Annotated in this window: 46 protein-coding genes (2 of these 46 only partly in view); 34 read left to right on the top strand and 12 right to left on the bottom strand. The window is 50.7% G+C overall.

All coding sequences use genetic code 11. The features are described 5' to 3' along the window. From sucD to lpdA, 5 genes are all read left to right on the top strand, one after another. Positions 1–812, top strand: partial view of a succinate--CoA ligase subunit alpha gene (gene sucD / locus ATL17_RS13465; RefSeq protein ID WP_133573344.1) — the 3' portion only. Its footprint begins 100 nt before the window's first position; only the last 812 of its 912 coding nucleotides appear in the window; the start codon falls outside the window, past its left edge; it ends in the stop codon at positions 810–812. A gap of 140 nt (positions 813–952) precedes the next feature. Then, positions 953–3,934, top strand: coding sequence for a 2-oxoglutarate dehydrogenase E1 component (locus ATL17_RS13460; protein ID WP_133573343.1), 2,982 nt, complete (start codon positions 953–955; stop codon positions 3,932–3,934). Between the two features lie 22 nt (positions 3,935–3,956). Continuing rightward, positions 3,957–5,477, top strand: coding sequence for a 2-oxoglutarate dehydrogenase complex dihydrolipoyllysine-residue succinyltransferase (odhB, locus tag ATL17_RS13455; RefSeq protein WP_133573342.1), 1,521 nt, complete (start codon positions 3,957–3,959; stop codon positions 5,475–5,477). A gap of 82 nt (positions 5,478–5,559) precedes the next feature. Further along, positions 5,560–6,192 carry a LysE family translocator gene (locus ATL17_RS13450; RefSeq protein WP_133573341.1) on the top strand — a complete coding sequence of 211 codons (633 nt, stop codon included), beginning with the start codon at positions 5,560–5,562 and terminating at the stop codon, positions 6,190–6,192. Positions 6,193–6,249: 57 nt separating this feature from the next. Next, the gene (gene lpdA / locus ATL17_RS13445; protein WP_133573340.1) at positions 6,250–7,656 is read left to right on the top strand and encodes a dihydrolipoyl dehydrogenase; all 1,407 of its coding nucleotides are present in this window, start codon (positions 6,250–6,252) and stop codon (positions 7,654–7,656) included. Positions 7,657–7,711: 55 nt separating this feature from the next. On the opposite strand, the gene ATL17_RS13440 is transcribed toward lpdA, so the two are convergent. The 4 genes from ATL17_RS13440 to ATL17_RS13425 form a co-directional block, all read right to left on the bottom strand. Further along, positions 7,712–8,341 carry a class I SAM-dependent methyltransferase gene (locus tag ATL17_RS13440; protein WP_133573339.1) on the bottom strand — a complete coding sequence of 210 codons (630 nt, stop codon included), beginning with the start codon at positions 8,339–8,341 and terminating at the stop codon, positions 7,712–7,714. 5 nt (positions 8,342–8,346) lie between these two features. Then, complete coding sequence (locus tag ATL17_RS13435; protein WP_133573338.1) at positions 8,347–9,354, bottom strand: TraB/GumN family protein; 1,008 nt, start codon at positions 9,352–9,354, stop codon at positions 8,347–8,349. 45 nt (positions 9,355–9,399) lie between these two features. Then, on the bottom strand, positions 9,400–10,365 hold the full coding sequence (locus ATL17_RS13430; protein ID WP_133573337.1) for a DMT family transporter: 966 nt from the start codon (positions 10,363–10,365) through the stop codon (positions 9,400–9,402). Between the two features lie 124 nt (positions 10,366–10,489). Beyond that, positions 10,490–11,419 carry a tyrosine recombinase XerC gene (locus ATL17_RS13425; RefSeq protein WP_133573336.1) on the bottom strand — a complete coding sequence of 310 codons (930 nt, stop codon included), beginning with the start codon at positions 11,417–11,419 and terminating at the stop codon, positions 10,490–10,492. Between the two features lie 268 nt (positions 11,420–11,687). On the opposite strand from ATL17_RS13425, the gene ATL17_RS13420 reads away from it, so the two are divergent. From ATL17_RS13420 to ATL17_RS13340, 17 genes are all read left to right on the top strand, one after another. After that, entirely contained in the window at positions 11,688–12,455 is a 768-nt protein-coding gene (locus tag ATL17_RS13420) for a TenA family protein (RefSeq protein WP_208111211.1), read from the top strand. A gap of 150 nt (positions 12,456–12,605) precedes the next feature. Further along, positions 12,606–14,789, top strand: coding sequence for a primosomal protein N' (locus ATL17_RS13415; protein WP_281275896.1), 2,184 nt, complete (start codon positions 12,606–12,608; stop codon positions 14,787–14,789). Between the two features lie 283 nt (positions 14,790–15,072). Continuing rightward, the gene (locus ATL17_RS13410) at positions 15,073–15,633 is read left to right on the top strand and encodes a F0F1 ATP synthase subunit delta (RefSeq protein ID WP_133573335.1); all 561 of its coding nucleotides are present in this window, start codon (positions 15,073–15,075) and stop codon (positions 15,631–15,633) included. Then, positions 15,633–17,165 (top strand): F0F1 ATP synthase subunit alpha, encoded by a 1,533-nt coding sequence (gene atpA / locus ATL17_RS13405; RefSeq protein WP_133573334.1) that lies wholly within the window; start codon positions 15,633–15,635, stop codon positions 17,163–17,165. The genes ATL17_RS13410 and atpA overlap by 1 nt, the downstream gene beginning before the upstream one ends. A gap of 31 nt (positions 17,166–17,196) precedes the next feature. After that, on the top strand, positions 17,197–18,078 hold the full coding sequence (locus ATL17_RS13400; RefSeq protein WP_133573333.1) for a F0F1 ATP synthase subunit gamma: 882 nt from the start codon (positions 17,197–17,199) through the stop codon (positions 18,076–18,078). A gap of 18 nt (positions 18,079–18,096) precedes the next feature. Further along, the gene (gene atpD / locus ATL17_RS13395; RefSeq protein WP_133573332.1) at positions 18,097–19,527 is read left to right on the top strand and encodes a F0F1 ATP synthase subunit beta; all 1,431 of its coding nucleotides are present in this window, start codon (positions 18,097–18,099) and stop codon (positions 19,525–19,527) included. A gap of 15 nt (positions 19,528–19,542) precedes the next feature. Beyond that, a complete protein-coding gene (locus ATL17_RS13390; protein WP_133573331.1) occupies positions 19,543–19,962 on the top strand; it encodes a F0F1 ATP synthase subunit epsilon in 420 nt (139 codons plus the stop codon). A gap of 236 nt (positions 19,963–20,198) precedes the next feature. Continuing rightward, entirely contained in the window at positions 20,199–22,697 is a 2,499-nt protein-coding gene (locus tag ATL17_RS13385) for a methyl-accepting chemotaxis protein (protein WP_246028726.1), read from the top strand. A 341-nt stretch (positions 22,698–23,038) separates the two neighbouring features. Continuing rightward, complete coding sequence (locus ATL17_RS13380; RefSeq protein ID WP_246028725.1) at positions 23,039–25,174, top strand: methyl-accepting chemotaxis protein; 2,136 nt, start codon at positions 23,039–23,041, stop codon at positions 25,172–25,174. A 107-nt stretch (positions 25,175–25,281) separates the two neighbouring features. After that, entirely contained in the window at positions 25,282–27,636 is a 2,355-nt protein-coding gene (locus tag ATL17_RS13375; RefSeq protein WP_166639043.1) for a methyl-accepting chemotaxis protein, read from the top strand. A 152-nt stretch (positions 27,637–27,788) separates the two neighbouring features. Continuing rightward, on the top strand, positions 27,789–29,891 hold the full coding sequence (locus ATL17_RS13370; protein WP_133573330.1) for a methyl-accepting chemotaxis protein: 2,103 nt from the start codon (positions 27,789–27,791) through the stop codon (positions 29,889–29,891). 119 nt (positions 29,892–30,010) lie between these two features. Next, on the top strand, positions 30,011–32,389 hold the full coding sequence (locus ATL17_RS13365) for a methyl-accepting chemotaxis protein (RefSeq protein ID WP_246028724.1): 2,379 nt from the start codon (positions 30,011–30,013) through the stop codon (positions 32,387–32,389). A 240-nt stretch (positions 32,390–32,629) separates the two neighbouring features. After that, positions 32,630–32,998: a methylglyoxal synthase gene (locus ATL17_RS13360; protein ID WP_133573837.1), complete on the top strand. Its 369-nt coding sequence runs from the start codon at positions 32,630–32,632 to the stop codon at positions 32,996–32,998. A 97-nt stretch (positions 32,999–33,095) separates the two neighbouring features. After that, positions 33,096–33,866 (top strand): ABC transporter ATP-binding protein, encoded by a 771-nt coding sequence (locus ATL17_RS13355; protein ID WP_133573836.1) that lies wholly within the window; start codon positions 33,096–33,098, stop codon positions 33,864–33,866. Further along, a complete protein-coding gene (locus ATL17_RS13350) occupies positions 33,863–34,567 on the top strand; it encodes an ABC transporter ATP-binding protein (RefSeq protein WP_133573329.1) in 705 nt (234 codons plus the stop codon). Before ATL17_RS13355 ends, ATL17_RS13350 begins: the two co-directional genes overlap by 4 nt. Before the next feature lie 17 nt (positions 34,568–34,584). Continuing rightward, positions 34,585–35,586 carry a branched-chain amino acid ABC transporter permease gene (locus ATL17_RS13345; RefSeq protein WP_246028723.1) on the top strand — a complete coding sequence of 334 codons (1,002 nt, stop codon included), beginning with the start codon at positions 34,585–34,587 and terminating at the stop codon, positions 35,584–35,586. After that, the gene (locus ATL17_RS13340; RefSeq protein WP_133573328.1) at positions 35,583–36,869 is read left to right on the top strand and encodes a branched-chain amino acid ABC transporter permease; all 1,287 of its coding nucleotides are present in this window, start codon (positions 35,583–35,585) and stop codon (positions 36,867–36,869) included. The genes ATL17_RS13345 and ATL17_RS13340 overlap by 4 nt, the downstream gene beginning before the upstream one ends. 36 nt (positions 36,870–36,905) lie before the next feature. Here ATL17_RS13340 and ATL17_RS13335 read toward each other — a convergent pair whose 3' ends face one another. Together ATL17_RS13335 and ATL17_RS13330 are read right to left on the bottom strand one after the other, a co-directional pair. Then, complete coding sequence (locus ATL17_RS13335) at positions 36,906–37,514, bottom strand: class I SAM-dependent methyltransferase (protein WP_133573327.1); 609 nt, start codon at positions 37,512–37,514, stop codon at positions 36,906–36,908. Positions 37,515–37,625: 111 nt separating this feature from the next. After that, complete coding sequence (locus ATL17_RS13330; protein ID WP_133573326.1) at positions 37,626–38,825, bottom strand: ABC transporter substrate-binding protein; 1,200 nt, start codon at positions 38,823–38,825, stop codon at positions 37,626–37,628. A 342-nt stretch (positions 38,826–39,167) separates the two neighbouring features. Between ATL17_RS13330 and ATL17_RS13325 the strand changes: the two genes are divergently transcribed. From ATL17_RS13325 to ATL17_RS13310, 4 genes are all read left to right on the top strand, one after another. After that, on the top strand, positions 39,168–40,148 hold the full coding sequence (locus ATL17_RS13325) for a glycine betaine ABC transporter substrate-binding protein (protein WP_133573325.1): 981 nt from the start codon (positions 39,168–39,170) through the stop codon (positions 40,146–40,148). Between the two features lie 247 nt (positions 40,149–40,395). Next, entirely contained in the window at positions 40,396–41,394 is a 999-nt protein-coding gene (locus tag ATL17_RS13320) for an ABC transporter substrate-binding protein (protein ID WP_246028722.1), read from the top strand. Positions 41,395–41,468: 74 nt separating this feature from the next. Next, positions 41,469–42,353: an ABC transporter permease gene (locus ATL17_RS13315; RefSeq protein ID WP_133573323.1), complete on the top strand. Its 885-nt coding sequence runs from the start codon at positions 41,469–41,471 to the stop codon at positions 42,351–42,353. After that, the gene (locus ATL17_RS13310) at positions 42,350–43,381 is read left to right on the top strand and encodes a quaternary amine ABC transporter ATP-binding protein (protein WP_133573322.1); all 1,032 of its coding nucleotides are present in this window, start codon (positions 42,350–42,352) and stop codon (positions 43,379–43,381) included. Before ATL17_RS13315 ends, ATL17_RS13310 begins: the two co-directional genes overlap by 4 nt. A gap of 3 nt (positions 43,382–43,384) precedes the next feature. Here ATL17_RS13310 and glpK read toward each other — a convergent pair whose 3' ends face one another. After that, positions 43,385–44,887 (bottom strand): glycerol kinase GlpK, encoded by a 1,503-nt coding sequence (gene glpK, locus ATL17_RS13305; RefSeq protein WP_133573321.1) that lies wholly within the window; start codon positions 44,885–44,887, stop codon positions 43,385–43,387. 223 nt (positions 44,888–45,110) lie between these two features. Between glpK and ATL17_RS13300 the strand changes: the two genes are divergently transcribed. Both ATL17_RS13300 and pyc read left to right on the top strand, forming a co-directional pair. Continuing rightward, positions 45,111–45,521: a protein tyrosine phosphatase family protein gene (locus tag ATL17_RS13300; protein ID WP_133573320.1), complete on the top strand. Its 411-nt coding sequence runs from the start codon at positions 45,111–45,113 to the stop codon at positions 45,519–45,521. Between the two features lie 79 nt (positions 45,522–45,600). After that, positions 45,601–49,047, top strand: coding sequence for a pyruvate carboxylase (gene pyc, locus ATL17_RS13295; RefSeq protein WP_133573319.1), 3,447 nt, complete (start codon positions 45,601–45,603; stop codon positions 49,045–49,047). Between the two features lie 61 nt (positions 49,048–49,108). On the opposite strand, the gene ATL17_RS13290 is transcribed toward pyc, so the two are convergent. Continuing rightward, entirely contained in the window at positions 49,109–49,420 is a 312-nt protein-coding gene (locus tag ATL17_RS13290) for a YkvA family protein (protein ID WP_133573318.1), read from the bottom strand. A gap of 140 nt (positions 49,421–49,560) precedes the next feature. On the opposite strand from ATL17_RS13290, the gene ispG reads away from it, so the two are divergent. The 3 genes from ispG to ATL17_RS13275 are packed head-to-tail and all read left to right on the top strand — an operon-like array spanning position 49,561 to position 52,646. Continuing rightward, on the top strand, positions 49,561–50,781 hold the full coding sequence (gene ispG, locus ATL17_RS13285) for a flavodoxin-dependent (E)-4-hydroxy-3-methylbut-2-enyl-diphosphate synthase (RefSeq protein WP_133573317.1): 1,221 nt from the start codon (positions 49,561–49,563) through the stop codon (positions 50,779–50,781). Further along, on the top strand, positions 50,774–51,274 hold the full coding sequence (locus ATL17_RS13280) for a GNAT family N-acetyltransferase (RefSeq protein WP_166639042.1): 501 nt from the start codon (positions 50,774–50,776) through the stop codon (positions 51,272–51,274). Before ispG ends, ATL17_RS13280 begins: the two co-directional genes overlap by 8 nt. Then, entirely contained in the window at positions 51,264–52,646 is a 1,383-nt protein-coding gene (locus tag ATL17_RS13275) for a pyridoxal phosphate-dependent decarboxylase family protein (RefSeq protein ID WP_133573315.1), read from the top strand. Before ATL17_RS13280 ends, ATL17_RS13275 begins: the two co-directional genes overlap by 11 nt. Here the strand turns inward: ATL17_RS13275 and ATL17_RS13270 are convergent. Further along, on the bottom strand, positions 52,643–53,545 hold the full coding sequence (locus ATL17_RS13270) for a polyprenyl synthetase family protein (protein WP_133573314.1): 903 nt from the start codon (positions 53,543–53,545) through the stop codon (positions 52,643–52,645). The genes ATL17_RS13275 and ATL17_RS13270 overlap by 4 nt on opposite strands. A gap of 203 nt (positions 53,546–53,748) precedes the next feature. On the opposite strand from ATL17_RS13270, the gene rpmF reads away from it, so the two are divergent. Then, entirely contained in the window at positions 53,749–53,931 is a 183-nt protein-coding gene (rpmF, locus tag ATL17_RS13265; protein ID WP_133573313.1) for a 50S ribosomal protein L32, read from the top strand. 61 nt (positions 53,932–53,992) lie between these two features. On the opposite strand, the gene ATL17_RS13260 is transcribed toward rpmF, so the two are convergent. Continuing rightward, positions 53,993–54,502 carry a DUF2867 domain-containing protein gene (locus tag ATL17_RS13260; RefSeq protein ID WP_133573312.1) on the bottom strand — a complete coding sequence of 170 codons (510 nt, stop codon included), beginning with the start codon at positions 54,500–54,502 and terminating at the stop codon, positions 53,993–53,995. A 153-nt stretch (positions 54,503–54,655) separates the two neighbouring features. Here ATL17_RS13260 and fumC point away from each other — a divergent pair, with 153 nt between their 5' ends. Continuing rightward, positions 54,656–56,047, top strand: coding sequence for a class II fumarate hydratase (fumC, locus tag ATL17_RS13255; RefSeq protein WP_133573311.1), 1,392 nt, complete (start codon positions 54,656–54,658; stop codon positions 56,045–56,047). Between the two features lie 128 nt (positions 56,048–56,175). Further along, positions 56,176–56,565, top strand: coding sequence for a CZB domain-containing protein (locus ATL17_RS13250; RefSeq protein WP_166639041.1), 390 nt, complete (start codon positions 56,176–56,178; stop codon positions 56,563–56,565). Positions 56,566–56,612: 47 nt separating this feature from the next. Here ATL17_RS13250 and ATL17_RS13245 read toward each other — a convergent pair whose 3' ends face one another. Together ATL17_RS13245 and gloB are read right to left on the bottom strand one after the other, a co-directional pair. Then, positions 56,613–56,873 carry a hypothetical protein gene (locus tag ATL17_RS13245; RefSeq protein WP_133573309.1) on the bottom strand — a complete coding sequence of 87 codons (261 nt, stop codon included), beginning with the start codon at positions 56,871–56,873 and terminating at the stop codon, positions 56,613–56,615. Positions 56,874–57,000: 127 nt separating this feature from the next. Continuing rightward, a protein-coding gene (gloB, locus tag ATL17_RS13240; RefSeq protein ID WP_133573308.1) for a hydroxyacylglutathione hydrolase crosses the window boundary here: on the bottom strand, positions 57,001–57,671 show its 3' portion. Its footprint extends 103 nt past the window's final position; the window shows 671 of its 774 coding nt (coding positions 104–774); the start codon falls outside the window, past its right edge; its stop codon occupies positions 57,001–57,003.

Raw genomic sequence — 57,671 nt, 5'->3', positions numbered from 1 at the left:
CCAAAATGGTTGGCGGCATTCACCCGAAAAAGGGTGGCGAAACTTGGACCGGCAATGTTGATGGCGGCACGGCTGATTTGCCAGTGTTTGCAACTGTTGCTGAAGGCAAAAAAGAAACAGGCGCAAATGCATCTGTTGTTTATGTGCCACCTGCAGGCGCAGCCGCAGCGATTATGGAAGCGATTGAAGCTGAGATTGAATTGATCGTTTGTATCACTGAAGGCGTGCCTGTGATGGACATGGTGAAGGTGAAAGCTGCGCTTGAGAAATCAAACTCACGTTTGATCGGTCCAAACTGCCCAGGCGTTTTGACACCTAACGAATGTAAAATCGGCATCATGCCAGGCAACATTTTCTCAAAAGGTTCAGTGGGCATTGTGTCACGTTCAGGCACATTGACTTATGAAGCTGTGTTCCAAACCACCAATGCTGGCCTTGGCCAATCCACTGCTGTGGGTATTGGCGGTGACCCAGTGAAGGGCACTGAATTTATCGACATGCTCGACATGTTCTTGGACGATGATGAAACCGAAAGCATCATCATGATCGGTGAAATTGGTGGTTCTGCGGAAGAAGAAGCCGCTGAATTCATCAAGCAGGAAGCCAAAAAAGGCCGCTCAAAGCCAATGGCTGGCTTTATCGCTGGTCTAACTGCGCCTCCAGGCCGTACCATGGGTCATGCCGGTGCTGTGATTTCTGGTGGTAAAGGTGGCGCGGAAGACAAAATCGCCGCCATGGAAGATGCAGGCATTAAAGTGTCTCGCTCACCAGCGAAAATCGGTGAAACGCTTCTTGAGGTTCTCAAGGGCTAAATTATCTAAGTACCGCGCGGGTTTAGCGTTAATCGAAACCTAACGCCTCCCGCGCGATACTCAAATGGCACGCAGCTCGTGACAGCTGCAAATTTTGTTGGAATAGGGGACGACGAGGCCACTCCTCGCCAGGCAGGTCAATGACACGACAAGAACAGAACTCAGCGTTTCTGCTCACATCTTTTCTCTATGGCGGCAATGCCGACTATATTGAAGAGCTATACGCCAAATATCAGGAGAATCCCGCCAGTGTTGACGAGACATGGCGGTCTTTTTTTGCTGAGCTCAAGGACAATGCAGAAGATGTGAAGAAAAGCGCGTCTGGTCCATCTTGGGAGCGCACAGATTGGCCACGGGCCGAAGGCGGCGAATTGGTTGCTGCCCTTGATGGCGATTGGGGCCGATTTGAAGCCAAGGCTGAAAAAGCCGCGATTGAGAACGCCAAAGCCAAAGGCGTTTCCATCGACCCAAGCCAAGTGCAGCAGGCAACACGCGACTCTATCCATGCCATTATGATGATCCGCGCTTATCGGATGCGCGGCCATTTGCATGCTGATTTGGATCCGCTGAACTTGTCAGGCAAGGCAGATGCACCAGAGCTTGACCCCGCCTCTTATGGCTTCAGCGAAAAAGATTATGATCGCAAGATCTTCATCGATTTCTATTTGGGGCTTGAATATGCCACCATCCCAGAAATGCTTGAAATCTTGCAGCGCACCTATTGCTCGACCTTCGGCATTGAATTTATGCACATCTCTGACCCTGAAGCCAAAGGCTGGCTGCAGGAGCGGATTGAAGGGCCGGACAAGGAAATTGCCTTCACACAAGAAGGTAAAGTTGCGATTTTGAAAAAGCTGATCGAAGCGGAAGGCTTTGAGAAGTTTTTGGACGTGAAATATACCGGCACCAAACGGTTTGGCCTTGATGGCGGTGAAGCGCTGATCCCAGCGCTTGAGCAGATCATTAAGCGCGGCGGTGCTTTGGGCGTGAAAGACATTGTGTTGGGCATGGCCCACCGCGGTCGCTTGAACGTTTTGACCCAAGTGATGGGCAAAACACACCGCGCCTTGTTCCACGAATTTAAAGGCGGCGCGCCACATCCTGATGATGTGGAAGGCTCAGGCGATGTGAAATATCACCTTGGGGCGTCATCTGACCGTGAATTTGATGGCAATAATGTGCACTTGTCGCTGACCGCTAACCCATCTCACTTGGAAATTGTGAACCCAGTTGTTTTGGGTAAAGCACGTGCCAAGCAAGACCAGCACAATGCCGAAGACGGCATTTTCGTGCCGCCAAAGAAAACCGACCGCTCATCCGTGCTGCCCTTGCTGTTGCATGGTGACGCGGCGTTTGCGGGCCAGGGTGTTGTGGCTGAGTGTTTTGGCTTGTCTGGCCTTAAAGGCCACCGCACAGGCGGCTCGATCCACTTTGTGATCAACAACCAAATCGGCTTTACCACGGCCCCAATGTATTCACGCTCTTCACCTTACCCCACAGATGTGGCGAAGATGATTGAAGCGCCGGTGTTCCATGTGAATGGTGATGATCCGGAAGCGGTGACTTTCGCTGCGAAAATTGCGGTGGAATATCGTCAGAAGTTTAAAAAGCCGGTGGTGATCGACATGATCTGTTACCGCCGCTTTGGCCACAATGAGGGCGACGAGCCGTCATTTACGCAGCCCCAAATGTATAAAGCGATCCGTTCGCACAAAACCACGTTGCAAATCTATGCTGACAAGCTGGTGAGCGAAGGGGTGTTGAGCGAAAAGGAAGTGGACCAGTTCATTTCTGATTGGCGCAGCCATTTGGAAGAAGAATTTTCCGCTGGTGACGAGTATAAGCCCAACAAGGCTGACTGGTTGGATGGCGCTTGGAAAAACATCAAGCATGCGGAAGATGGCGCACGGCGCGGCAATTCCGGCGTTGATGTGGATCGCTTGCGTGAAATCGGCAATAAAATCACTGAAATTCCGGAAGGTTTTGAGGCGCATAAGACCATTAAGCGCTTTATGAACAACCGTAAGAAAGTGATCGATGCTGGTGAAGGCATTGATTGGGCACTTGGTGAAGCCTTGGCCTTTGGCTCATTGGTCACCGAAGGGCATCCGGTTCGCCTGTCTGGTCAAGATTGTGAGCGCGGCACCTTCTCGCAGCGGCACACTGTGTTGCATGATCAGGCCGATGGCCGCATGTATACGCCGTTGAACAATATCAAAGACGGCCAAGCCCGTTATGAAGTGATCAACTCAATGCTGTCTGAAGAGGCCGTGTTGGGCTTTGAATATGGCTATTCATTGGCTGAGCCAAATGCGCTGACCATCTGGGAAGCGCAGTTTGGTGACTTTGTGAACGGCGCTCAAGTTGTGATCGACCAGTTCATCTCATCAGGTGAACGCAAATGGTTGCGCATGTCTGGCTTGGTGATGATGTTGCCACATGGTTATGAAGGCCAAGGACCAGAGCACTCTTCTGCCCGTTTGGAGCGTTTCTTGCAGCTTTGTGCGGAAGACAATATGCAAGTGGCGAACTGTACGACACCGGCGAACTATTTCCATATTTTGCGCCGTCAATTGACCCGCGAATTCCGGAAGCCGTTGATTTTGATGACGCCAAAGAGCTTGTTGCGCCATAAGCGCTGCGTGTCTTCTTTGGAAGAAATGGGCCCAAGCTCCACTTTCCACCGCTTGTTGTGGGATGATGCGGAGACACCGGGCGGTCAAACAGAAATTAAATTGCAATCAGATGATAAGATCCGTCGCGTGGTGCTGTGTTCCGGCAAGGTTTATTACGATCTGTTGGAAGATCGTGAAAAGCGCGGCATTGACGATGTGTATTTGATGCGGTTGGAGCAGCTTTATCCGTTCCCAGCAAAAGCATTGCATGATGAGTTGTCACGCTTCAAAAATGCTGAAATTGTATGGTGTCAGGAAGAGCCGAAAAATATGGGCGCCTGGGCCTTCATTCAGCCTTATGTTGAATGGGTGCTTGAGCAAATGGATCGTGCGGGTGAACGGCCACGTTATGTGGGTCGTGCTGCCTCTGCATCCACAGCAACAGGTTTGATGCGCAACCATTTGGCGCAATTGCAGGCCTTCTTGGATGAAGCTTTTGCCGAATAGTGCGAATTGATTGGAAAGTAATATGTCCCAAGAAATTAAAGTGCCCACTTTGGGCGAAAGCGTAACAGAGGCCACCATTGGCCAATGGTTCAAAAAAGTTGGCGATCAGGTGAATGCTGATGAGCCGATTGTTGAACTGGAAACGGACAAAGTGACCATTGAAGTGCCTGCGCCAAGCTCAGGCATTTTGGAAGCGATTAGTGCCGAAGTGGGTGAAACTGTTGAGGTTGGTGCATTGATTGGCGCCATTGGCGCCGGCGACGGTGCTGCCCCTCAAGCGCAAGACAATGATGATAATGCCGAGACAAGCGAGGCTTCGATGGCTGACGAAAACAAATCTGGCGGTGACGCTGAAATTATTGAACTTTTGGTACCAAGCTCAGGCGAATCTGTTGTGGAAGCAGATGTGGGCGAATGGTTCAAACAAGTTGGCGACAGCGTAGAAGCTGATGAAGCTGTGGTGGAGTTGGAAACAGACAAAGCCGCCATGGATGTGCCTGCGCCACAAGCTGGTAAGATTGTTGAGATTGTTGCGCAAAGCGGTGAAACCGTTGAAGTTGGCGCTGTGTTGGCGCGCATCGCCGTTGGCGAAGGCGCTGCAGCGGCAGCCCCAGCGCCTGCAGCGGCACCAGCCGCCCCAAGCACCAGCGATTCTGGCGAAATGCCACCTGCACCATCTGCACAAAAGATGATGACAGAAAAAGGCGTTGATGCTGGTGATGTGCAAGGTTCTGGCAAGCGTGGCCAAATCTTGAAAGAAGATGTGATGTCTGCTGTGTCCAATATGGGCGCAAAGCAAGAAGCAGCACCAAAAGCAGCGGCTTCCGCCCCACGTGCAGCCGGTGATGGCGAAGAGCGTGTGAAAATGACTCGCTTGCGCCAAACCATTGCGCGTCGTTTGAAGGATGCACAAAACAGCGCCGCCATGTTGACCACCTTTAATGAGGTGGACATGAAGCCAGTGATGGATTTGCGCAAATCTTACAAAGATCTGTTTGAGAAAAAACACGGCGTGAAGCTTGGCTTTATGGGCTTTTTCACCAAAGCAGTTTGTCATGCGTTGAAAGAAATTCCTGCGGTGAATGCGGAGATTGATGGCACAGACATCATCTATAAAAACTTCGCGCATATTGGCGTTGCTGTGGGCACAGATAAAGGCTTGGTTGTGCCTGTTGTGCGCGACGCAGACCAAATGTCGATCGCTGAAATCGAGCAGGAAATTGGCCGTTTGGGTCGCGCTGCGCGGGATGGCGAATTGTCTATGGCTGACATGCAGGGCGGCACGTTCACCATTTCAAATGGTGGTGTTTACGGCTCCTTGATGTCCACACCAATTCTCAACGCGCCACAATCTGGCATTTTGGGCATGCACAAAATTCAAGAGCGCCCTGTGGTTGAGAATGGCCAAATCGTGATCAAGCCAATGATGTATCTGGCGCTTTCATATGACCACCGGATTGTTGACGGCAAAGAAGCTGTGACTTTCTTGGTGCGCATTAAAGAAAGCTTGGAAGATCCGCAGCGCTTGGTGCTTGATCTTTAATTAATTGAAGAGGCGCGATCTGCTGATGGCGCCTCTTTTTTAAATAAGCGTTGGCAAAACGCAGTTTTAGGGACGCGTCGCAATGCAGGCCTATTGGGTAGAATTTTTGGGGCTTATGGCCGTTTTTGGCTTGGCTGCTATTATGCCAGGCATTGATTTCACCATGGTGCTGCGTCAATCCATCGCCAATGGCCGCAAGGCAGGCATTTTCACCAGCTTAGGCATTGCCATGGCTGTGTTTGTGCACGCCACTTACACCATTTTGGGCGTCGGGTTGATCATCTCCCAATCGATCTTGGCCTTTAACATTATCCGGTTTTTGGGCGCGGCCTATTTGCTTTATTTGGGCATCCAATCGTTACGTGCGCCGGCACCAGAACCAGCCAAAATGGATGTATCTCATATTGATGCGAGCCAGAGCATCTTTAAAAGTTTCGGCATTGGCTTTTTGACCAATTTGCTGAACCCGAAGGCCACGATCTTTTTCGTATCGGTGTTCACCACATTGGTGAGCCTATCTACCCCGATCCACATTCAATTTAGCTATGTGGGGGCAATGGCCTTTGTGTTGTTCAGCTGGTTTTCGCTGGTTGCGATTTTTTTCACCACCCCGAAGGTGCGGGCCGGATTTTATGCCATGGGCAAATGGTTTAACCGCGCCACGGGCATGGTTTTGATTGGCATGGCCGCGAAGGTGGCCCTGACCCAACGGTAGGAATGAAGAAGGCGAGCAAGATCGCCTCCAACAGGGTTTAAAATAAGAGAGGCATTTATGTCAGAACAATTTGATCTCACCATTATCGGCACCGGCCCTGGCGGCTATGTTTGTGCCATTCGCGCAGCGCAATTGGGGCTGAAGGTTGCGGTTGTTGAAAAACGCGAAACCCATGGCGGCACCTGCTTGAACATCGGGTGTATCCCTTCAAAAGCTTTGTTGCACGCCTCTGAGCTTTATGAAGAAGCTGGCCACAACTTTTCGAAATTGGGCATTGCGGTTGAAGGCTTGAATGTTGATTTGGCTGGGATGCTGAAGCACAAAGACGACACTGTGAAAAGCAACACGTCTGGCATCGAGTTTTTGTTTAAAAAGAACAAAATCACACCTTTCCATGGTTGGGGCAGCATTGAAGCACCGGGCAAGGTGAAAGTGACTGCAGATGATGGGTCTACCCAAACAATCGAAAGCAAAAACATTGTTATTGCGACCGGTTCAGATTCAGCGAACTTACCGGGCATTGAGATTGATGAAAAGCGCGTCGTGACCTCAACGGGTGCGCTTGATCTTGAAACTGTGCCAGAAAAAATGATCGTTGTGGGCGCGGGCGTGATTGGCCTTGAGCTTGGCTCTGTTTGGTCACGTTTGGGCGCAGAAGTGACTGTGGTTGAATTTTTGGACCGCATTTTGCCAGGTATGGACGGGGAAGTGGCGAAAAACTTCCAACGCACATTGAAAAAGCAGGGCTTCAAATTCAAGCTTTCCACCAAAGTGACCAATGTGGACAAATCAGGCGACAGCTTGAAAGTGACTGTTGAGCCTGCTGCTGGCGGCGATGCTGAAGAGTTGGACGCTGATGTGGTGTTGGTGGCAATTGGCCGTACGCCTTACACTGAAGGCCTTGGCCTTGAAGAAGCTGGTGTTGAGCTGGATGAACGCCGCCGCGTGAAAATCGACAATCATTACAAAACCAATGTAGACGGCATTTATGCCATTGGTGACGTGGTTGTTGGCCCAATGTTGGCACACAAAGCCGAAGATGAAGGCGTAGCCATTGCTGAAATTTTGGCAGGTCAAGCTGGTCATGTGAATTATGACGTAATCCCTGGCGTTGTGTACACCAGCCCAGAAGTGGCTTCTGTCGGCAAAACCGAAGAAGAAGTCAAAGATGCGGGCATCGACTATAAAATCGGGAAATTCCAATTCACCGCCAATGGCCGGGCGAAAGCCATGTTGTCAACTGATGGCTTAGTGAAAATCATTGCTGACAAAAACACAGACCGTGTTCTGGGTGCTCATATTGTGGGCAAAGGCGCTGGCGAGATGATCCACGAGCTCGCTGTGTTGATGGAATTTGGTGGTTCAGCCGAAGATTTGGCACGGACTTGCCATGCTCACCCGACCATGTCTGAGGCTGTGCGCGAAGCCGCCCTCGGCTGTGGTGATGGCACCATTCATATGTAAGCTGCGCCGCAGTGTTGAATTTGGAAATGCCGGGTTTTTGACCCGGCATTTTTATTTAGTTTTTCTGCGCCAGCAATATCGTCATTTGATAGCAATCGGGATCTTCGGGCACAAAATTTGCGATGGACATGCCGCAGGCGGCAAGGCGCTCTTCATATTCTTTCGGTGAAAGGCTGGCGTGATATATGGCATCGTCACCGACCTGACCAACCACTTCGTCGTCGACAGGGCCAACGGTGAGGAGTAAGGCGCCATTTGGCCTTAGGCGGCTAGCTAATTTGGGGAGAAGCTCGCGCTGCTCACTTTTGGTGAGATGGAAAAAACTGTTCCATCCCACAATACCGTCAAACATTTGCTCAGTTTCAAAGGTCCGCATATCTGCGAGGTGCAAACTGGCGTCATGCAGATTTTTGCGGGCCATGTCTATCATCGTCGGGCTGGCATCAATGCCAACAATATTTGCGCCTTTTCGCGTCAGATAGGTTGCGATGGGCAGCCCAGCGCCGCAGCCTAGATCTAAAATATCGGGTGTGGCGGGTAGCAACACCAAGAAGCGATCCAGCCATTTTGCTTCAATAGGTTCTTGAGGGCGTTGCGCGACAAATTTGGCAGCGTTGCGCTCATAAATTTCCGTCGTGGCGGCTGCCAAACTGTCTAGTGCTTGTCGGTCCCAGCTTTTTGACAATTTGCCTAACGCTCCAATGGAATGCGACGGACGCCGAAGCCGTAATTGCGGAGGCCTTCAATCAGGCCCGTGTCGCCGATGAGGTGCAGGGCACCGACCGCGACGAAGGTGGATTGTTCGTCCATCAGCTGACCGGCATTTTCGACCATCAATTCATTTCGGGCATCCAGCAAGGCTTCTTGGAACTCCGCCCAATCATCATCTTGGCCTTCATACTGGCTGGTATAGTGCAATTGCACCGGGATGATCATGCCGATCTGTTCTTTGAGATAAAGCTCATTCATGGTTTGCAGCACGGCATCATAAATGCCTTCTTCATAAAGGCGGGCGACATCTTCGATAGAGCGGATAAACATTTGCTCATTGATGGATGAGATGGCTTCAAGCTGGCTCTCAATGGTTTCCAAGCTGACGACGGGAATGTCTTTCGATTTGGCCAATTCGATTAAACGTGCATCCAAAACCTGTGCGGTGGGGCCGCCCCATTCCATATCGCACTTGGTGAAAGAAAGGCTGGACGCCCCAATCCAAGGTTGGAGCGGCGCGAGCATATCAAAGTCCATGCCCAACTCGTTCAAATAAGCATCAACAGCGGCAACTGTTTCTGACGACAGATCGTCAGCCAGGCTTTCGCCTTGAGGTTGCAGGATCAGTTGCGGGCTTTTGCCAATTACGGCGCCAACGGCGCTTGGGTCGTCGGCATTTTCAATTTCGACCGCCACCACGTCAGCACTTTCCAACGCGGCTTGCACATTGGCGGGCAGGTTCAAAACGCGAGGGTCGGCTTTGTGCAGCGTGCCAAATACATATGATTTGAAAGGCATATCTTCGTGATAGACTTCCCAGAACAGACCTTCTGAGTTGGCATATTGATCGGCCTCTGCTTTCAAAGCGTCATATGTGGCTGGGTCGTTTTGTTGCAACTCCGCCACCAGATTTCTCGTGTCGCAAGCGGCATAGCTGACGCTGGCGGAAATGCTGAACAACAGGCTGGTAAGAATAATCTTTTTCATAATTTCAACTTTGTTTGAGCAATGAACGGGCAGAATGGATTTACATTATGGCTGTTTTTTGAGTTGCGCTGCGCCAGCGGGCAGTTTTTGTGCGCGATGGTCCATATGGGTGAACAGCAGCACGCCGCACAAAACAAGCGCCGCGCCAAAGCCGTGATAAAGCGAAAAGGGTTCGCCCAAAATGGTGATGGCGAGCACGATGGTGACAATGGTGGACACATTGCCGAGCACCGCAGTTGGTTCCGGCCCCACCATACCAATGGAAATGGCGATCAAATAGGCAGGTGCGACGGTTGAAATGGTGCCGATGGCCAGCATCAGCCACATGGCCTTTTGCGACAGGATGAGATCAGCAAATTCGTGGGTGGCAAGGAAATGAATGATCACCATGCCGCCAGCGGCGCTCATGGCGATGGAGGTGAAGAGGCGTGCGCCCACTTGGTCAATCAATGGCTTGGCCAGCAGCTGATAAATAGCAAAGGCCAACGCGGCGCCCAGCACCAGCAATGCGCCGATCACCGTGTTTTGCCCTTCAAGCTGGATATCATGCGCAAAGATGATCGCCAGGCCGCCATAGGAAACGCCCAAGGCGATCATGGCGGCGGCGCTGATTTTGCGGCGCTGCCAAAGGGCACCAATGACCACCACAAAGATGGGGTAGGTGAGCAGAATCAGCCGATCAAATTGGGCGGAAATATAATTGAGGCCCGCAAAATCCAGATAGGAGGCGACATAATAGCCGATGAGACCGACCGTGCAAATTTTTGCGGTGGTGCGCCAGTTCAGAACCGACTTGCCGCCATTGGCGGCTTTTTGCTTGCGATAGCCGAAATAGCCAATCACTGCGAAAAAGGGCACCGCAATGATCATCCGCCAGGTGAGGGTGGTCACCGCATCCACATTTTCCAAAAGGGCGAGCTTAATCACAATGCCTTTGGTGGAAAAGAAGCTGGCGCCTAAAGCACCAATAAAATAGCCCAACAAGCGATTGGGCGCGGCAGATGTGGACATGGGGGACAAACCTTGGCTGGATGTGCTGTTACGATCACAACAGATTTAACCCGTGAAGTAAATGCCTCTCGCGGCGCTGAGGCAAGTCGGGTTTATGGTGCACCGTCCAGTTAATTGCAGTTCGTTAGGAGCGGGGATGGGCTTTTAAATAGGCTTCCATCAGATAGGCGCTATCGACCTTAGTGTAGATTTGTGTTGTCGACAGGGATGCGTGGCCCAGCAATTCTTGAATGGCGCGAAGATCGCCGCCAGCGCCCAGCAGATGGGTGGCGAAGGAATGGCGCAACGCGTGGGGCGTTGCACTGGCTGGTAGGCCAAAGGCGGCGCGCAGCTTTTGCATTTTCAGTTGCACCAATCGGGCGCGCAAAGGGCCGCCGCGAGCGCCGCGAAACAGTGCGTCTTTCGGGCCAGGGCTGTATGGGCATTTGCTGCAATAATCTTCAATGGCGTCATGGATGGCTTTGATCATCGGTACCATGCGAACCTTGCCGCCCTTGCCGGTGATGCGCAAACCGTCTTTGCCTTCAATATCAGACGGGGTGAGCGACAAGGCTTCGGCAATCCGCAACCCGCCGCCATAGCAAAGGGCCATTACCGCAATGTCTCGCGCGGCGATCCACGGTTCTTCATCTAAAATGTCGCCATCTTCAATCAGGCGTTTTGCATCAATCGCGGTCAGGGCTTTGGGCAGGGACTGATCTTTTTTTGGCGCGCGAATGGCGTTTAAGCTATCTGGTGTCGCCCAGCCTTCTTTTGCCAAAAACTTGTAGAAGCTTTTCAGCGCAGAAAGGCTGCGAGCAATGGAGCGGTTTTTGGCGCCATTGCTGCGCTTGTGGGCCAAAAAAGCGCGCCAATCCGTTGGCGTCATGTCGCGCAAATGTTTGGTTTGTACAGGTTCGCCAAAATGGCCGACGAGGAATTGAAACAATTGCTCCAAATCGTGGTCGTAAGCAATCAAGGTTTGCTCTGACAAACGGCGCAAGGAACCAAGCTCATCGAGCCACATGGTACGCCACTTGCCAACTTCTTTTGAATGTGTGGTTTCAAACGCCATCAATTTGCCTAATCCGGTTTCTGGCCAAATTATAGCACCGATCGCTTACCAAAGCGCAAATAGGCTGCGCAGTTGCCAAACTGTTTCTTAACCGCATCGGCAATGAATTGTTGGTTGGCACGGAATGCTCTGGTTCAATCTCATATGGCCGTATTTGGCCAGCGTGATGGGTTTTATTACGACCTATATACCGCCAAACTTGCGCGCCAAGATAGCCGCATTACGGCTGAAATATTGATTTTTTAAATTTAGATTGAGGATATTTGTTTTGAGAAATAACAGATCGATTGGTGACATCGCTGAACTGGCGAAAGACTTTTCATTATCAACAGCGCCACCGCCCGCAAATTCATTGTTTTGGGAGATGTGGAATCAAAATATTGTGCAGCAAAATGCGCAGGCCACTTTGAACCTTTCTTATTTGCAGGGCATCAATAGTGGATTGTTAGATCCGAATGTTTATGGCGGCTATAATGTGGCGGATGCTTATTATTGCTATAATGGCGCGGATGATTATCAATATGCGGCGGGTCAAGCGCCAGCGGGTTCTGCACTCCAGGCCTTTTTGCTGAAAAAGTTTGCGGGCTATCAAAAATATAATGCTACGTTCCCCGACACATGGCATGTGGCAAGTGCGGCTGATATCTCCCCGCCAGAAATCACTAAGGCTTACTCCCAATTTGAGCATAATGTGGTGACAAAATATGATCCCATTTATGCCATCATTGTTATGCTGCCTTGCGAATATCTTTGGGCGTGGCTGGCATCGCAGATGAATACGCCAACGTCGCAGAATGTTTATGGCGGCTGGATCACAGGTAATAATGACCCTAGCGGTGCCTATGCGATGGGGAATTTTTTGGTGGAATATATGGCGGCCAATCCGGGCCAGATTGATCAGAAACTGGCCAACAATATCTACGCTTGGGCGAACTTTTTTGAATATGCCAATTTCAGTGCTGCCACCAACACGGCATTTGCTGATCCGGCAAGTCTCGGGCTCACGCCATTGCCTGAATTTGAGCCAGCAAATTAAGTGGTAATGTGAGGGCGCATTGTTTGCGCCAGATATTGATCTGTAAGGCCGTGCGGTTAAATCCGTTCGGCCTTTCGCAATTCTCTAAATATGGCTGACATTTGCGGCGAAAGTTTCTAGCCTTGGCGAAACGAATCTTTTGGAGCGCTTGTGAGCCAATTAATTGCATCTGATATTGTGGCGGTGATGGTGAGTGTGGCCGTGGACGGCCCTTATTCCTATCGTGTGCCGCACGACATGCAGGTGGAGCGCGGTTCAATTGTGCAGGTGCCGCTTGGCCCGCGCAAAGTGATGGGCGTTGTGTGGGGCGAGCCGAAAGATAAGGTGGCCCACAATCGATTGCGCGATATTGAGCAGGTGTTTGATACGCCGCCGCTTACAGTTGAGCTGATGCAATTGGTGGATTGGGTGGCGAAATATACGCTTGCCCAACCCGGCATGGTGTTGCGCGGTGTGTTGCGTTCGCCCGAAGCCTTTGAGCCAGACAAGCCAGTGACGGTTTATCAATTGACTGATATGCGCCCAGAGAGAATGACGGCAGCACGGCAGCGCGTGATTGAGACCATGGAAGATGGATTTTCATGGGGGAAGACGGCGCTGGTAGGGGCAAGTGGTGTTTCGCCTTCTGTGATCGAAGGCTTGGTGAAGCAGGGGGTGCTGGAACAGCATTTTGTGCCGCCACCCCCTATCGTGACCGCGCCGGATGCGGATCATAATCCGTTGGAGTTGAATGAAGAGCAGCGGGCGGCAGTGGATGCCATTACGGAGAATGGTTTTCATCAATTTGGCGTATCGCTTTTGGACGGGGTGACCGGCTCCGGTAAAACCGAAGTTTTCTTTGAGGCGGTGGCAGCCTGTTTGAAGGCGGGGCGGCAGGCCGTGATCCTGTTGCCGGAAATTGCACTGACCCATACATTCCTCGAGCGGTTTGAAAAACGCTTTGGAGCAAGGCCGGGTGAATGGCATTCCGATATGACCCCGGTGCAACGGGCACGCATGTGGCGGGCCGTAGCGCGGGGCAAAGTGCAAGCACTAGTGGGCGCACGCTCGGCATTGTTTTTGCCGTTTCCTGACCTTGGCCTGATCGTGATCGATGAAGAACATGATGGGGCGTTCAAACAGTCGGACCGCGTGAATTATCACGCGCGGGATATGGCGGTGGTGCGGGCGAACCTCACCAAGGGTCATGTGATTCTATCTTCCGCCACGCCATCGGTGGAAAGCCGAAACAATGCGGACCAAGGGCGCTATCAACATGTGAAAATGTTGGGGCGGTTTGCTGAAGCTGCAATGCCCGACATTACCGCCATCGATATGCGGGAAGAGGGGCCGGAAAAGGGCGAATGGATTGCGCCGAAATTGGCGCGTGAAATCTTTTCGGTGCTGGATCGGGGTGAGCAGGCTTTGCTGTTCCTCAATAGGCGAGGTTATGCGCCGCTTACATTGTGTCGTTCCTGCGGGCATCAATATCAATGTCCCGATTGTTCCGCTTGGCTGGTGGAGCATCGCTTCCGCGGCGTGTTGACCTGCCACCATTGTGGGCATGAAATTGGGGTGCCGAAAGAGTGCCATAAATGTGGGGCGGACGATTCGCTGGTGCCCATCGGGCCGGGCATTGAACGAATTGCTGAGGAGGCGGCGAAACGTTTTCCCGATGCGCGGCGCGTGATCCTGTCCTCTGATATGGGCACGATGGCGCAGACCAAGGCGCGATTCGAGGAAATTGGTCGCGGTGATTATGATCTGATCATCGGCACGCAATTGGTGGCCAAGGGGCACCATTTTCCAAAACTGAATTTGGTGGGTGTGTTGGATGCAGATCTAGGCTTGGCCCATGGTGACCCGCGGGCAGCGGAAAAGACCTTTCAGCTTTTAACCCAAGTTACCGGCCGCGCGGGGCGGACGGGTAAATCGGGCCGCGCCTTTTTGCAAACCTATGTGCCGGAACATGCGGTGATGCAAGCGCTGGTGCGCGGAGACCGCGAAGCATTTTATGCGCATGAGATTAAAGCGCGGGGCATTGTGGGGCTGCCGCCCTTTGGCCGATTGGCCGCATTGATCATTTCGGCCAATGAACATGATGTGGCCTTTGGCTTTGCCCGCCATTTGGCGACTGTTGCCCCCAAAGCGCCGGACGATGCGAAGCTGAAATTGTTTGGCCCGGCTGATGCGCCGGTGGCGATGGTGCGCGGCCGTCATCGGGTGCGGCTTTTGATACAGAGTGAAAAACAATTTGACCTGTCGGGCTATGTGCGTTTCTGGTTGGCAGAAGGGCCAAAACCGACGGGAAATTTGCGGGTGCAAGTGGATATTGACCCGATGAGCTTTTACTAGGCTTATCCGTCAGATTGTCGGTCAAAATGGGGATAAAGTGCGACAATTTGTCAATCTTTTACGATTCAAGCTGTGAATCTTACGAATCCGCCCAAAGTTGGGCATGAAAAAGGCCTCCACATATTGCGCACCCGAAAGCCATGTGATAGACGGTGCCGGAACTTTGAGGGGGATCGCTAGGTCCAACTATAAACACCATTGAATTTTGTCTCGAATTTGAAAGTTGATTCAACTTTACAAAACGGGTTTGAGCAAAGTTCGGTAAGATTGGGGAATAGAGGCGTTGAGCGCACAAAACTCAGTTCTAACTCAGATCGCACGGCCATATGCGTCAGCACTTTTTGACCTTGCGCGCGACGCTAAAGATGTCGCCGGTGTTGAAAAGGGTCTCGATGGCCTTTCCAAATTGATTAATGACAGCGCAGAATTTGCTGCTTTCTTGAAAAGCCCTGTGATCAGCGGCGAAGAGAAAGAGCAAGTGATTGCTGCGCTTTTGGCGAAGGCTAAGGCCAAGGGTCTTGTCGCCAATTTTGTTTCATTGGTGGCCAAAAACGGACGCTTGTTCGCTTTGCCTGCCATGATCAACCAGTTCAAAGCGCTTGCAGCTGAAGATCGGGGTGAAGTTCACGCCGAAGTTACTTCTGCTCAACCGCTTTCGAAAGCACACCAGGACAGCCTTGCTGCTGCTCTGAAAAAGAAAATCGGCAAGGATGTCACGCTTGAGCAGCATGTGGATGCCGATCTTATTGGGGGCTTGATCGTTAAGGTCGGTTCGCAAATGATCGATTCCTCGCTTAAGACGAAATTGACTGCCATGAAGATCGCCATGAAAGAGGTCGGCTAATGGACATTAAAGCTGCGGAAATTTCCGCCATCCTAAAAGACCAGATCAAGGACTTTGGGAAAGAGGCGCAAGTCTCAGAAGTTGGGCAAGTATTGTCAGTAGGTGACGGTATTGCTCGTGTGTATGGGCTTGATAATGTGCAAGCTGGTGAACTTGTTGAGTTCCCAGGTGGCATTAAAGGTATGGCTCTTAACCTTGAAGCCGACAATGTCGGTGTTGTTATCTTTGGCTCTGACCGGGGCATTAAAGAAGGTGACACAGTTAAGCGTACTGGTGCGATTGTTGACGTACCAGTTGGTAAAGAGCTTTTGGGCCGCGTTGTTGATGGCTTGGGTAACCCGATTGATGGTAAAGGCCCAATCAAGTCTTCAGCCCGCGCTTTGGCTGACGTGAAGGCACCTGGCATTTTGCCACGTAAGTCTGTGCACGAGCCAATGTCTACTGGTCTTAAATCAGTTGACGCGATGATCCCGATTGGTCGTGGTCAGCGCGAATTGATCATTGGTGACCGTCAGACTGGTAAAACAGCGATCATCTTGGATACATTCCTCAACCAAAAGCCTGCACACGATGCTGGCAATGAGGATGACAAGCTTTATTGTATCTATGTTGCGGTTGGCCAAAAGCGTTCAACTGTTGCGCAGTTCGTAAAGACTTTGGAAGATGCTGGCGCACTCGAATATTCTATCGTTGTTGCAGCCACCGCATCTGACCCAGCGCCAATGCAGTTCTTGGCACCATTTACTGCTTGTGCCATGGGCGAATATTTCCGCGATAACGGCATGCACGCTGTGATCGGTTATGACGATTTGTCAAAGCAAGCTGTTGCTTATCGTCAAATGTCACTTCTTCTTCGTCGTCCACCTGGGCGTGAAGCTTATCCTGGTGACGTGTTCTATCTTCACTCACGTCTTTTGGAACGTGCTGCGAAATTGAACGAAGATCACGGTTCAGGTTCTTTGACAGCTTTGCCTGTTATTGAAACTCAAGCGAACGACGTTTCTGCGTACATTCCTACAAACGTGATTTCGATTACAGACGGTCAGATCTTCTTGGAAACTGACTTGTTCTTCCAAGGTATCCGCCCTGCGGTTAACGTTGGTTTGTCTGTGTCGCGTGTGGGTTCATCAGCGCAAATTAAAGCGATGAAGCAAGTTGCTGGTTCGATTAAAGGTGAATTGGCGCAGTACCGTGAAATGGCTGCCTTTGCGCAGTTCGGTTCTGACCTTGACGCTGCAACACAGCAATTGTTGAACCGCGGTGCACGTTTGGTTGAGTTGCTCAAACAGCCTCAATTCTCACCATTGAAAACCGAAGAGCAGGTTGCTGTTATCTTTGCGGGTGTGAATGGCTATTTGGACAAAATCGCCGTGCGCGACGTTCAGAAATTTGAAGCTGGCTTGCTTTCAGCATTGCGCTCAAAGCATCAAGATCTTTTGACAACAATCGCTAAAGAAAAAGCGTTGTCAGATGATTTGAAAGCGAAACTCGACGCTGCGATTGGTGATTACGCCAAAACATTCGCTGCATAACTGAGTGGTTTAACTAAGGAGCTGAGGTGCTATGCCCTCATTGAAGGACCTTAAAAACCGGATCTCGTCGGTCAAATCGACCCAGAAGATCACCAAAGCCATGCAGATGGTGGCAGCGGCTAAGTTGCGTCGTGCGCAAGAGAATGCAGAAAATGCACGGCCATATGCAGAGCGCATGAACAATGTGCTCTCTTCGCTGGCTTCTGCCTATAAGGGGCGCGAAGGTGCCCCTAAATTGTTGGGCGGCACGGGCAATGACCAAACGCATTTGTTGGTGGTAGCAACAGCAGAGCGCGGGCTTTGCGGTGGCTTCAACTCCAACATTGCGAAATTGGCACGTGATCATGCCAACAAGCTTTTGGCTGAAGGTAAAACGGTTAAAATTTTGTGCGTAGGCAAAAAGGGCCATGACGTTTTAAAGCGTTTGTTCCCTGATCAAATGTTGGATTTGATCACCCTGCGTGATGTCAAACAAGTTGGCTACACCAACGCCCAAGAAATTGGCGAGCGCGTGTTGGCTATGTTTGAAAATGACGAATTTGACGTTGCGACCTTGTTCTATTCGAAATTCCGCTCAGTGATCGCTCAGGTGCCAACCGCGCACCAACTGATCCCGGCTGTGTTTGACGAGACTGAGGAAGACGCTGGCGCAGATTCAGCTAACTATGAATATGAGCCAAGCGAAGAAGCGATTCTTGAAGATTTGCTTCCCCGCAATATCTCTGTGCAAATTTTCCATGCTCTGCTGGAAAATGGTGCCGGTGAGATGGGCGCAAAAATGACCGCAATGGACAATGCGACCCGGAATGCTGGTGATATGATCAAGAAATTGAACATCAGCTACAACCGTCAGCGCCAAGCGCAGATTACAAAAGAATTGATTGAAATTATCTCAGGCGCGGAAGCGCTCTAAGGCAAACGAGGACAGACCATGGCAGCAAAAGCGAAACAGGTCGGACGCATTGCGCAGGTTATTGGCGCGGTGGTGGACGTTGAGTTTGACGGACACCTCCCTGCAATTTTGGACGCGCTTGAAACCGACAATAATGGTAACCGGTTGGTACTTGAAGTGGCTCAGCACTTGGGCGAAAACACTGTACGTACCATCGCGATGGACACGACCGAAGGTCTTGTTCGTGGACAAGAAGTGAAAGACACAGGCACATCAATTGAAGTGCCAGTTGGTGAAGAAACTCTTGGCCGTATTATGAACGTGATCGGCGCGCCGATTGACGAAGCTGGCGAAATCAAAACAAAGGCGAAGCGTCCTATTCACGCTGAAGCGCCTGAGTTTGTTGAACAGTCTCCAGAAGCTGAAATTCTTGTAACCGGCATTAAGGTTGTTGACCTTTTGGCTCCATATGCGAAGGGCGGTAAAATCGGCCTGTTCGGTGGTGCGGGTGTTGGTAAAACCGTTCTTATTCAGGAATTGATCAACAACGTTGCGAACAATCACGGTGGTTATTCTGTGTTTGCGGGCGTTGGTGAGCGTACTCGTGAAGGTAACGACCTTTACTGGGAAATGATTGAATCAGGCGTGAACAAAGAAAAAGGCGGCGAAGGCTCTAAATGTGCCTTGGTGTTCGGTCAGATGAACGAGCCTCCAGGGGCGCGTGCTCGTGTGGCGTTGACAGGCTTGACCATTGCGGAACAGTTCCGTGACGAAGGTCAGGACGTGTTGTTCTTCGTGGATAACATCTTCCGCTTTACACAGGCTGGTTCAGAAGTGTCTGCGTTGTTGGGTCGTATCCCTTCAGCGGTGGGTTATCAGCCAACATTGGCGACTGACATGGGCGCCATGCAGGAGCGTATTACAACCACTTCAAAAGGTTCTATTACCTCTGTGCAAGCGGTTTACGTGCCAGCTGACGATTTGACTGACCCTGCACCGGCTACAACCTTTGCTCACTTGGATGCGCAAACTGTTTTGAACCGTGCGATCTCTGAAAAGGGTATTTACCCTGCGGTTGATCCATTGGATTCAAACTCACGTTTGTTGGACCCACAAGTTGTTGGCGAAGAGCACTATCGTGTAGCTCGTGATGTTCAAGAAATCTTGCAGCGCTACAAAGCACTTCAAGACATTATCGCGATTTTGGGCATGGACGAATTGTCTGAAGAAGACAAGATGACTGTTGCTCGTGCGCGTAAGATTGAGCGCTTTATGTCTCAGCCATTCCATGTGGCGGAAGTATTTACCGGTACATCTGGTATCTTCGTGCCGTTGGAAGAAACTGTTAAAGCCTTTAAAGGTCTGGTTGCTGGTGATTATGACCACTTGCCAGAAGCTGCGTTCTACATGGTTGGTACCATTGATGACGCCGTGAAGAAGGCACAGAAATTGGCTGCAGAAGCTGCGTAACGATAAGAGGTAAGTATGGCCGAAGGCATTAAAATCGAAGTGGTTTCACCAGAGAATTTGGTGCTGAGCGACGATGTGGCTTCGGTCACCGTGCCTGGCGCTGATGGCTACTTCACCGTAATGGGCGACCATGCGGCGATGATGACCACACTTAAAGCTGGCTTTGTGACTGTGAAGTCTGACAATGGCGAAGCACGCTCATTCTATGTGCGTGGTGGCTTTGCAGACGTATCAAATGCAGGCCTGACCATTTTGGCTGAAGAAGCCAAAACAGGCGCTGACTTTGATCGGTCAGAAGTTGATGCAGCGATTGTTGCGGCGCAGGAAGCTCTGTCCAAAGCTGGCGATGACCACGCCAAGCAAGAAGCACAAAATACGCTTGATGGGTGGAAGAACCTGTTGCTTGAATTGGACGCTGGTGGCGTGGTGCACTAAGCCCAATTCTCTTAGATTTTTAGAAGGCGCCTCAAACGAGGCGCCTTTTTTTATGAGATTTTACAAAAGGATAATTTTGGTAACGCAGTTTTAATAGAATGCTCCCAAAATGTTTTGGAATAAGCATATAACTATCAACTTATATTTAGAGCAATATTTCGATCGCGCCTATATTGGGGTCGAAAGTTGCTCTTTATTTTTGGCCAAAGGGCCTCGAGTTGACATTGGAGACTGATATGAAGCTGCTCGAGCGAATGAAAATTGTTCATAAAATTCCCGCACTTGCGATTGCAAGCGCGTTGGTTGTTGGACTTGCAGTTGGGACGGTCAGTGTTTTTGTTGGCTCACAGGTCATTACCGAGGCTGCCACAGAAAAACTGGTCGCAACGGCCGAGGCCAGAAAACATGAGCTTGAGGGCTATTTGCAAGCGATTGACGCTGACCTTGGGCTTACAGCGCAACATCCTTACACTGCAGACGCCATTAAGGCGTTTGATAGCGCTTTCCAAGAGTTGGGCAATGGCGCAACCAACGCATTGCAAAAAGACTATATTGAAAACAACCCGAACGCATTGGGCGAGAAGCATTTGTTGGACGCTGCCAAGGGCGACAATAGCTATAATGCAACCCATGCGAAGTTCCATCCCCTGTTCCGTGACCAACTGGAAACACGCGGCTATTACGACATCTTCTTGTTTAATGAAAAAGGTGACTTGATCTATACCGTTTTCAAAGAGTTGGATTATGCGACGAACTTTGCCACGGGCGGTGGCAAATGGGCGGACACTGATTTGGGCAATGCATTCCGTGCAGGCATTGCGCTCAACAAAGGTGAGACAAAGTTCTTTGACTTTAAGCCTTATGCACCGAGCTATGATGCACCAGCGGCCTTTATCTCCCAACCCGTATTTGACGGCAATAAACGGATCGGTGTTTTGGCATTCCAAATGCCGATTGATCGCATCAATTCTTTGATGGATGGCAAAGCTGGACTTGGCCAAACCGGCGAAACCATCGTGATTGGCGAAGACCGCATGTTGCGGAATAATTCTACCTTCACAGAAGAGAACGATATTCTCAATTCTACATATGATAGTGCCGCAATGGCCAAAGTGTTTGACGGTGTGCCAGTTCAAGGCACAGAAGTCGGCTATCGGGACATCACCTCGCTCTATGCCGCGACCGCGCTTGAATATGATGGCACTTCATTCGCTGTGATTGCCCTTCAGGACAAAGGCGAGGCGCTTGCCGCGATCGACTTCCTCTCCATGGTTATGTTTGGCATTGGGTTTTTGGTATCTGCTTTGGTTGCGAGTGGCGCCTGGGCCTTCTCTAAGACCATCACAACACCAATGGCTAAAATTTCAGACACAATGTCTCGTATTTCCAACAATGAACTGGATTTGTTGGTGGAAAATCAGGACCGCGCTGACGAAGTGGGCGAGATGGCTCGCGCAGTTGAAGTGTTCCGCGACAATGCTGAAAAAATTGCAGCGCTTGATGCGGAAGAGCGTGAGCGTGCGGCAGCATTGGCTGAGCGCAACAAAGCTATGCAAGCCCTTCAGGATTCAATGGGTGAAGTGGTTGGTGCCGCAGCAGCAGGTGATTTCTCGCAACGCATTGAGTTGGATCTGAACGATGAAGGTTTGCGCAAGATTGCCAATAGTGTGAACGGTTTGGTGTCAAACGTTGATCGCGGCGTGAAGGAAACAGGCGAAGTATTGGCGGCTTTGGCCAATACGAACCTAACCAAGCGTATGGAAGGTCAATATGAAGGTGCGTTTTTGCAACTTAAAAACGATACCAACCGTGTGGCGGACCGGTTGACTGAAGTTGTGATGCAGTTGCGGTCTACCTCACGTGCTTTGAAAATTGCAACCGGTGAGATCTTGTCTGGTGCCAATGATTTGTCTGAACGCACAACACGTCAGGCAGCAACCATTGAAGAAACCTCTGCCGCAATGGAGCAATTGGCAGGCACTGTTTTGGAAAATGCTAAAGAAGCTGAAATGGCGTCTGAGATTGCGGATCGTGTGCGCAACACGGCTGAAGAGGGTGGCGATGTGATGCGTCAGGCCAATGAAGCCATGGAGCGGATCACGACCTCTTCTAACAAGATTTCCAATATTATCGGCATGATTGACGATATTGCGTTCCAAACCAACTTGCTTGCCTTGAACGCTTCAGTTGAAGCCGCACGTGCTGGTGAAGCGGGTAAAGGCTTTGCGGTTGTGGCGGTTGAAGTTCGGCGCTTGGCCCAATCTGCAGCGGAAGCTTCAAATGAAGTGAAGGCACTTATTGAGCAGTCAGTCACCGAAGTAAGTGGTGGTTCTCAATTGGTGGCGCAGGCAGCGAAAAGTCTCGATGCGATGCTTGAGGCTGCGCGTTCTAACAATGAGATCATGATCTCCATTGCCGACAAGAGTAAATCTCAAGCCTCATCCATTGAGCAAATCAACCAAGCAGTTCGCGACATGGACGAAACCACCCAGCACAATGCGGCTTTGGTGGAAGAAACCAACGCGGCGATTGAGCAAACCGAAAACCAAGCGAGTGAGTTGGACAATATTGTTGATGTGTTCGTGACGGACGAAGCGGCAGCCAATGCTTCCGCGCCAGCACCAAAACCGTCCGGCATTCGCCAACTGCAATCTAAGGTGAGCAACGCTGCAAAGTCTGTATTTACCCGTGGCAACGCTGCCGTGGCCGTTGATCAGGATTGGGAAGAGTTTTGATCTAATTCAAAATGACTCACCAGCGTTAAAATGAAGAAAAACCACTCAAAAGCTTTGAGTGGTTTTTTACTTTTAAAGTTGTAGTCCCGGGCGGAATTTCGCGTCACCCCCCCCTAAATTCAAAACGTTTGGGAAAAATTCTAATTATTAACAAAAATGGATAAAAATAGGCTCTGTATAAGTCTTTGAATATATTCAAAAAATCAGTTTTTCAAAAACTGAACTTTTATAAGTATATAAAAACACTGCGTTTTTTAAAACTGAATCAATGTATGTGGATATTTTTTTAAGCTTTTAGTGAAATAAATGAAACTGAATATGTTCACTAATTGGGGTGCATTATGTCCATTGAGAAAATCTTTAAAATAACAGGCTCAACTTTGATTGTGTCTGTTGCCCTTTTGCTGGCAATGATTGCCATTAACAGTTCGGCCAATAGTGAGCTTGAAGCGGCACTTGACCAACAATATCATTCTTATCTTCTAGCGGATGAATTGCGCCAAAGTTCGGATGATTTAACGCGCTTGGGCCGTACCTATGTGGTGACGGGTGATGAGAGCTATAAACAGCAATATATGGACATTTTGGATATTCGGAATGGCGTGAAAGCACGGCCAGAAGATTATCACCGTATCTATTGGGATTTTGTAGCGTCATCGGTTGGCGTACCCCGCCCAAATACAAATCAAAAAGTGCCTTTGCTTGATTTGATGAAGCAGGCTGGCATGACCGAAGCGGAATTTGCCAAACTTGCCGAAGCGACTGCCAACTCAGATGGGCTTGTTGCTCTAGAGGTTGAAGCCATGAATTTGGTCGAGGGCAAAGACAAGGATGGCAACGATACTGGCGTTGTCGACCGTGATCGTGCCATCGAGTTGGTGCACTCAAAAGATTATCACGAATTCAAGGGCAACATTATGAGCCCAGTGGATGAGTTCTATGTTTTGCTTGAAGAGCGTATCGCGGCGCGGGTTGCATCTGCTCAGCAATATGTAAATCTTGCGACCATTGCCATGTGGGCCTCAGCTTTGCTGACCTTGGTGATCTCAGCGGTAACGGCTTATTTGATCATCTTTGATGTGACACCGCGGTTGAAGCGTTTGGCTGAAATTATGCGCCAATTGGCATCAAACGATTTGAATGTTCAGGTTGAAGGCTTGGACCGTAAAGATGAACTTGGCGATATGGCGCAGACCGTTGAAGTGTTCCGCGACAATGCTGAAAAAGTTGCCGCACTTGATGCGGAAGAGCGAGAGCGCGCGGCAGCATTGGCCGAGCGCAACAAAGCGATGCAAGCCTTGCAAGATTCAATGGGTGAAGTGGTTGGTGCCGCAGCGGCAGGTGACTTCTCACACCGGATTGAGCTGGACTTGAACGATGATGGATTGCGCAAGATCGCCAATAGCGTGAACGGTTTGGTGTCAAATGTTGATCGTGGCGTGAAAGAAACAGGCGAAGTGTTGGCGGCTTTGGCCAACACAAACCTAACCAAGCGCATGACGGGCGATTATGAGGGCGCGTTCTTACAATTGAAGAATGATACCAACCGGGTTGGTGATCGTCTTACTGAAGTTGTGATGCAGTTGCGGTCCACCTCACGGGCCTTGAAAATTGCAACTGGTGAGATTCTGTCTGGTGCCAATGATTTGTCTGAACGGACAACACGTCAGGCAGCAACCATTGAAGAAACCTCTGCGGCAATGGAGCAGTTGGCAGGCACTGTTTTGGAAAACGCTAAAGAAGCCGAAATGGCGTCTGAGATTGCGGATCGTGTGCGCAACACGGCTGAAGAGGGTGGTGATGTGATGCGTCAGGCCAATGAGGCCATGGAACGGATTACGACCTCTTCGAATAAAATCTCTAATATTATCGGTATGATTGACGATATTGCATTCCAAACCAACTTGCTTGCCTTGAATGCTTCTGTTGAAGCGGCGCGGGCTGGTGAAGCGGGTAAAGGCTTTGCGGTTGTGGCTGTTGAAGTTCGGCGCTTGGCCCAATCAGCTGCGGAAGCTTCAAATGAAGTGAAGGCTTTGATTGAGCAGTCAGTCACCGAAGTAAGCGGTGGTTCTCAATTGGTGGCGCAAGCGGCGAAGAGCTTGGAAGCAATGCTTGATGCGGCACGCTCTAACAATGAGATCATGGTCTCCATTGCGGATAAGAGCAAATCTCAAGCCTCATCCATTGAGCAGATTAATCAGGCTGTGCGCGACATGGATGAAACCACTCAGCACAATGCGGCTTTGGTGGAAGAAACCAATGCGGCGATTGAACAAACAGAAAACCAGGCGAGTGAGCTGGACAATATTGTTGATGTGTTTGTGACTGATGAATCGGCAGCCAACGCTTCTGCGCCAGCGGCGGCAAAACCATCTGGTATTCGTCAATTGCAATCAAAGGTGAGTAATGCCGCAAAGTCTGTGTTTACCCGTGGTAATGCTGCCGTGGCCGTTGATCAGGATTGGGAAGAGTTTTGATCCTGTGTCAGCATGAAACACATTCTTAAGTGGTTTTTGCTTTAAATTAAGCTGGGCTCGCATCTGTGCAGCCCGGCTTTTCTTCTTTTGTATAAGATTTGAGAAAAATGATGAGTATGTTCAACGCGTTAAACAAGATGACCATCGGCGCTCGGATTCGCACCCTTACAATTACGGGCACGTTGCTTTTTGCGCTTTTGGGTGGTGGCTATCTTTATAGCTATCTAGTGACTAGCGATGTGAAGCAAGAAGAAGCGCGTTTTGAACAGATCAATGCAGCCGTGCAGAAGATACGGACATCGGTTCTTAAAATTCGCACGATGGAGCGTGATTTTATGAATGTGCCGAATAATGATAAATTGGCGCTGATTGCTGCGGAAGAAGCTGCGGTGCATGATGAATTTGAGACTTTGCGTGGCTTGGTGACCAATGCAGAGATGGCGACCGTGATGCAAAATGTTTCGGCAGGCGTTGATGAGCAAGCTGCGACTTTCGGCAATATCAAAAGTCTAGTTGAGACCATTGGTTATACGGAAGATGATGGACTGCGCGGCAGCTTGCGTGCGGCAGTGCAGAGTGCGGAAGAAAAGCTGGATGCCGCGAATTTGGATAATCTGACGGTCAAAATCTTGATGATGCGACGTCATGAAAAAGACTTCATTATCCGTGGCGGCGAAAAATATATTACCCGATTGCATGATCGGGTGGCAGAATTTGATCAATTGTTGTCTCAAAGCAGATTGTCTTCTTCTGAGCAAAGCCAAATTTCAGGATTGATTGACGGTTATAAGGCGCGGTTCGACGAGTTTGCCGAAAGCGATACGCAGTTGAACAATTATGTGGCGACTTTGGACGCTAACTTCGAGCAATTAATGCCGGAAGTTGAGACTTTGGCCGCACAGGCGGAGCAAGGCGCGGCGGCCGCGGTTGCGAAACTCAATGCGGTAAACCAAATCACTTTGATTGCTTCATTTGCAATTATTGGCCTAGCGACACTTTTGATTTTGGGCGCAGGGTTGATTATTGGGCGTTCAATCTCGTTGCCGTTGAAGCGTTTGGCTGACAATGCAGGCGAGTTGGGCGAAGGCAATTTGGATATTGCGATTGAGCCTGACCAATCTAAGAGTGAGATTGGCGTTTTGACGCGGGCGTTGGAGGTTTTCCATGAAAATGCCGTGCGCGTGGCCAAGTTGGGCGAAGAGGAAGCAATTCGCCAACAAGAAGTTTTGAAACGCTCAAAGATGATGGAAGATTTGCAGTCCTCTTTCCGCAGCGTAGTGGGCGCGGCTTCTGCCGGCGATTTCTCTCAGCGGGTGGATGTGCAAATCCCTGATCCGGAATTGGCGAAGCTTGGCGACAATGTGAACGCCCTTGTGGATACGGTTGATCGCGGTTTGAAAGAAACTGGCGAGGTGATGGCAGCATTGGCCAACACCAATTTGACCGTGCGGATGGAAGGCGAATATGAAGGCGCATTCCTGCAATTGAAGAATGATACCAACCGGGTTGGTGATCGCTTGACCGAAGTGGTGAAACAATTGCGCGCAACGTCACGGGCCTTGAAAACAGCGACTGGTGAAATTCTTTCTGGTGCAAATGATTTGTCTGACCGGACCACGCGTCAGGCGGCAACAATTGAAGAAACCTCTGCCGCAATGGAGCAATTGGCAGGCACCGTGTTGGAAAATGCGAAAGAGGCTGAAGAAGCCTCTTCTGTGGCGGATCGTGTGCGCAACACGGCTGAAGAAGGCGGCGAAGTGATGCGCCAGGCCAATGAGGCCATGGAGCGGATTACAGCTTCGTCTAACAAAATCTCTAACATTATCGGCATGATCGACGATATTGCATTCCAAACCAACTTGCTGGCACTTAACGCTTCTGTTGAAGCCGCGCGGGCTGGCGAAGCAGGGAAAGGCTTTGCTGTTGTGGCGGTTGAGGTGCGGCGCTTGGCGCAATCAGCAGCTCAAGCTTCTAACGAGGTGAAAGCCTTGATTGAGCAGTCAGTGACCGAAGTTGACGGTGGTTCCAAACTGGTGGCGCAAGCGGCGAAGAGCCTTGATGCGATGCTTGAGGCGGCTCGATCCAACAATGAGATCATGATCTCCATTGCTGATAAGAGCAAATCCCAAGCCTCTTCGATTGAGCAGATCAATCAAGCTGTGCGCGACATGGATGAAACCACCCAGCACAATGCGGCCTTGGTGGAAGAAACCAATGCAGCCATTGAGCAAACGGAAACGCAGGCGAGCGAGCTCGATAATATTGTTGATGTATTCGTTACCGATGATGGTGGGCGGCCACGCCAACCGATTGGTGTGAATGGCGAAACACCGAAAGAGCAGCCAAAACAGGCGTTTGGGCAAGTTAAAGAGCTGCAGGAACGGGCCAAGACAGCAGCGCGAAGCTTTATCTCTCGTGGTAATACAGCTGTAAAAGAAGAAGATGATTGGCAAGAATTCTAGAATAGATCATCAAAGGTATTAAATTGGACGGCACCTCCGGGTGCCGTTTTTAGTTACATTTACATGTAGTTAGTGTTAAGTATCATTTTACTTCCCCTCAGTACAATTGCATCTACGAATTGAGGGGAAAGTGCGTCGCACTTTAAATATGCATGAAAAAGCGTTTCCAAATAAAGTTGCCGCGTTTTGGCGGGTTTAAGCTGACGACATCCATCGCCTTGCTGGTTGTGGTGAGTATCGCTGTATCGATTATGGCGGTTGCTTTCGCGATTTATCTACAAATGTCTTCAGATACTTATCGGGAGGCGCAGCGCAAACAGATGGTCAATTTGTCCATCGCGCTTTCTATCTTTGAGGTTCAGCTGCCTGGCACCAATGTGATTTGGAGTGAAGAGGGAACGCTCGAGGCGGTGGAAACTCGCCGCATGCCGCGTCTGCGCACAGATGATTTGGTGGATGCTGTGTCGCGATTGACCGAAGGCGATGTATCGATTTTCCGTTGGGTGGAAGAAGAAAGCCACTTTGAGCAGTTTACAACAACATTGGAATTGGCGGACGGTACTCGCGATAAGGAACGGGTGATTGCCGAAGGGCACCCGCTGTTTGAACAATTGGCAGCTGGTGAGCGCTATGAGGGGCAGGTCGATTTGCTTGGTCAGCGTTATTTCAGCGCGTACCAACCCTTCCTGAATCAGAATGCGGAAGGCGTGGCGGGCATCTTGTTTGTGGCAACGCCGACAAAAGTAGCTGACCAAGCTGTTACCTCTTTGTTGCAGACCATTATGATTGTGGCACTGGTGACGTTGGCGGTTGCGTCCATCGTGGCGGCGATTGCGGCGCGCATTTTGATGCGGCCCGTGCCGCGCATTTCGGCAGCGATGACTGAAATTGCCAATGGCAATTTGGATTATGAAGTGCCTTACGTGCAGAATAAAAACGAACTCGGCGATATGGCGCGCGCGGTAGAAGTATTCCGCGCCAATGGCGAGCGGGTCAATGAAATGACGGAGGAAGAAAAAGAAGCTTCCAAACGTCGTGCGATTGAACGTTCTGCCATGATGAGCGAATTGCAAAGTGCATTTGGAGTGGTTGTTGACGCTGCGGCGGTTGGTGATTTCTCCAAACGTGTAAATGCTGACTTCCCTGATGATGAGCTGAACAATTTGGCCTTTGGCGTGAACAGCCTTGTGGAAACAGTTGATCGCGGCATCACCGAGACTGGCGATGTGCTTTCGGCGTTGGCCAATGCTGATTTGACCCGCCGTATGGAAGGTGAATATCACGGGGCGTTTTTGCAGCTGAAAAATGATGCCAATGCCGTGGGTGAAAAACTTGGTGATGTGGTGCGTCAATTGCGTGAAACCTCACTCAGCTTGAAGCATGCCACGGGCGATATTTTGTCTGGGGCGAATGATTTGTCTGAGCGGACCACCAAACAAGCTGCTGCCATTGAAGAAACGTCTGCTTCAACAGAGCAATTGGCGGATACGGTGAATGAAAACACCAAACGGGCCAAGACGGCGCAAACCACTGCGGAAGAGGCCCGCACTGTTGCAGAACGTGGCGGCGAGGTGATGGAAGAGGCCAATAAGGCGATGGAGCGGATCACTTCTTCATCGGCCAAAATCTCCAATATTATCGGGATGATTGACGATATTGCGTTCCAAACCAACTTGCTGGCCTTGAATGCTTCTGTGGAAGCGGCGCGTGCTGGTGAGGCAGGCAAAGGGTTTGCGGTTGTGGCAGTTGAAGTGCGGCGGTTGGCGCAATCAGCTGCGGAAGCCTCAAATGAGGTGAAAGCATTGATTGAGCAATCCGTAACCGAAGTGGATGGTGGTACCAAATTGGTGGCCCAGGCTTCTGAAAACCTTGAGGGGATTGTGACGTCTGTACGCGGCGTATCTCAATTGATGAAAGAGATCGCGCAGGAAAGCCAAGAGCAAGCTACAGCGATCAATGAGATTTCTCAATCGATCCGCGAAATGGATGAGATGACCCAGCACAATGCGGCCTTGGTTGAAGAAACCAATGCAGCTATTGACCAGACAGAGGCGCAAGCTTCTGAGCTGGACCGGGTGGTTGAGCAATTTGTGGTGGAGCCACGGCAGGGCGATTTTGATGAAAGCGCTGCGGACAAACGCATGGAAGCAATGCAAACGGCAAAACCGCCAGCATCAGCCCCCGCTGCAAAAGCTTATCTTTCCGGTGGCGGTGGGCAAGCTATTGCCGAAGATGCTGAATGGCAAGAATTCTAAGTTCTTTCAAATAGATGCAAATAGGCGCCTTTTGGGCGCCTATTTTTTTCCAGTATTGATAACCAATTTATTACCAATTCTCGCTAGTTTAGCCAGAGCTAGCAATTGGGGGTATTAAAATGGTTGGTTCTGTCGTGCAAAAAATACGGTCAAAGTTGCAGTTTAAACTGCCGTCCGTACGATCAACCAAGATTTCGACACGTATTGTTTTCAGCACCGCTTTGAGCGCCATTACAATTGCGCTGATTGGTCTGATGTTTTTTGTGTCTGACCAACAAAAAGCCATCACTATTCTTGAAGAGCGTCACTATACGCAGGCGCAAAACACAGCCCAGATTTTTGGCTTGGATGTGTTGCAGGTGCGGCGACATGAGAAAGATTTTATCGCCGTTGATAGTGATGAAAATGCCAATTTAACCCGTGATCAAATTGCGACATCGCAGGCGCGCTTGACTGAACTGCGCACCGCGCTGGATCAAGAAGAAATTGCTGGCAGCTTTGATGTGGTGCAAGAAGCACTAACCAATTATGGCAGCCTTTTCGAGCTGTTGGTGGAAACATCAGCTGAAATTTCGATCAATCAAGAAGAGAGCTTTTTGAACGGCTTCCGAGAGACCGCGAAAGTGGTTGAGAAGGATGTTGGCACGCTGAAAAGCGATAGCACTGACTTGGCCTTCTCAGAAATGCGGAATTTTGAACGTGAATTTTTGTTGTTTGGCGGCGCGCGGAACATTATGGGCGTTGATAAGCAGATTAAGCGCGTGACCCGTGAAGCCGGTAAGGCGGGGGCCGAGCCGAACTTCCAGTTCGAAATTGCTGATAAACTTGAGCAGTACAATGTTGCTTTTGATGAATATGCAGGGGCGAAAGAGCGCTTTAATGCATTGAGCACTGAACTAGATGCGCTTTATGACACGATTGCTGTTGAACTTGAGCAAATCATTATGTTTGCGATGGGCAAAGGCCAGGAAGCACGGACCACTTTGGCGGTGATGACTGAGCAAACCAAGATCTTTATGTTCAGCACGATCGGCATTGCTTTTGTCGCAATTACTGTTTTGGGCTTTGTGATTGGCCGTTCCATCACCAAACCGTTGAACCGTATTACCGGAGTAATGGGTGAAATTGCCGGTGGTGATTATGATGCGGAAGTGCCGTTTACCCAGCGCCGGAACGAGTTGGGCGATATGGCCCGCGCGGTGGAAGTTTTCCGCAATAATGGCATGCGGGTCGTGGAAATGACCGAAGAGGAAAAAGAAGCCTCGAAACAACGGGCCATTGAACGCGCCACCATGATGAGCGAACTACAAAGCGCGTTCGGTGAAGTGGTGGATGCGGCAATTGATGGCGACTTCTCCAAGCGCGTAGAAGCCGAATTCCCAGATGAGGAATTGAATCGTTTGGCCCATGGGGTGAACAGCCTTGTGGACACTGTGGATCGTGGTTTGCAGGAAACCGGATCGGTTCTCTCCGCCATGGCAAACACAGATTTGACTCGCCGTGTTGAGGGCGATTATCGCGGCTCATTCTTGCAATTGAAACAAGACACAAACGCAGTGGGCGAAAAGTTGAGCCAAGTGATTGGCCAATTGCGCAGCACCTCACGTGGTTTGAAAAGTGCGACCGGTGAAATTCTTTCTGGTGCGAATGATCTTTCTGAGCGGACCACAAAGCAGGCCGCTGCGATTGAAGAAACGTCTGCAGCAACGGAGCAGTTGGCCAACACGGTCAATGATAACACAGCGCGGGCGCAGCAAGCTCGCGGGTCAGCGCAAGAGGCGCGTCAGGTTGCGGAACGTGGTGGTGAGGTGATGCATTCTGCCAACGAAGCCATGGCGCGGATCACCGCTTCATCCAACAAGATTTCTGATATTATTGGCATGATCGATGATATTGCCTTCCAAACCAATTTGCTGGCGTTGAACGCCTCAGTAGAAGCGGCGCGGGCTGGTGAAGCAGGTAAAGGCTTTGCGGTTGTGGCGGTTGAAGTACGGCGGTTGGCACAATCAGCGGCAGAAGCTTCCAATGAAGTGAAAACACTTATTGAGCAATCTGTCACCGAAGTTGATGGCGGCTCGAAGCTGGTGGCGCAAGCCTCAGAAAGCCTTGAAGGTATCGTCAATTCCGTGCGTGGCATGACAGGGTTGATGGATGAAATTGCGAGCCAGAGCCAAGAGCAATCTTCTGCCATCAATGAGATTTCTCAATCGATCCGCGAAATGGATGAGATGACCCAGCACAATGCGGCCTTGGTGGAAGAAACCAACGCAGCGATTGACCAAACCGAAGCGCAAGCTTCTGAGCTGGATAAGATTGTGGATCAGTTCATTATTGATCAAAGCAATATGAGCGTCACTTTTGATGAAGATCAGGCTGATCGCGCCATGATGGCAGAGTCCAAAGCGCCAGTGCAGCCAGCGCAGGAAAAGGTGGCCAACACCTATTTGAGTGCCGGCAACACGGCCGTGGACAGCGATGCGGAGTGGCAAGAGTTTTAAGCACTCAACTACATGTTTGAATTGAGTATGCCGACCTATATTTACTGATTGAGGTAAATAGGTCGGCATATTTGTTTATTGTTGCACGACATGTACCTAGTCATACTTAGTTTTGCGCAAAATTAGTCAATTGAGTAACTTTTTTTAACCCGATAGCTTTTCAGCGGCGATGCTTTGTTGTAATTGGAGCGCACGAGGGAGCTTTGGGAGAAGCTGGATCATCTGATCCAAAGGGATAGTATATTGAGCAAAAAAATCGGTTTGGTCGCACATGATAAAAAGAAACAAGACCTTACGGTCTGGTGCGGGCAATCTAAAGACAAGTTAGCTCAATATGAATTGTTTGCCACCGGCACGACCGGCAAGGCAATTATAGACGCTACAGATTTGCCTGTTCATCTTTTGAAGAGCGGGCCGCTTGGTGGCGATGCCCAATTGGGTGCCATGATTGTTGAGGGTGAACTCGACGGTCTGGTTTTTTTCATTGATCCCCTGACCGCTATGCCGCACGATGTTGACGTGAAAGCGTTGATCCGTCTGGCCACATTGTATGATGTGCCTTTCGCTTGCAATAAAGCGACGGCTGATGCGGTATTGACATTGTTCTAATTGCTAAACTCGGGCTGGTTGACCGGACCAGTGAGAGATGCGCAACTAGACAACATAAACTCCGACAAGAGGGGAATACGGGGTGCAAAAAGACAACATGATCGAGGTGCGTCATGTCTCCAAGAGTTTTGGAGGCTTGAAGGCCGTAAATGATTGTTCGCTCTTAGTGGCCAAAGGCTCGATTACGGGTTTGATCGGTCCGAACGGGGCGGGTAAATCAACGCTGTTTAATATGGTGGCCGGCAATTTGAAGCCGACCGAAGGTCAAATCATTTTTGATGGTGAGGATGTGACCGGGCTGGAGCCATATCAGCTTTACAAAAAAGGGATGTTGCGGACCTTCCAAATCGCGCATGAATTTTCACACATGACAGCGCTGGAAAATCTGATGGTCGCGGGGGCAGATCAGCCAGGTGAATCTTTGTTCCAAAGCTGGTTCAACCCAAAACATGTTGCCGAGTTTGACATGGAAATCCGCAAAATGGCGGAAGACGTGATCGACTTTTTGAAGCTTGGCCATGTGCGCAACGAATTGGCGGGCAATCTTTCTGGCGGTCAAAAAAAACTGCTTGAACTTGGCCGGACCATGATGACGGACGCCAAGGCGGTGCTTTTGGATGAGGTGGCCGCCGGGGTGAATCGGACGTTGCTGAAAGATTTGGCGGCCAATATCCAACGCATGAACAAAGAGCTGGGCTACACTTTCTTTGTGATTGAGCACGATATGGATTTGATTGCCGAGCTTTGTGACCCAGTGATTGTGATGGCACAAGGCACAGTGATTGCAGAAGGGCCAATGGAAGAAATCCGCGCCAATCCTGAAATTATTGAGGCTTATTTCGGCTCTGCTGTGGAGGCTGCATCGTGAGTTTGTTGGAAGTAAAAGATGTGCATGGCGGCTATGGCGGTGCACCGATTTTGAACGGCGTCAACATGTCCATCAATAAAGAAGATGTGGGCGTGATTGTGGGGCCAAATGGTGCGGGTAAATCCACCACCCTGAAGGCGATTTTCGGCCTGTTGGAAGTGACTGATGGGTCTATTCAGCTTGAGGGGAAAGAAATTGCCAACATGCAGGCAGACAAATTGGTGCCGTTGGGGCTGGGCTTTGTGCCACAGGAATTCAACGTGTTTACCACCATGTCTGTGCATGAGAATTTGGAGATGGGTGCCTATATCCGGCGCGATGATTTCTCCGATACGCTAACCTCCATCTACGATATGTTTCCGCCACTGAAAGAAAAGCGCAAGCAAAATGCTGGCGAACTTTCTGGCGGGCAACGGCAAATGGTGGCGATGGGCCGGGCCCTGATGAGCCAGCCAAAATTGTTGCTGTTGGATGAACCATCTGCTGGGCTTAGTCCGCGCTATATGATGGAAATTTTCGAAACTGTTGTGAACATCAATAAGGCCGGCGTTGGCATTTTGATGGTGGAACAGAATGCGCGGCAGGCCTTGGAATTTGCGACCAAGGGTTTTGTTTTGGCAAGTGGTAAAAATCGGTTCACAGGAACCGGGCGGGAACTGTTGGACGACCCAGAAGTCGCACGCAGCTTCCTTGGCGGCTAACGGGGGACGTAGACGCTATGATGAACGAACTCATCTTCTTTTTTAACAAGGTTATTGTGTCCGGTGCGGTGTTGGGCAGCGTTTATGCGCTCGGTGCGGTTGGCGTGACCTTGATCTTCGGCATTTTGCGCTTTGCGCACTTTGCTCATGGTGACATGATGACCCTTGGGGCATTTGTGGCCTTTGTTTTGGCAGCCATTGCCAGCGCGATGGGCATTTCAACCTTCTGGCCAACTGGCTTTATTGTTTTGCCGTTTGCCATGCTGATCACCGCAGGGCTTGCGTTGGGGATTGACCGTACCTTTTACCAGCCTTTGCGGGAAAAGGGCGTTAAATCGGTGACATTGCTGATCGCCTCAATCGGTGTGACCTTGATGATCCAAGGTTTGATCCGTTTGTTCGGTGGTGTGCAAACACGTAGCTTCTTTGAAAATGAGCCGAAAGAATTGTTCCGTTTTGATATGTCATGGCTGGGCAGCTCACGCTCGATCAATATTTCAGAACCCCAAATGTTGTTGATTGCTGTGACGGTGATTGCGGTTGTGGCTTTGCACTTCTTCTTGACCCGTTCTCGTTTGGGCAAGGGCATGCGTGCCATGGCAGATAACCCAAGCCTGGCGCTTGTTTCCGGCATTAACACCAACCAAGTGGTGCGGGCGACCTGGATTATTGCAGGCAGCTTGGCCGCGATGGCGGGCACTATGTTGGCGCTGGACGTTATCTTGAAGCCGGACTTGGCGTTTAACATTGTGTTGCCGATTTTCGCGGCGGCCATTGTTGGCGGCCTTGGGCAAGCTTATGGCGCGATTGCTGGCGGCTTTTTGATCGGCTTTGCTGAAACCATGTCCGTGTTCAACTGGGCCATTATGTTGCGTCCATTCCGGGATAATTTGCCCGAATGGTTGCCGAATGACCTTTCCATCGTTCCAACAGAATATAAGCTCACCGTGGCCTTTGTGATCTTGGTGGTTGTGTTGTTGGTGCGCCCAACGGGTATCTTTAAAGGAGCTTCATCATGATGCGTCGCGATGCAATGCTGTTTTTGGCCCTTGGGGCCTTTCTGCTCGCGGTTGCCGCGTGGCAGCAAATTCCAACTACGTTGTTTATGTTGGTTACCGCCTCAGCCTATGCGCTGATCGCGTTGGGGCTGAACGTGCAATGGGGTTATGCCGGTCTATTTAACTTCGGTGTGATGGGCTTTTTGATGGTTGGCGGCGTCGCGGTGACGTTTGTGTCCTATCCAATCAATGAAGCTTTCTGGGCATCTGATGGTCCATTTATGCTGTTTAAAGCGCTCTTGGCTGCAGTATTTGGCGGGGTGCTTGTTTATCTGGCGACCAATTCTCAGCGATTTGGCATTAAAGGCAAATTACGCACCTTCCTGATGGTGATGGCATGGGCAATTGCCTATATCGTTTATCGTTCACAGATTGATCCGGCCGCACGCTTGATTGAAGCTGAAGCTGGCTTTGTTGGCGGCTTGGGCTTGCCTGTGGTCTTGGGCTGGATATTCGGTGGTGTATTGGCCGGTGCGATTGCTTATGTGGTGGGTCGCATCTGCTTGGGTTTGCGCACTGACTATCTGGCGATTGCAACCATCGGTATTTCCGAGATCATCCGTGCCTTGGTGAAAAACATGGATTGGTTCACGCGTGGCACACTTACCGTGTCGCCATTGCCTTGGCCAACACCGTCACCGACTGACATTGTTGCCGCGGGTTTGGAAGACGCGACCATGTCGACCATCTTGGCGCGAGCAGGCTTTTTGTCGCTCACGGTGCTGTTGATTGCGGTGATCTTCTACTTTTTGCAAAAAGCATATGAAGGGCCTTGGGGCCGGATGATGCGCGCCATTCGCGACAACAACATTTCCGCTTCTGCTATTGGTAAAAACGTGACCAAGCGTGAGTTGGAAGTGTTTATTCTTGGCTCCATTCTGATGGGTATTGGCGGCGCGATTTTGGCGTCATTCTCACAGATTTTGGACCCGAGCGGTTATCAGCCGATCAACCACACCTTCATTGTGTGGGTGATGATTATTGTTGGCGGCGCTGGCAATAACTATGGGGCGCTGTTTGGCGGTGTGTTCATCTATATAGTGTGGACCATCTCAGAGCCTGCATCTGTGATCCTGTTCGATATTATTTCTGACTTCTCAGAAGGGGTTGGCATTGGTGCTATCCCGAATATTGAATCACGGGCGCTGCAAATGCGCGTGTTTGTGCTTGGCTTGGTGATCACCTTTGCCTTGCGCTACTTCCCACAAGGGGTAATCCCAGAGCGGGTGCGCACGGAGAAATAGCTCTTCGGACCCATAAATTGAATTGGGCGTCGCTTCTTACGAAGCGGCGCCTATTTTATGCGCAACGCACCAGATGGATTGATAGGGTTGATTGTCAGCGCCCACGCCGCCAATACCGTCAATTTGCTCAATTTGGGCCCAATCTGCTGCAGTGCTGAATTTATCTGACAGCATCGATTTGGTGGGCAGATTATAATAGCGGCCCAACTCGTCGCGCTTTTCGCCTTGGCCAATTTTAAAGCTCGCCCAAAGCACGCCACCGGGCACCAATGCCTTATGAATGCGCTGCAGAATATCTTCTAGGCTTTCCCATGGGGCGTGGAGCAAGCACATATTGGCCCACACAGCATTGTAGCTTTCTTCGGCCTCAAGTTCATCGAAGCGCATAATTTGAACCGGGGCACCGAAATTTTGTTCGGCTTCAGCCGCCAACGCGGGGTTGCCCTCTGTTGGGGTGACGTTGAACCCTTGTGCTTTCATGTAGCTGGCTTCCAGCCCGGCCCCGCAGCCCAATTCAAGAATGGAGGCGCCTTCGGGCAATGTTTTTAAAAAGACCAGCAATGTATCTGAGGGCTTTTGGCGTCGGCCAGCATAGGTTTTTGCGTTTTGCGCGTAGAAGGCAAAGGTTTCTGGATCGTAGCTCATGGGCGTCACCTTGGTTTGGTAGGAGGCTCAGCCTAGGGCGAGGGCAGGCGATGCGCAATAAAAAACCCGACGCCGAAGCGCCGGGTTCAAAACAATTTGTTTTAGGTTGGCTTATTTCAGTGGGCCAACTTCAACAAACACACCATCTTTAATGGTCATTTCTACGATTGCACCTGCAACGTCACCAGCTTCATCAAACTCGTGGTTACCGCCAGCGCCTTCATAGTTGATTTCTTTACCTTCAGCGATCAGCTTTTTGGCTTTTTCCCACTCACCAGGCAAGATCACTTCACCTGGAGCAGTTGCAACTGAGCGCAATGCTTCGTTTACGCCTTCACGGTCTGTGTTGCCTTTTTGCTCGAAAGCAAGAGCCAACAAGAATGCAGCGTCATAGGCTTGTGGGCCGAATGAAGCGATTGGGTCTAGACCAGCGTCTGTTGCCAATTTCTCGTAAACAGATGTGCCATCTGTTTCCAAGCGGCCTTGACGTGTTGCCAACATGCCTTCAACCGCTGATGGGTTGATGCCTGTTACCAATGCGTCTGCTACCATGCCGTCACCACCGAAGTAGGTTACAAAGTCACCAGCTTCGATTGCTTGACGCAGGATGGTTTGGCCTGAGCCAGAAGCATAAGCCAAGATGATGAGGTTTTGTGAGCCGCTAGCAGCCAAAGAACCCAATTCAGCGCGGTAGTCTGATTTGCCTTCTTCGTGTGCTTCAGAGATCATCACATCGCCGCCACCAGCTTCGTAAGCTGTAGCCAATGCGTCTGCGAAGCCTTTACCGTAGTCGTTGTTCACATATGTGATCGCGATGTCGTTGATGCCTTTGGCCAACAACATGCGAGCAACAACTTCACCTTGGTAAGCGTCAGATGGGCCAACGCGGAAAAGCAAGTCATTATCTTCAACAGTTGTAACCGCTGGTGAAGAAGCTGATGGAGATACCATCACAACGCCAGCAGGAATTGCTGCTGTGTTGGCTGCAGAAATGGTTGCGCCTGAGCACATTGCGCCAACGATTGCATCAACGCCGTCAGCGTTGATCAAACGGTCAGCTGCAGTGGCAGCAGCAGTTGCGTCGGCACAAGTTGAGTCACCGATGGTGAACTTTGCTTCGCCGCCCAAAATGCCGCCTTGCTCATTCACATGCTGCAAAGCCAATTTGGCAGCATCACCAATTGGTGGTGCCAATGTTTCAAGTGGACCGGTATACCCCAGAAGAATACCGATATTTACGTCTTCAGCCACAGCCGGTGTTGCAACTGAAAGTGCAGCGGCTGCTGTAAGTGCGAGTTTAAGATGACGCATAATTTCCCTCTAATTTGTACATCTTTGTTCTGCGGATAGGGCGCTTTTTCCCAAGCTTATTAATGCGCTATCCGCTTGTGGCCGAGGTCGTGTTCCTCCCTCGTTGGCTCAACAATAACCATTTTTTAATAAGAGTCACCAGCTTTTGTGGCAATAAAGGCCAAAAGGTTACGAATTACGTTAATTTCACGCGTAACAAAAATGGTTACAAAATGAGAGGGTTAAGGCAAAATCGGGCAGTTTTTGGCGTGCGATGACCAGCTTTATTGAATTCGCCTTTGGAATTGATTTGTGCGGCCAAAATGGTCACATTGGCCAAGAATTTGGTGAAAGGCATTTGTGATGCGCGGTTGGGCAGCAGCGATATTTTTGGTTTTGGGCACAATGTGGGCCACAGATGGTTTCACGCAGGAGAATGCTGAGCCAACATTTGCGGGATGCCGCGGCGTAACGGTGACCATTGCGGATTTGCAATGGCCTTCCGCGAGCATATTGGCGCAAATCCATCGGCAGATTTTGCGCGATGAATTTGATTGCGATGCGCAAGTGGTGCAAAGCGACCTTGCCAATGTGGCGGCGACCATTGATGCGGCGCAAGAACCGAATATCGTGCCGGAATTTTGGGTGACCCGCGTTGCCGCGCAATGGAATGCGATTGGCGAGGCACAGCGTGCTTTTATGGCGGCGCAGACATTTGACCAAACGGTGCTTGAAGGCTGGTTTGTGCCCCAAAAGGTGATCACCGACTTTCCTCAACTGCAGCAGGCGGCTAATTTGCCCAATATGCCGGAGCTATACGCCCGTGAGAAAATCCGCTTTATCACCTGCCCGGAGAAGTGGGCTTGCCATGTGATCAATGATAATTTGATTGCAGCCTTTGGCGTGCAAAATGCATTTGATGTGGTGGTGCCCCAATCTCGGTTTGAAATGGACCAGCTGATTGGTCAGGTGATTTCAGGCCGTGAGCCTGCAGTATTTTATTATTGGCAGCCCAATGCCGTGCTGCATCAATTTGAATTTGCTGCTTTGGAGATGGGAGAATTTTTGGCGGACGCCTATCCGTGTTTGGCCGAAACTGATTGCAGTGCGCCACAAATTAGTGATTTTCCGAGTGAGCAAATCGGGTTGATTGCGGTGAGTGATGTGCGTGGTGATATGCCAGAACTGCTGGGATATTTACGGCGTGCCACCATACCGATCGCTGTGATGAACGAATTGCTGGCGGTGCAAGAACGCGGCAATTTGAACGCGGAAGCTGTGGCCACTCATTTTATCGCGACGATGCCGCAGGTTTGGCAAGGATGGGTTTCCGGCTCAAACTAGGGTAAATGCAATTATTGTTTGCCAGTTATTGATCAAGATTTTTTGTTTTGAAGAGAAAGTGGAAAATAAGCTTTTCCGTTTCATGAGTAAATTTCTTCAATAGATGAATGTGGCGTTATAATTTACCCGCCTTTCTTCAACGTCATAAGTATTTCCGGATCATATTCTCCAAATTGTCATATTTGACCGTCTAGTAAGGGCTGGCTATGCTGTTGCCAAATCTTGCATAATGTCGGGAGAACTAGATATGCAAAGACTAAAATTGGCGATTGCAACAGCGATTTTTGCGCTGGGCGCAACAGGTGGTGCGGTTGCGGCGGAATGCGGCACCGACCGGAAAATCGATATTGCAGAGATGAATTGGCCGTCCGCGGCTGCGTTGGCGCACATTCACGCGAAAATCCTTGAAGAAGGCTATGGTTGCGAGGTTGAGCTGGTGGCTGGCGATTCCGTGCCGACATCAGCGTCCATGCTATCAAAAGGCCGCCCGGCAATTGCGCCAGAATTGTGGATCGGCACGGTGCAAGACCAATGGAAAAAGGGTTTGGAAGAAGGTGCAGTTAAAGATGCTGGCCTCGCCATTTCTGATGGTGCCGTTGAGGGCTGGTGGATTCCAACTTATGTGGCTGAGCAAAACCCAGACCTTAAGCGGGTTGAAGATTTGCCTGCGCATGCGGAGTTGTTCAAAGACCCTGACGAACCAGACCAAGGCCGTTTCTACTCTTGCCCTCCAGGTTGGGGTTGTGAAATTGCCAATGCGGCATTGTTTGAAGCCTATGAGCTAGAAGATAGCTTTAATCTATTTTCACCGGGCTCTGGCGGCAATCTAGATGCCTCAATTGTGCGTGCTTTCGAACGCGAGGAACCAATTGTGTTCTATTATTGGGGGCCGACCGCCATTATGGGTAAATATGATATGGTGCAGCTTGAAATGCCGGAGCATGACCCAGAGGTTTGGGCCTGCAACGTTGATGCAGCTTGTGAAGCCAAAGGCAAAAGTGCGTTTCCAACGCCTCCTGTGACCGTGGGTACAGCAGCATGGCTTTCAGAAGAAGCACCAGTGGTTTTTGACTATTTGAGCAACGTTGCGCTTAACAATGTTCAAATTTCAAAAATGTTGAACTGGGGCGCTGAAAACAAAGCTGGCGCGGAAGAAACAGCAGAAAACTTCTTGAAAACTGAAGAAGACGTTTGGACCCAATGGGTACCTGCTGACGTGGCCGAAAAAGTGAAAGCGGCCCTTTAAGGCGCAGAAACAGAGCAATTTTAATGGCCAGGCGATAGAATCGTCTGGCCATTTTGCATGAGAGAGTGTTGGGCATGTTTGAAGGCGAATTTCCCGAATTTATCGATACGCGGCCGCTTAGGTATTGGCTAGACGATGGTCTTAACTGGGTGGTGCGTGAATGGAGCTACGGATTTGAATCGGCTGCGTATCCTTTGCGCGTGATGCTTAATACAATTGAAGATGTGCTGTTAGCGACGCCCTGGTGGCTGATTATCTTGGCGCTATCTTGGTTAGCGTATGGTGCTACGAGAACACCATTGTTGCCAATCTTGGTCGCTGTGGGATTGTTTTTCGCTGGTCTCATGGAGTTATGGGAAGACAGTATGAAAACCATGGCGCTGATGATTTCGGCAACGGTCACTGCCATCTTGTTTTCGATACCGCTTGGAATTGTGATGGCCCGCTCACAGATTGTTCTGCGTGTAGTGACACCGATTTTGGATTTAATGCAAACAATGCCGAGTTTTGTCTATTTGATCCCAGTTGTGATGATATTCGGACCAGGTAACGTTCCAGCGTTGATTGCGACAATCGTTTATGCAGCTCCCCCGCTAGTACGTTTAACAAATTTGGGAATAAGGCATGTTGATTCAGGTGTGCTAGAGGCATCGCAAGCTTTTGGGGCTTCACCTCGACAGCGCTTATTGGGTGTGCAAATTCCGCTAGCTTTGCCCACAATTTTAGCTGGAATAAATCAGACAACAATGATGGCATTGTCCATGGTGGTTATCGCGTCAATGATCGGTGCGGGCGGGTTAGGCTATCAAGTTCAGCAAGGCATTGGCCGACTGGAAGTCAGCCGTGGCGTTTTTGCAGGTTTGGGCATTGTGGTGCTGGCGATTATTTTTGACCGGATCACGCAGGCCTATGGCAAGCAATTGCAGGAGCAAATTGGCTTGGCGGGAGGTCGCTCATGAGTTCGCAATATAAGATTGAAATGCGGGGTGTGACAAAGATTTTTGGGCCGTCACCAAATGAAGTGTTGCAGCAATTGCAGGCTGGTCGTTCGAAGGATCAGCTACAAGCGGAAACCGGGCATGTGATCGGCCTCAACAATGTTGATTTGCAGGTGAAGCCGGGGCAGTTGCATGTGGTGATGGGCCTTTCTGGTTCGGGTAAGTCCACCCTTATTCGGCACGTCAATCGGCTTATTGATCCCACCGCCGGTGAGATTTTTGTTGATGGCCAAAATGTGCTTGAGATGAGCCTTGATGAATTGCGCGTTTTTCGGCGCACGCAAATTGCGATGGTGTTTCAAAAGTTTGGTCTTTTGCCGCATCGGTCGGTAATCGACAATGTTGCCTATGGATTAGAAATTCGCGGCGTTGATAAAAAAGAGCGGCTTGAAATTGCGGCGAGTTGGATTTCCACCGTCGGTCTAGATGGCTATGAAAAATCTCGACCGCATCAGCTTTCAGGCGGACAGCAACAGCGGGTTGGATTGGCCCGTGCTTTGGCTATGGATGTCGATATTTTGCTGATGGATGAGGCGTTCTCTGCTCTTGATCCGCTGATCCGTTCGGGCATGCAAGATGAATTGCTGGCGCTGCAAAAGGAGTTGAACAAGACCATCTTGTTTATCACTCATGATTTTGACGAAGCGCTGAAAATTGGCGATCAAGTTACGGTGCTTCAAGACGGTGCGGTTGTTCAATCCGGTCGCCCGGAAGAGGTGGTGCTGAACCCGGCCAATGTCCATGTGCAAGAATTTGTGCAAGACGTGAACCGCGCGCGTGCCATTCATGTGAACACCATTATGGAGCAAGGCGCATGCACCGATTGCAGCACGACAGTTTCAGAACAAGCGCGCTGCGAAGATGTGCTGCCGCTATTTGCCGAACATGACATTATCGGGGTGACTGACGCCCAAGGCAAAGTGATCGGCAAAATCACAGCTAAACATGTGATCAAAGCTCTTGCCCGTCATAGCGGGGTGGTGGGCTGAGCCTTAGCTTCTTGTCGATAATGTACGGGCAACTGCATCCTGCCAGCCCGCATATTTTTTGTCTGCCCAGTCTGCGGATTGGTTTGGCTTGAATTGCTGGTCTAAATCCCATTGTGCCATCATGTCTTTTGGTGGTGGGCAAAGGCCGATATGCAAGCCTGCAAGGTAGGCGGCGCCTTTGGCGGTGGTTTCGAGATTGGTGGGGCGGTCGACGGGGATTTGGCACATATCAGCTAGAAATTGCATGGTCATGTCTGATGCAGTCATGCCGCCATCTACGCGCAGCACTTCGACATCATCACCAAAATCTGCATTCATGGCAGAGATCAGATCGCGGGTTTGGTAGCCAACAGAGTCCAGCGCGGCTTTTGCCAACTCATTGGGGCCGGAATTGCGGGTGAGGCCGAAAATCGCGCCCCGTGCATCTGGATCCCAATAGGGGGCGCCGAGACCCACAAAGCCGGGCACGAGATAAACGGACTGGGTTTCGTCAGCTGTTGCGGCAAGGTCATTTACCTCTGACGAGCTTTCAATGATTTTCAAGCCATCGCGTAGCCATTGCACAGTGGCCCCAGCCATATAAATGGACCCTTCCAGCGCATAGGTGGGTTTGCCATCCAGTTGATAGCACAGGGTGGACAATAGACGGTTGGACGAGGCCAAGGGCTTTTCGCCCACATTCATCATGGCGAAACAGCCAGTGCCATAGGTGGACTTGATCATGCCCTTTTCGAAGCAGGCTTGGCCAATGGTTGCAGCGTGTTGATCGCCGGCAACGCCGGTGATGGGCAAGGCGGCGCCAAATAGGGCTTCGTCCGTTGTGCCAAAATCTGCGGCACAGTCTTTTACCTCAGGCAACAGAGAGGCGGGGATGTCGAACAGATCGAGCAAATCTTGGTCCCATTGTCCCTCATGAATGTTGTACAGCAATGTGCGGCTGGCGTTGGTTGCGTCGGTTACATGGGAAGCGCCACCTGTGAGTTTATAGATCAGCCAGCTGTCAATGGTGCCGATGACCAGTTCGCCTTTTTGTGCGCGGTCGTGGGCGCCATCTACATTATCTAAAAGCCATTTGACTTTGGTGCCGGAAAAATATGGGTCGAGCAGCAGCCCTGTTTTGGCTGTGACCTTTTCTTCAAGGCCTTGTTCTTTTAACTCGGCGCAATAGCGGGCGGTGCGCCGATCCTGCCATACAATTGCATGGTGTAATGGCTCGCCCGTAGCACGATCCCAAACGGTGATGGTTTCGCGCTGATTGGTGATGCCGATGGCGGCGATATCCGTTGCGGCGATGCCTGCTTCTTTAATCGCGCCTTTGATGGTGGATAAGGAGGTGTCCCAAATTTCATTTGCGTCATGTTCCACCCAGCCGTCACGCGGAAAGATTTGGCGAAATTCACGCTGGTCGCTGGCGCGTGGATTTAGCTCTTGATCGTAAATGATGGCGCGGCTGGATGTGGTGCCTTGGTCGATGGCGAGCAAATATTTTTTATGTTGTTTAGACATTTTCAGCCGACACTCCTCGTATTTTGATCAAGAATTTCAATCATATGGTCTAAAAATTCAAGTCACATGGCAAAATAGTGCCCTTCTTATCCCAATTGATAAATATATTTCTTTATTCACTGCTGATTTGGTTTCAGATGTGCTTGCCAGAGGCCTTTTGCCCCGCCTATAACCCTTGTGACCTGCATGTTGATCGATGCGGTCGAGATGAAAGGACGATAAGATGGACATTAAAACCATCAATGAGAAGGTGAGTGTATCACCGCAAATTTCGCCCAATGATTTGCCCGCCCTTAAAGAGGCAGGCTTTACGACCATAATCAATAATCGCCCCGATGGTGAAGCACCTGATCAACCAGCCGGTGCTTTGATTGAAGAAGAGGCGAAGAAGCTAGGGCTGACCTATATTGCTATTCCTATGGGACGTGACGGGGTGAGCCCCGACATGATTGAAGCGACCCGCAATGCCATGGCTGGTGACGGCAAAGTTTTTGCCTATTGCCGCTCGGGCACACGGTCCACCACCCTATGGGCGCTGAGCCAAGCGGGAGAGATGCCCGCTGACGACATCATCAAATCAGCTGCCAATGCTGGATATGATGTGTCGCACTTAGCGCAATATCTAGGCGAATAACCCCACTTATGATTGAACCAAGCGTGTTGTGGCGCGTTGGTTTGATTAATGTTCAACACTTTTGAAAAAGTGAGAAGCTATGTCGATTAAAAAAATCCTTGTTGCAAACCGAAGTGAAATTGCCATTCGCGTTTTTCGCGCGGCCAATGAATTAGGCTTGAAAACCGTTGCGGTTTTCGCAGAAGAAGACAAATTGGCACTGCATCGGTTCAAAGCGGACGAGGCCTATTTGATCGGCAAAGGCTTGGGGCCTGTTGAAGCTTATTTGCAGATTGATGAATATATCCGCATTGCCAAGCAATCGGGTGCGGATGCTATTCACCCTGGCTATGGCCTTTTGTCTGAAAGCCCTGAATTTGCGGATGCCTGCGCCGATGCGGGCATTATTTTTATCGGCCCACGCTCTGAGACGATGCGGGCATTGGGCAACAAGGTTGCCGCGCGGAACTTGGCTGTTGAGTCAGGTGTGCCTGTGGTGCCTGCAACTGACCCCTTGCCAGACGATATTGAAGAAGTCGTCAAAATGGCGAAGGAAATTGGCTTCCCATTGATGTTGAAAGCCAGCTGGGGCGGCGGTGGCCGCGGCATGCGCACTATCCGCGACGAAAAAGCTGTGCGGGCGGAAGTGGCGGAAGCCAAGCGCGAAGCCAAAGCTGCATTCGGCAAAGACGAAATGTATTTTGAAAAGCTGATCGAGCGCGCACGCCATGTGGAAGTGCAGCTGATCGGCGATGATCATGGCAATTTGGTGCATTTGTTTGAGCGGGACTGCTCTGTGCAACGCCGCAACCAAAAAGTGGTGGAGCGAGCACCTGCGCCTTATCTGACTGAAGATGTGCGCAAGGGCCTCACTGACGCGGCGATCAAATTGGGCAAAGCTGCCAATTATCGCGGCGCGGGCACCGTCGAATTTTTGATGGATGCGGACAGTGATGAGTTTTACTTTATCGAAGTGAACCCACGCATTCAGGTGGAACACACTGTTACCGAAGAAGTGACGGGCATTGATATCGTCAAAGCGCAAATTCGCGTGCTGGAAGGCGAAAAGATTGGTGATCCGAAGTCTGGCGTGCCGAACCAGGAAGACATTCATTTGAATGGTCACGCGCTGCAATGCCGGGTGACGACAGAAGACCCGGAAGAAAACTTTATTCCTGACTATGGCCGCATCACTGCCTATCGTGGCGCGACAGGTTTCGGCGTGCGTTTGGACGGTGGTACCGCCTATTCTGGTGCCGTGATCACCCGTTATTACGATCCTTTGCTCGAAAAAGTGACCTGCTGGGCGCAAACGCCGGAAGATGCGATTGCACGGATGGATCGGGCCTTGCGCGAGTTCCGTATTCGCGGCGTGACTACAAACCTCAATTTCCTTGAGAACATTATTTCGCATCCAAAGTTCCGGGATAATAGCTATACCACGCGCTTTATCGACAATACGCCTGAACTGTTCGACTTCCCAAAACGGCGTGACCGGGCAACGCGTTTGTTGACCTATTTGGCGGATGTTTCAGTGAACGGCCATCCAGAGGTTAAGGATCGACCAAAGCCGCCAGCGGAAGCGGCGGCGCCTGTGGTGCCAAAATTTGCGCCACCACCTGTATTGGACGGTACGCGCCAAATTTTGGATCGTGACGGGCCAGATGGTTTGGCCAAATGGATGAAGGCGCAAAAGCAGGTGCTGTTCACGGACACCACCATGCGCGACGCGCACCAGAGCCTATTGGCCACGCGGATGCGGACCCATGATATTGTGAAAATTGCCAAGGCTTACAGCCATGGCATGCCCAATTTGTTTTCGCTTGAGTGCTGGGGCGGCGCGACCTTTGACGTGTCTATGCGGTTCCTAACCGAAGACCCATGGGAGCGGCTTTCGATCATTCGCGAAGAAGCGCCAAACATTATGACACAGATGTTGCTGCGCGGTTCCAACGGCGTTGGCTACACCAATTATGCGGATAATGTGGTGAAGTTCTTCGTGGAACAAGCGGCTAAAGGTGGCATCGATGTGTTCCGCGTGTTTGACTGCCTGAACTGGGTAGAGAATATGCGCGTGTCCATGGATGCGGTGATTGAGGCGGGCAAAGTCTGCGAAGGCGTGATTTGCTACACTGGTGATATGCTGGACCCTGATCGGGCCACTTATGATCTGAAATATTATGTGGGGCTGGCCAAAGAGTTGGAAAAAGCCGGGGCGCATGTGCTTGGGCTGAAAGATATGGCCGGGCTGTTGAAACCAGCGGCGGCGCGCAAATTGATTTCGACCTTGAAGGAAGAAACCGACCTGCCGATCCATTTCCATACGCACGACACGTCAGGCGCGGCTGCGGCTACCGTTTTGGCGGCCGTTGACGCGGGCGTTGATGCAATTGACGCGGCGATGGATAGCTTCTCTGGCACCACATCGCAGCCATGTCTTGGCTCGCTTGCGGCGGCACTGCGCGGTACAGAGCGTGACCCTGAATTGGATGCGAAAACAATCCGCGAAATCTCGTTCTATTGGGAAGCGGTGCGCACGCAATATCGCGCTTTTGAGAGTGATCTGCGTTCAGGTGCTTCTGAGGTTTATCTGCACGAAATGCCGGGTGGTCAGTTTACCAACCTTAAGGAGCAAGCGCGTTCCTTGGGGCTTGAGTCGCGCTGGCACGAAGTGGCGCAGACCTATTCTGACGTGAATGATATGTTCGGGGACATTGTGAAGGTGACGCCAAGCTCGAAAGTGGTGGGCGATATGGCTTTGGCCATGGTCTCTTCAGGCTTGAGCCGCACCGAGGTGGAAGATCCAAGCCGCGATGTGTCCTTCCCGGATTCAGTGGTGGGCTTCTTTGCAGGTGATTTGGGGCAGCCGCCAAACGGTTTCCCGAAAGCTTTGCAAGACAAAGTGCTGAAAGGCAAAAAGGCGCTGGATAAGCGTCCGGGTGCCTATCTCGAGCCGGTTGATCTTGAAGCGAAGCGCAAAGAGATCGAAGAAATCACCGAGTTGGAAATTGATGATTTTCGTTTGGCCTCTTATTTGATGTACCCGAAAGTGTTCACCGAATTTATGGCGGCGCAGAAAACTTATGGGCCAACATCAGTGATCCCAACGCCTGCCTATTTCTATGGGCTTGAAGCGGGTGACGAGCTGTTGGTTGACCTTGAAAAAGGCAAAACCATGGTAATCCAGCTGGTGGGCCAGTCTAAGCCGAACGAAAAAGGCATGGTGCGGGTGTTCTTCGAACTGAACGGCCAGCCGCGCACAGTTGCGGTGCCTGATCGCTCAATGGCTAGCGAAATTGTTGCGCGGCCAAAAGCTGAAGTTGGCAATGGGGCGCATGTTGGTGCGCCAATGCCGGGTGTTGTTTCCACCATGGCGGTGAAAGCCGGGCAGGAAGTTCAATCTGGTGACGTGTTGCTCTCTATCGAAGCGATGAAGATGGAAACAGCCATCCACGCGGAGAATGATGGGGTGATCGCAGAAGTGCTAGTGAAGCCAGGTGATCAGATCGATGCCAAGGATTTGCTGGTGCGCTTTGAAAGCGAATAAGCTGATCTAATCAAAAAATGAGGCGGGCTTCGGCCCGCCTTTTTTGTGCGCTGCACATTGCCTACATGCGGCGGGACGTGCCGTTGATCGTTTTCCCGTTCGGGTCAGTTTCATGATAGTGCTGGGTGTGTGATTGTGTCGCTGTGCGGGGCAAGCGTGACACAATCCACGACACGGCGAAGGACACGATTAGAAAATCGTCAATCCAGCCGATCACCGGGATAAAATCGACAATAATGTCGAGCGGGCTGATCACATAAAGCGCGGTGAGGATGGTGAGAACCTTCAAATAGGTCGGCGTGAGCGGATGCCAAAAGGCGTGCCACAGCGTGACCAATTGACGACGAAATTGCATTAAGCGCTGAATAATCATGGCTGCCTCCCCAGTATTTGCGCATTGGCGTTATATATATGATTTAATAGATAGGTTGTTGTTGGCGATTTTCAAGATTGGGTTTGGTTGCATGGGGCGCGCAATCGGCATATATGCTTGGGGGAATTGAGGAGAATTAGATGTCCGAAGTGATACCTCGCAGAAAATCCGTTGGCGTGATGGTTGGTGATGTGCAAGTGGGTGGCGATGCCCCCATTGTTGTGCAATCCATGACGAACACGGACACCGCTGATATTGAAAAGACCGTGCGGCAAGTGGCTGAGTTGTGGCGCGCTGGGTCGGAAATTGTGCGGATCACTGTGGACCGGGATGAGGCCGCGGCAGCGGTGCCGCATATTCGTGATCGGCTGATGGCGATGAATGTGAATGTGCCGCTGGTTGGCGATTTTCACTATATCGGGCATAAGCTTTTGTCGGACCATCCAGCCTGCGCCGAAGCGCTGGCAAAATATCGGATTAATCCGGGCAATGTTGGCTTCAAAGCCAAGCGCGACACGCAATTCTCGCAAATGATCGATATTGCGAACCAGAATGATAAGCCAGTGCGGATTGGCGTGAATTGGGGCTCGCTTGATCAAGAGTTACTGACCAAATTAATGGATGAAAATGCCAATCGTGAGGTGCCGTGGAGTGCCGTGCGGGTGCAGCGTGAGGCGATTATTCAATCAGCGTTGATGTCCGCTGCACGGGCAGAAGAGTTGGGCATGGGGCGCGACAAGATTTTGCTCTCCACCAAAGTGTCCAATGTGCAGCATTTGATTGATGTCTATACAGACCTTGCACAGCGTTGCGACTATGGTTTGCATCTTGGCCTGACCGAAGCGGGTATGGGCGCCAAAGGTATTGTCGCCTCATCAGCCGCATTGGGCATTTTGCTACAACGCGGCATTGGCGACACGATCCGCATTTCGCTAACGCCAGAGCCGGGCGGCGATCGCACTTTGGAGGTGCAAGTTGCACAGCAATTGTTGCAAACCATGGGGTTCCGTCAGTTTTTACCTGTTGTAACGGCCTGCCCGGGGTGTGGCCGGACTACTTCGACCGTGTTCCAAGAGTTGGCAAAAGATATTCAAGACCATTTAACCGAATCAATGCCTGTATGGCGGGAGCAATATCCCGGTGTTGAAGGGCTCAACGTTGCGGTGATGGGCTGCATTGTGAACGGACCGGGCGAAAGCAAGCATGCCGATATTGGCATTTCCCTGCCGGGAACTGGCGAGACACCGGCCGCACCTGTGTTTATTGATGGGCAAAAAGCCAAAACCCTGCGTGGGCCAAACATTGCCAATGAGTTTAAGGCAATGGTGGCAGACTATATTGAGAAGCGGTTTGGTGGGTAAGGACGCCTTGCTCCTCGACGCTATTGTCGATCTCGATATGGCTTTGCTGAAAGAACATACAGAGGCAGCGGGAGATCGGCTTGAGCGTGACGCACACCGGCAGGCGCTGAAACAGCGTTTTGAAAGCGCAAACATCACAGATGTTTGGCGGGATAACAAATTAATCGCTTATAGCTTTATCTGGCCAAAAGACGATTGCTGGTTCGTTGGCGGCTTTGCTATCCATCCCGATCATCGCAATGCTGCAACTATGAGTGAATTGCTCATGCAGCTCCTAGAGTGCACAAATGCTAGCCCACAAGTGCATGTGGAAAGTCATGTCTATAAGGCCAACCGTCTGTCGATGGACTTTCACCAAAAACTGGGTTTTGAGATTAAGCGGGAAAATGAAAAGGGTGTTGCTTTTGTTCATCGACTAGATGTGTTGAAGCAACATCCGATTGTACGACGCGCAGCAAAGCGCGCGGACCGGGGGGAGAAATATGGATCATAAGGGCTTAAAAGAGTGGAGCAAAAAGGCAGCGGATTGGGCGCATGATTATCATGAAGGCCTGCGAGATCGGCCCGTGCGGGCCACGCTGGAACCGGGGTCGTTGCGGGATCAACTGCCCACTTCAGCGCCGGAGCATGCCGAAGCGATGGAGACAATCTGGGAGGATTTCACATCGTTGGTGCCAGATGCGATGACTCATTGGCAGCATCCGCGCTTTTTCGCCTATTTTCCCGCTAATGCGGCACCCGTTTCTATGTTGGCGGAACAATTGGTCAATGCCATGGCCAGCAATGCCTTGATTTGGCAGACAGCACCTGCCGCGACCGAGGTGGAGCAGGCGATGATGGTGTGGCTGCGCAAAGCGCTTGGCTTGCCAGATGCATTTACGGGCACCATTCACGATAGTGCCACCACGGCAACTTTATCTGCGATTTTGACCATGCGTGAGGCAGCTTTGGAGTGGAAAGGGCTTTATGAAGGGCTGTCCGCTCAACCGCGCATGCGGGTTTATGCCAGCGGAGAAACCCATTCCAGCATCGATAAGGCCGTGCGAGTGGCGGGTATTGGCCAAGATAATTTGGTGAAAATTCCGGTGGATGATGATTTGTCCATGCGGCCCGACCTGTTGGCACAGGCGATTAAAGAAGATCGCGCGGCGGGTTATCTGCCGATTGGCATTGTGCTGTGTGCAGGTGGCACATCGGTTGGTGCATTTGACAAAATGAAAGAGTGCATTGCCATTGCGCGTGAAGAAGATTTGCCGACGCATATTGATGCGGCGTGGGCGGGCAGCGCGATGATCTGCCCTGAGTTTCGAGAGCTTTGGGACGGGGCTGAAGGGGCGGATAGCATTATTTTTAACCCGCATAAGTGGCTGGGGGCGCAATTTGATTGTGCGGTGCAGTTTATGCGCAACCCGGTGGATCAGGTGCGTACGCTTGGCTTGCGGCCAACTTATTTGGAGACATTGGGCACCTCAGAAGTGACCAATTTTAATGAATGGACCGTGCCGCTGGGCCGACGTTTCCGCGCACTTAAAATCTGGTTTTTGCTGCGCGCGCATGGATTGGAAGATTTGCGTCAACGCATTCGCAATCATGTGGCTTGGTCAAACGAGCTTTATGGCAAAATTGCACAATTGCCCGGCATTGAGATGATCACCACGCCGCGCTTGTCGCTGTTTAGCTTTGCGCTAGAGGCGGGTGACGAGGCAACGGAGAAGCTGCTGCAACAGATCAATGATGATGGGCGAATCTATCTCACCCAAACGCACCATAAGGGACGCTTGGTGATCCGCGTTCAGGTGGGGCAATTTGATTGCACTCGCGACGACGTGATGATGGTGGAAAAGGTGCTGAAAGAGCTTATTTAGTTTTTCCGCTCCGCAAAATGGGTGACCAATTGTGCGAGCGGGGTTGCGCGTTCGCCAAAGGCATCCAGCAATGATAGCGCAGATTGCAGCTCTTTGCGCATCACCGCATTGGCATGATCGAGACCGTGGCTGGCAATAAGTGTGGATTTGCCCTGTGCTTCGTCTTTGCCCGCAGTTTTGCCCAGTTGTTCTGAGCTTTGGGTGGCGTCCAATATATCATCGGCCAGTTGATAGATGCGCCCTGCGGCTTCGCCAAATGAGGTGAGGTTCGTCAGTTCGGAGGGATTTGCGCCGCCCATCAAAGCGCCTATACGGACCGAAGCGCGGATCAGTGCGCCTGTTTTCATAGCGTGGATCAGTGAAATTGTTTCTGGATCATAGCCTTTGCGCTCGCCTTCAATGTCGCGCATTTGCCCACCGGCCATGCCGCCTACACCCGCGCCGTAAACCAGTTCAATCACCAATTGATTGCGCAGCGTTGGGTCAGGGTGACAATTTTCATCCGCCAGAAGCGCGAATGCGTGGGTCAGTAAGGCATCGCCTGCCAGAATGGCGGTGGCGGGGTCAAAGGCTTTGTGCACTGTGGGTTTGCCGCGGCGCAAATCGTCATTGTCCATATCCGGCAAATCGTCATGCACAAGCGAATAGCAATGCACACATTCGATGGCGGCGCCTGCTTGAATAAGATCGCCTTGCGGGTGTTCAAACAGATTTGCGGTGAAGTGCACCAGCACCGGCCTCAGTCTCTTGCCGCCATTTAATGCACCATGACGAATGGCTTCTACCAATCGCTCAGGTGCGGGCAATGGAGCGCTTAGCTGCTGCGCGGTGAGGAATTGTTCGAGAAATTGCTCAATTTTTTGAGCGGTTTCGGCCATGGCGGCATTCAGGTCAGACATAGTGCCTTTATTGCTTTGCGGCAGATTGACGGGTAAAAAGAGTACTATCGGCCTCAAATGACAAGATCAATAGTGGTTTTGTTGCGAATTAAGACTAGCCAAACGGAATAAGAACGCGTATAACCCGCGCCAACAGATTAAAGTTTGCTGATGGCGCTTGCCTTTTCCGGTGCAGGTGCCGTTTTGTTGATGGAGTTAGAACCATGGCAGTACCTAAGAAGAAAGTGTCTGGCATGAAGCGCGGCAATCGCCGTTCAGCTGATGCGTTGAAGACACCAACTTATGTTGAAGATAAAGACAGCGGCGAATTGCGTCGCCCGCACCATGTTGATTTGAAAACCGGCATGTATCGCGGTCGTCAAATCATGGAGCCACGCGACAGCTAAGTCGTTTGTGCTTTGTGCAAAAGTTTAAGCCAGTCTCCGTTGGAGGCTGGCTTTTTTGCGTTTAGTCCATAGCGCGGGCACCGCGCGTGACCATGGAGCGCACGATCATTTTGTGAAACGGCTTCACCAGAAATAGATAGCTGTGGCCTATCCAGTTGTTGCGGTGCACCCAAGTGGCGGCATAAAGCTTGTCCGGTCGATTGGGAGAACGATAAACCGATACCCGATAATCAAGATGGGTATCGTCATCTCCCATCAAAATTTCGTTTTTGTCGCGGTGGTAAATGCGGAAGAAGTTGATTAGTTCACCCGGTTTGCATTCGCCTTTTTGCGACTGATCGCCATCAAATTCGGTGCGCAGGCCAAAGGGTTGCACCAAAATATTGCGCAACACCAACAAAAATTGTGCCCATTTGGGCGGAGTCGTGGCAAAGCCACGCGCCAATTCATCAATGCTGGCTTGGCTGGCGTTTTTGCCCAGCTCTACGCTGAAACAATCAACGAAATCATTTGGGCCAATATGGTTATGCAGCTTGGCGGAAAGGGGTAAGTGGTCTGCCTTGGCACGCATGGTCTATCCTTTAAAAAATTTTGGCCGATTTAACGCCGATTTTAAATGGATGACCAGAGTAAAATTTGTCGCGGGTTGGGGAGTATTGTTGCAAAGCGCTTGAAATCATTTGATGATGCGGCAGATTTTGAACAGCACTTTAAGGAGCGGCAAATGACGTCACGTATTGAAACAGATTCTATGGGCGAAATTGAGGTGCCAGTTGACCGTTATTATGGCGCCCAGACCGCCCGGTCTATGCAGAATTTTGCGATCGGCAATGAATTTATGCCGATTGAAATTGTGCATGCATTTGCAATTTTGAAGCGTGCGGCGGCTGAGGTGAATTGTGATCTTGGCCTGTTGGCGGATGATAAGAAAGATCTGATCGTGGCGGCGGCGAACGAAGTTGCTGAGGGCAAGCTTGATGATCATTTCCCCCTCAAAGTGTGGCAAACCGGGTCGGGCACCCAATCCAATATGAATGTGAACGAAGTTATTTCAAACCGGGCGATTGAAATGGCTGGCGGCCAAATGGGGAAAAAAGACCCGATCCACCCCAATGATCACGTGAATAAATCGCAAAGCTCGAATGATACATTTCCAACAGCAATGCACATTGCTGCGGTGCAAGAGCTGGTGAAGCGGCTCAAGCCAGCCATTGTTCATTTGCGCACCATTCTTGATCAAAAAGCCAAACAATATGATGAGATCATCAAAATTGGCCGCACACATTTGCAGGATGCAACGCCGCTCAGCTTAGGGCAAGAAATGAGCGGTTGGGTGGCGCAGCTAGATTTTGCGCTGGAGGCGATTGAGGCGCAGGAACCGCAAATGCTGCAATTGGCGCTTGGGGGGACTGCTGTGGGCACAGGGCTGAACACGCATCCTGAATATGCGGAGCGGGTGGCCAACCGGATTGCAGCTCTAACTGGGCATAAATTTGTGACCGCAGAAAATAAGTTTGCCTATCTGGCGGCTCATGATGCTTTTGTGGGCATGCATGGGGCGATCAAACAATTGGCGGTTGCCGCGATGAAAATTGCCAATGATGTGCGTTGGCTTGGCTCCGGTCCGCGCTGCGGCATAGGCGAACTGAATTTGCCTGCAAATGAGCCTGGCTCGTCCATCATGCCGGGCAAGGTGAACCCAACGCAATCAGAGGCCTTGACCATGATTGCGACGCAAGTGATGGGCAACGACGCCACCATTGGCATTGCGGCCAGCCAAGGCAATTTTGAATTAAATGTGTTTAAGCCTGTGATCGCTTATAACTTCCTACAGTCCGTGCGCTTGCTGGCTGATGGGTTGAACAGCTTTGCCGATAATTGCGCTGCTGGGTTGGAACCTAATCGCGCAAATATACAAAATCATTTGGAGCAATCCTTGATGCTGGTGACGGCGCTGAACCAAAAGATTGGTTATGATTCTGCGGCAAAAATCGCCAAATATGCTCACGAAAAGGGTACATCGCTGCGCGAAGCGGCATTGACGCTCGATTTGCTGAGTGAAGTAGAATTTGATGAGATTGTGCGGCCCGAAAAGATGATCGGGCCGAAGACCTAGCGAATTTGCCCGTTGTTATCGAAATTTGCCTGTCGGCCGATGTGGGCTAATTTCCTTTTTAAGGAGCCTTTAATTAAACTAATCCACTCTTGAGCGGATTTATGTCTAGGCTTTGAAGGAGAAGGCTGTTGGCGTCGAGCGAGATATTGAAAGAAATAACAAAAGCGAAAGGGGCACATGCTGCTTGGAAGCTTAAATTGTCTGCTGCAATTGCTGTGGGTAAAACTGACTTAGACCCGAAAACAGTTAAATGCGATAACCTTTGCACGTTTGGCGAATGGCTTTACGGACCCAGCATGACGCCGGAAATTAAGGCAGGCATGCCTTACAAGGTCATAAAACGGCTTCACGCCGAGTTTCATGCTTGCGCATCATCAGTGCTCGACAAGGTAGTTGCTGGCGATTTGGATGGGGCCAAACGAATTTTTGAGACGGATTATGCTCAGATCTCAGATAAGCTTATGACGGGAATGAGCAAATGGAGCCGAGAACTCAGTTCAGAGTTGCAGCAGAGTTAGGGCGTTCCACTTCAGCAACTGAATGCTGCTATCTCATACGGTATTTTTTAAGCCTCGACCGTGCGATTGTAGCCTACAGGCATCCGCTTCACGATCCGCTCTGCATTTGCGCGGTAAGCAGATTGTGCAGCTTGGGTGCCGGGGCGTATTTGCCGACGATTTGGGTTCAGTGTCGGGCGCTGGGCCAAAAGGTGGGCAACAAAATGGGCTTCGGGCCGATAAGCATGGCGGCGGCGAGCCTGATGTGATTGAGCTTCAATCACAATCGGCGCATTTGCCAAAGCATTGCTTTCCTTCTCCGCAGCCATCAATTTGCCTACCTGTTTCAAAATGGGACAATTTTGCCCTTATTTTTCAGGGATTATGGCAGCAAATGATGGCGATATAAAGGATTTGTTAACTTTTCATCCTGTGATTTTTAACTTTTGGTTAATGCTAAAATTGATCCTTTGCCTTGCGTATTGCGGCGAATATTTCTGCCTCGGGTGCCCCGAGCTTATCGACGGCTTTTGCGATTGTGGGATCGTCCGCTCGCAAAAATGGGTTATTGGCTTTTTCAAAGCCAAGGGTTGACGGCAAGGTGGGTTGGTTTTGGGTGCGGCGTTCTTTCGCCCATTGCAGATGTTGGCGCAACGCTTGATGATCAGGCGTGAGACTAAGAGCGAAATTGATATTGTCGATCGTATATTCATGGCCGCAATAAAGCGCGGTTTCATCTGGCAAATGACGCAGCTCTTTCAGCCCGTCCCACATGGCATTGGCAGGACCATCAAACATTCGGCCACATCCGACAGAAAATAGCGCGTCGCCAGCAAATAAAGTTGGCTGTTCTTGAAGGTAATAAGCGATATGTCCACTGGTGTGGCCCGGTGTTGACAGTACGGTGAAATGACCCACGCCAAAGGGCAAGATTGCGCCCGGTGCAATGGTGGCATCATGCGGCGTGATGGCGTCCTTTTCAGAATCGGGCACAATAATTCTGGAATTGTACCGGGCTTTGATTTTTGCCAAACCGTCAATATGGTCCCAATGCCTATGGGTCACCAACACTATGTCTGGCCGCCAGTTTCGATCATCCAGAAAATTCAAAATTTTATCATCGTCCG

It is taken from the genome of Maritalea mobilis (assembly GCF_004363175.1).
In the GTDB taxonomy this organism is placed as follows: Bacteria; Pseudomonadota; Alphaproteobacteria; order Rhizobiales; family Devosiaceae; genus Maritalea; species Maritalea mobilis.
The sequence above is the reverse complement of the archived record's forward strand: the minus strand, read 5'-3'. Positions and strand labels throughout refer to the sequence as shown.

What these genes read in the sequence shown, in the direction of transcription:
- pyc (WP_133573319.1), top strand. Translation starts at nt 45,601, where the DNA reads ATGTCGATTAAAAAAATCCTTGTTGCAAACCGAAGTGAAATTGCCATT.
- ATL17_RS13275 (WP_133573315.1), top strand. Translation starts at nt 51,264, where the DNA reads ATGGATCATAAGGGCTTAAAAGAGTGGAGCAAAAAGGCAGCGGATTGG.
- ATL17_RS13340 (WP_133573328.1), top strand. Translation starts at nt 35,583, where the DNA reads ATGATGCGTCGCGATGCAATGCTGTTTTTGGCCCTTGGGGCCTTTCTG.
- ATL17_RS13375 (WP_166639043.1), top strand. Translation starts at nt 25,282, where the DNA reads ATGATGAGTATGTTCAACGCGTTAAACAAGATGACCATCGGCGCTCGG.
- atpD (WP_133573332.1), top strand. Translation starts at nt 18,097, where the DNA reads ATGGCAGCAAAAGCGAAACAGGTCGGACGCATTGCGCAGGTTATTGGC.
- ATL17_RS13365 (WP_246028724.1), top strand. Translation starts at nt 30,011, where the DNA reads ATGGTTGGTTCTGTCGTGCAAAAAATACGGTCAAAGTTGCAGTTTAAA.
- ATL17_RS13355 (WP_133573836.1), top strand. Translation starts at nt 33,096, where the DNA reads ATGATCGAGGTGCGTCATGTCTCCAAGAGTTTTGGAGGCTTGAAGGCC.
- ATL17_RS13430 (WP_133573337.1), bottom strand. Translation starts at nt 10,365, where the DNA reads ATGTCCACATCTGCCGCGCCCAATCGCTTGTTGGGCTATTTTATTGGT.
- fumC (WP_133573311.1), top strand. Translation starts at nt 54,656, where the DNA reads ATGACGTCACGTATTGAAACAGATTCTATGGGCGAAATTGAGGTGCCA.
- ATL17_RS13260 (WP_133573312.1), bottom strand. Translation starts at nt 54,502, where the DNA reads ATGCGTGCCAAGGCAGACCACTTACCCCTTTCCGCCAAGCTGCATAAC.
- lpdA (WP_133573340.1), top strand. Translation starts at nt 6,250, where the DNA reads ATGTCAGAACAATTTGATCTCACCATTATCGGCACCGGCCCTGGCGGC.
- rpmF (WP_133573313.1), top strand. Translation starts at nt 53,749, where the DNA reads ATGGCAGTACCTAAGAAGAAAGTGTCTGGCATGAAGCGCGGCAATCGC.
- ATL17_RS13390 (WP_133573331.1), top strand. Translation starts at nt 19,543, where the DNA reads ATGGCCGAAGGCATTAAAATCGAAGTGGTTTCACCAGAGAATTTGGTG.
- odhB (WP_133573342.1), top strand. Translation starts at nt 3,957, where the DNA reads ATGTCCCAAGAAATTAAAGTGCCCACTTTGGGCGAAAGCGTAACAGAG.
- ATL17_RS13330 (WP_133573326.1), bottom strand. Translation starts at nt 38,825, where the DNA reads ATGCGTCATCTTAAACTCGCACTTACAGCAGCCGCTGCACTTTCAGTT.
- ATL17_RS13450 (WP_133573341.1), top strand. Translation starts at nt 5,560, where the DNA reads ATGCAGGCCTATTGGGTAGAATTTTTGGGGCTTATGGCCGTTTTTGGC.
- ATL17_RS13310 (WP_133573322.1), top strand. Translation starts at nt 42,350, where the DNA reads ATGAGTTCGCAATATAAGATTGAAATGCGGGGTGTGACAAAGATTTTT.
- ATL17_RS13425 (WP_133573336.1), bottom strand. Translation starts at nt 11,419, where the DNA reads ATGGCGTTTGAAACCACACATTCAAAAGAAGTTGGCAAGTGGCGTACC.
- ATL17_RS13435 (WP_133573338.1), bottom strand. Translation starts at nt 9,354, where the DNA reads ATGAAAAAGATTATTCTTACCAGCCTGTTGTTCAGCATTTCCGCCAGC.
- ATL17_RS13270 (WP_133573314.1), bottom strand. Translation starts at nt 53,545, where the DNA reads ATGTCTGACCTGAATGCCGCCATGGCCGAAACCGCTCAAAAAATTGAG.
- ATL17_RS13315 (WP_133573323.1), top strand. Translation starts at nt 41,469, where the DNA reads ATGTTTGAAGGCGAATTTCCCGAATTTATCGATACGCGGCCGCTTAGG.
- ATL17_RS13380 (WP_246028725.1), top strand. Translation starts at nt 23,039, where the DNA reads ATGTCCATTGAGAAAATCTTTAAAATAACAGGCTCAACTTTGATTGTG.
- ATL17_RS13460 (WP_133573343.1), top strand. Translation starts at nt 953, where the DNA reads ATGACACGACAAGAACAGAACTCAGCGTTTCTGCTCACATCTTTTCTC.
- ATL17_RS13300 (WP_133573320.1), top strand. Translation starts at nt 45,111, where the DNA reads ATGGACATTAAAACCATCAATGAGAAGGTGAGTGTATCACCGCAAATT.
- ATL17_RS13385 (WP_246028726.1), top strand. Translation starts at nt 20,199, where the DNA reads ATGAAGCTGCTCGAGCGAATGAAAATTGTTCATAAAATTCCCGCACTT.
- ATL17_RS13345 (WP_246028723.1), top strand. Translation starts at nt 34,585, where the DNA reads ATGATGAACGAACTCATCTTCTTTTTTAACAAGGTTATTGTGTCCGGT.
- ATL17_RS13245 (WP_133573309.1), bottom strand. Translation starts at nt 56,873, where the DNA reads ATGGCTGCGGAGAAGGAAAGCAATGCTTTGGCAAATGCGCCGATTGTG.
- glpK (WP_133573321.1), bottom strand. Translation starts at nt 44,887, where the DNA reads ATGTCTAAACAACATAAAAAATATTTGCTCGCCATCGACCAAGGCACC.
- ATL17_RS13370 (WP_133573330.1), top strand. Translation starts at nt 27,789, where the DNA reads ATGAAAAAGCGTTTCCAAATAAAGTTGCCGCGTTTTGGCGGGTTTAAG.
- ATL17_RS13335 (WP_133573327.1), bottom strand. Translation starts at nt 37,514, where the DNA reads ATGAGCTACGATCCAGAAACCTTTGCCTTCTACGCGCAAAACGCAAAA.
- ispG (WP_133573317.1), top strand. Translation starts at nt 49,561, where the DNA reads ATGTCCGAAGTGATACCTCGCAGAAAATCCGTTGGCGTGATGGTTGGT.
- ATL17_RS13325 (WP_133573325.1), top strand. Translation starts at nt 39,168, where the DNA reads ATGCGCGGTTGGGCAGCAGCGATATTTTTGGTTTTGGGCACAATGTGG.
- ATL17_RS13290 (WP_133573318.1), bottom strand. Translation starts at nt 49,420, where the DNA reads ATGATTATTCAGCGCTTAATGCAATTTCGTCGTCAATTGGTCACGCTG.
- atpA (WP_133573334.1), top strand. Translation starts at nt 15,633, where the DNA reads ATGGACATTAAAGCTGCGGAAATTTCCGCCATCCTAAAAGACCAGATC.
- ATL17_RS13320 (WP_246028722.1), top strand. Translation starts at nt 40,396, where the DNA reads ATGCAAAGACTAAAATTGGCGATTGCAACAGCGATTTTTGCGCTGGGC.
- ATL17_RS13400 (WP_133573333.1), top strand. Translation starts at nt 17,197, where the DNA reads ATGCCCTCATTGAAGGACCTTAAAAACCGGATCTCGTCGGTCAAATCG.